Genomic DNA, 53,240 nt, shown 5'->3' on the forward strand with positions numbered 1-53,240 from the left:
ACGCTGTCCTGTTCGCCACCATCGCCACCCTCATCGACGCGAAGTCCAAACCGGCCGGGGCGGATGATCAGCGCAGCTGCAAACAGCGCCAGGCCGAAGCGTTGGCCGACGTCTGCGGGTACGTCCTCGACCACGGCGATGTCCCGCAGTCCGGTGGGCACCGGCCCCATCTCAACGTGCACATCCCCCTGCTCGAGCTGGAAACCCGAGTGCGGACCGCGATCCTGGACTTCGGCGGCCACATCAGCACCAAAGACCTGCGTCAGCTTGCCTGCAACGCTGCCGTCATCCCGATCGTCATGAACAGCGACAGCCAACCCCTCGACATCGGCCGCCTCTCCCGGGTGATTCCTGACGGAATGCGACGAGCGGTCGCCGCCCGTGACCGCGGATGCGCACGGTGTGGCCGCCCGGCGAGTTGGTGCGACATCCACCATGTCGTCGAATGGCAGAACGGCGGACCCACCGAGATCAACAACCTCGTGATGCTTTGCAAGATGCATCACCGGGAGATTCATTCCACTGAATGGATCGTTCGAATAGTGGATGGTTCACCGGAGTTCATCCCACCCAGGTACGTCGACCCCGACCAGGTCCCGCGCCGAAGACCATGCGCTACCGTCGGCGCGGGAGGGCGCCGATGATCAAGATCATGGTCGCGGAGGATGTGCGCATCCTCCGCGACACGCTGGTGGCGGTGCTGCAGCTGGAGGACGACATGGACGTCGTGGCGACCGCCGCGGCCGGCGACGAGGTCGTCCCGTTGGCTCTGGAGCACCACCCCGACGTCGCCATTCTCGACATCGACATGCCCGGCATCGACGGGCTCACCGCCGCAGCCGAGCTCAGCCGGCGCCTCCCGGCATGCCGCACGCTGATCCTCACCGGCATGGGCAAACCGGGACATCTCCGCCGCGCGATGGCCGCGCACGTGCGCGGGTTCATGATCAAGGACGCGCCGGCGGAGCAGCTGATCGACGCGATCCGGCGGGTCGCGGCAGGGGAGCGGGTGGTCGACCCGCAGCTGGCGCTCGCCGCGCTGGAGGTGGTCGAGAACCCGCTCTCCCCGCGAGAGGCCGAGATCCTCAAGCTGCACGCGGCCGGCTCGTCGGCCACCGAGATCGCCGCGCAGCTCTACCTCTCCTACGGCACCGTGCGGAACTACCTCGCGTCGGCGGTCGCGAAGATCGGCGCACGCAACCGCGTCGACGCCGCCCGCATCGCCGCGGACGCCGGCTGGCTCTGAACACCCGACGCCGTGTGCAAAATGCACGCCGACGTGGTGCCCGAGCGCACTAGCGGGGTCGACGCGCAGCGACCCAGACTCGCAGGATGCGCATCAGGGTGCTCCTCGCCGAGGACGTCGACGTCCTGCGGGAGACCCTCGTCGCCCTGCTCGAACTGGAGAGCGACATCGACGTAGTCGCCTCGATGGCTGCCGGCGACCGCATCGTGCCCGAAGCCCTCACCCACCTGCCCGACGTCGCGCTGCTCGACGTCGACCTGCCCGGCACCGACGGGCTCACCGCCGCCGCGGAGCTGCAGGACCGGCTGCCCGCCTGCAACGTCCTGATCCTGACCGGGCTCGCAACACCCGACAGCCACGGCAGAGCACTGGCCATCGGCGTCTCAGGATTCCTGATCAAGGACGGCCCGGCCGACGACCTCGTCGACGCCGTGCGCAGGGTCGCGCGCGGCGAGCGCGTCTTCGCCGCCGGCCCCGTCTGACCCCAGCGGCACCCGCACCGAGAGCTCGAAGCTCCCGCCGCTGGCATGGGTGACCACGGCGCCGCCCGCGGCAGCGGCGCGGGCCGACAGGTTGACCAGCCCACGCCCGCCGCGCTGCGTCGACGGCCCACCGGCACGCGCTCGGTCGTTGGACACCCCGTCGTTGAGCACCCGCAGATGCGCGACCCCGTCCTCGACCGCGAGGTCGACCGCACACCGCTGCGCCGTCGAGTGGCGCAGCACGTTGGTGATCGCCTCCCGCAGCACGGTGGCGAGCACGGCGTCGACGTCGTCGGGCAGCTGCTCGACCAGCCGCTCCCCACGGACCTCGGCGACCGCCCCGGCCGAGGCGAGCGCCTCGGTGGCCGCACCCAGCTCGGCCCGCAGCGAGATGCGGTGCCCGTCGGCGGTGACGGCCACGACGTCGGCGCCGGCCTGCGCGGCGAGCTGCACGAGCGCGGCGATCTCCGCCTGCGCCCTCGCATCGTCGCGGCCGACCAGCCGCGCGGCGAGGTCGCACTTCAGCGCCACGGCGGAGAGGCCCAGCCCGAGCAGGTCGTGGGCGTCCTGCGCGACCCGCAGACGTTCCCGCACGACGGTCATCCGTGCGATGTCCCGGCGCGTCTCGTCGAGCTCGACCGCCAACCCCGCCATCCGGGAGAGGCCGTAGACCACCAGCGCGGTGGTCACCGTCATCAGCAGCGAGTAGACGACGTCGGCCGTGTCCAGACCGGGCAGGACGAGCGTGTGCACGGCGATCGCGGCCTGCACCGCGGCGAAGATCGTCCACCCCCACCGGCCGGGCAGCAGCAACAGCGCCGAACCGGCCACGAACCCGCCCAGGCCGTGGATCGTCGAATGCAGCACCGGGAAGAACCCCAACGCCAGAACCACCAGCTGGGCGGTCAACGTCCACGCCCAGAAGCGGGGACGAACACCCTCCCGCCAGACCGTCGAGTGGTACAGCTGCAGCGCGACGATCACCACGACGCCGATCACCGACGTCGCCTGCACCAGTGGCCCGACATGGTGGTCGGCGATCGCGGTCGTGAGCAGCTGCGCGGACAACGCGACCAGCACCAGCGCCAGCACGCCACGCGCCAGCCGCGGCGCCAGCGTCGGCCCGGACCCACCATCTGCGCTGGCAGCCGGCTCGCGCCGGTCGTCGGACACCATCGTCCGCACCTGGTCGAGCGCCTGCCGCGCCTCGACGGCCGCCTCGGCGAGCCGGCGCCGCGCCTCGTCCGGCTCCTCGGGCAGTGCCGCCGACGCCGCCTGCGCGTGTGTGGTCACCGTGTCGAGCCGGTCGCCGATGGCCGCACGCAACCGCTGCGCGGCTCGGGCCCGCTCCCTGGCGACGGTCAGCGCCGCCAGCCGGCCGCGTGCTTCGCGGAGATCACTGATCAGGCCGGCCAGCCGGACCAGCCCGAACACCGCCACCGCGGAGTAGAGCGGCACGACGAAGATCAGCGTGGGCCCCGCCAGCCCCTGGATGTGCGGCAGCCCGACGACGCCGATGCGCAGCACCCCTTCGACCACGAGCGCCAGCACGAACAGCAGCCACGAGAGCGGGGACGCCACCGTCAGCAGCAGCATCCCGCCCAACAACCCGGGCAGGCCCGCCACCCACTCGCTGCCGAAAGCGGCAAAAGGCAGGTACGCCAGCAGCGCCTGCACCACCAGCAGCTCGTTGCGGTGCCGCTCCCACAGCGGGCGGCTGCGGGGCACGGCGTACAGCAGCGGCGGCACGAACGCCGCGGCCGCCGGGACGATCGCGAGGGGGCCCGCCCAGAACGCCGCGATACCGGCGACGGCGGGCAGCGCCGCGCAGAGGAACGCCGTGGCGAAGCCCCAGACGTGACGCAGCTGCGCCGGTGCCGGCTGCTCGTCCATCCGCTCCCCCAAGACCATCCGACCAGTACGTCGGTGAGCACCGTAGCCACGACGGCCCCTGTTGCGAAGCGGCCGATGTGCAAAGTGCATCCCGGACGCCGCCGGAACTGCACGCGGAGGTCATTACCGCTGGCACTGGTTGCGTTTCCCCTGGTCAGGCCAGAATTTCCGGCAACGAGACCCGGAGGTCACCATGCACGACACACAGCAATTGACCCACGACGCACCGGCGGCGGAGGCCGCACCGACCGCGCGTGAGCGCCGCAGCTGGGTCCGATTCGCGCTCCACTTCGTGGAGATGGTGGTCGCGATGGGGCTCGGGATGGTCGTGTTCGGCGGCGCCCTCCACGCACTGCTGGCCGTCGCCGGCGTGGAGTACACGATGGCCCGCTTCCCGGAGCTGGTGCTGCTGGACATGGGCGTCACCATGACGCTGGGCATGGCCGGCTGGATGTACGTCCGGCGCCACCGCACGCGGGCCGTGGTGGAGATGAGCGCGGCCATGCTCGTACCGGTCGCCGTCGTGATCCTGCTGGTGGCGCTGGGCCTGATGAGCGCCGGCACCGCGATGCTCGTCGAGCACGTCGCGATGCTGCCGCTGATGCTCGTCGCGATGCTGTTCCGCATCGACGAGTACACCGGTCACCACAGCAGGCACGGCACGCATGTTCGCCACGCGACCGGCCGGCGTCGGGTGCTGGCCACCGTCGCGCGGGTGCTGGTCGTGCTGCTCGCCGCCTTCCTCGTGCCGGCCGGCGTCTACGCCATCGGCTCCACCTCCTACGAGCAGAGCCGGTACGCGCAGGCCGAGCCGTCGGCGGCGGCCGCAGCCGCGCTCGCCGAGGCCCCGAAGGCGCACGACCCCACGAAGCCCACCGCGGTCGTCGTCGTGGGCAACGCCGGGGCGAACGTCGCCGACACGCTCGTCCCGTACGACGTGCTGGCCAGCACGGGAGCGTTCAACGTCTACACGGTCGCGCCGGAACGCCGGCCCCTGCCGCTGCTCGGCGGCCTGGACCTGGTTCCCGACCTCAGCTTCGACCAGCTGCGGGAGCGGCTCGGCGGCGCCGCGCCCGACGTCACGGTCGTGCCGGAGCTGCCCGAGTCCAGCAGCGACGCCGCCGTGGTCGGGTGGCTGCGCGACACCGCGTCCGACGGCCTGCTGCTGGGCGTCTGCACCGGCGCGCGGCTCCTCGCCGAGGCCGGGCTGCTCGACGGGCAACCCGCGACCTCGCACTGGTACCGGATCGGCGGGCTCGCGCAGCGCTATCCCGCCGTGCAGTGGCAGCAGGGCGCCCGGTACCTCGACGAGGGCAACGTGATCACGACCGGCGGGTTGCTCTCGTCCGTCGACGGGTCGCTCCGGGTGATCGAGCGGCTCGTCGGCGGGGACGCTGCCACGGCGGCGGCCGGCACCGTCGGCTGGCGGCACTACCTGCCCGGGGCGGCCGCGCCGCTGCCGATCGCGAAGGTGTCCATGGAGAACGGGCTGGTGCACCTGCTCAACATCGGCTTCCGGGCCAACTCCACGACGCTCGGGGTGGTGCTCACCGACGGTGTCGGGGAGCTGGAGCTGGCCGCGGCGTTCGCGCCGTACGGCGAGGTCAAGGCGGCGCGGACGCTCGCCATCACGGCCGACGGTCAGAGCATCCGGTCGCGGCACGGCCTGACGTTCGTGCCGCGGGCCGACGGGTCCGCCGCGCAGCGCGTGGACCGCGTGCTGGTGCCCGGTCTCGACGCGGCCGCGAGCCCCGACCCGACCGTTGCGGCCTCGGCCGGCAGCGCGGGCGTACCTGTCGCGTACCTGCACCAGCGGCCGGGCTTCGCGTTCGACGCCTCGCTGCAGGACATGGCCGCGAGCATGGACGTGCCCACCGCCAGCTGGGCCGCGAAGATCCTCGAGTACTCCGCGGCGCAGGTCGGGCTGTCCGGCCCGACGTGGCCGTGGGGAGCCGTCGAGCGGGCGTTCCTCCTCGCGCTGACCGGCGCGATCATCGCCGCCCTCGGCCTCACGTGGCTGGCCCGCTCCCGCGCGAGCCGCCGCTGACCGCTCGGGCCCCGCAACTTCCCCACCGTTTTGCCAACCCACACACCTTTCAGGGTGTGCAAGTTGGCAAAACGGTGGGGAAGTTTACTGGTCCTTGTGGAGCTCGCAGGTGCAGGCGGTCCACCCGGCGGCGAGCGGGCCGAGGTCGTCGTCGCGGCCTGCTCCGACCCTCGACAGCTGCGCGATCGGGCGTCCGTGGCCGTCGGCGCGGAACTGCCCACCGCCGGCCGCCCAGCCCTGCGGCCAGCCTTCGGGCGATTCCTCCCACACCTCCTGGCGGCCGTAGACGGTCCGGTCCAGCAGGGCGTACGACGGCGCCATCACCTCGTCGCCGCGGGCGGTGGTCCACCAGGTCTCGAAGACCCGGTCGCCGTCGCGGAGGTAGCTCGCGAGGATGCCGAAGTGCGGGACGAGCTTCGCCACGGAGTCCGGCGGCACCGAGAACCAGGGCGCCGGGTACCCCATGAACTCCCGGTACCGCGCGGCCTCCCCGAAAGGCCCCTCGCACAGCACCGCGTAGCTGACGTCGCGCGAGTGCAAATAGTTCAGCTCCGTCACGTGTGCCGTGTTGAAGGTGCAGCCCTCGCACTGCTCCGCGGCCGGCCGGCCCGGGTGCCACATGTGGTAGTACGCGACCAGCTGCGACCGGCCTTCGAAGACGTCGATCAGCGGGATCTCGCCGGCAGGGCCGGTCAAGGGGGTCCGGGCGTCGACCTCGACCATCGGGAGCCGGCGTCGCGCGGCGGCGATCGCGTCGCCCTCACGGGTGTGGGCCTTCTCCCGGACCTTGAGCCGATCGAGCTCGGCCTGGAACGTGGCCCGGTCGACGACCTCCGGCTTGGCGGCAGCGCGGGGGTCGGCGATCCGGTTCTCGCTGGTCATGGTGGGTTCCTGCTTCCTCGTCCGTCCCGTTCGGGTCATCTCGCACGACCCTAGGGACATCGCGGACGAGAGGAATCAGCATCGATATAAGTACCCCGGTCAGCGCACCGGTCAGCGCAGTGCGTCCGGAGACGTCGCGAAGTGGGCGACCGTGCCGGCCAGCGCGCGGACGTAGTGCCCGAGCACGGTCCGGTTGACGTTCTCGATGCGGTCGCACGCCTGGTGGTAGCAGGGGTCGTAGACCTGCCCGGCCTGCCCGCCCCACGCCTCGGCCTGCGCGGCGGTCTTCTTCTTCGCGTCGCCGTTCTCCGCGCCGCCGGTCGGGATGCCGGCCTCGACGAACGCGGTCTCGTCGTCCCCGACGAACTTGATGATCTCCGGGGACTTCACGCCGCTCTTGACCAGCTGGTCGGCGAGCACCTGCGCGATCGTGCCCGATCCGGGTGGGCCGGTCTCCTCTTCGTCGCTGCCCTTGCCGCCCTGCACGATGTATCCGCCGTTCGGCGAGGCGATCATGTCCACGTTCAGGTACATCTTGATCTTCTTGAGGTCGGCGGAGGACAGGCTCTCGACGTAGCCCTTCGAGCCTTGCAGGCCGACCTCCTCGTGACCGAAGAACGCGAACCGCACCTTGTTCTTCACCGCCGGTTCCGCGCCGAGCCGGGTCGCGATCTCCAGCAGGGCCGCAACGCCCGAGCCGTCGTCGACGATGCCGGGACCCTCCTGCACCGAGTCCAGGTGCGAACCGATCATCACGACCTGGCCGGCGTCCCCGGTGCGGGTCTCGGCGATGACGTTGCGGCCCGGCGTCGACCCGCCCTCGTCGTCGTGGTCCGACCCCTCGTACGACGGGGTGCTCACCTCGAAGCCGATCTGGCGCAGCACGCCGCTGACGTACTCGACGCTCGCGTCGTAGCCGCGGGTGCCGGCGGCCCGGTTGCCGCCGTTCTCGTCGGCGATCTTCTGCAACGCCGTCAGGTGCGTCATCGCTCCGGCGTCGCTCACCTCGCCGGCCAACTGCTGCACAAAGGGCCCGTCGGGCGTGCCGGAAGTACCGGAAGAACCGGTCGAACCGGAAGTGCCGGCCGGCTGCGGCTGCCCCACCACCGTTGTGCAGGCCGTTGCGGCGATCAATACCAACATCCCGACGAACGCGAATCCGGCCCGCCATCGGGCTCGTGCGTTCCCCAATTCGACGATCATGCCCTACTCCCCCTTGATCGACATGCGCTTCCCCCATTGATGAGCATAGGGAACTAATTGTTAGCGCAAAGTCCGAACGAGGTAAGGCGACGGCAAAATACGGTGGGTATAGCCGGTGTGCGCCGCGCACCCGACGCATGGGGCACAACCGGCGCCCGAAGTCCATAGCAGTTGGGTGCGAAGACCCTGCCAACGAGGACAGCTACTTGCGCGTGCACCTTCTGTTCGGCGGGCCGCGGGTTTCGGATCCTTGCCCTCGGCCCGCGGGGCCGCAAGGGGGACACGATGACGACCGGTGAGAAGTTCGGGCCGTACCAGCTGCAAGGCTTGGTGGGCCGCGGTGGCATGGGTGAGGTCTTCCGCGCGTTCGACACGCTGAAGCAGCGGACGGTTGCGGTCAAGCGCTTGTCGTCGCACCTGGCCTCGGATGTGGAGTTCCAGGCGCGGTTCCGGCGTGAGTCGGAGGTCGCGGCCCGGTTGCGCGAGGCGCACGTGATCCCGATCCACGACTACGGCGAGATCGACGGCCAGATGTACATCGACATGCGCCTCGTCGACGGCGCGGACGTGGACACCCTGGTGGCCAGGGAAGGCGCGTTGCAGGCGGAGCGTGCCGTGCGCATCGTGGCGCAGGTGGCCAGCGCGCTGGACGCCGCCCACGAGGACGATCTGGTGCACCGCGACGTGAAGCCGTCGAACATCCTGCTGACCGACGACGATTTCGCCTATCTGGTGGACTTCGGTATTGCGGCCCCCATGTCCGGTGCCCGGTTGACCGTGACGGGCACCGCACTGGGCACGATGGCCTATATGGCGCCGGAATTGTTCGACGGCGCGCACCAGCGGGACAAGCGGGTCGACGTCTATTCGTTGGCGTGCGTTTTGTACAAGCTGTTGACCGGCCGTCGACCGTTCGAGGCCGACGGGTTGATGGCGATGATGTACGCCCACGTGAACGGCACACCGCCGCCGCCCTCGCGGGTGGCGCGGGTCTCGCCCGCGTTCGACGAGGTGCTGGCCAAGGGGATGGCGAAGAACCCGGACGAGCGGTACCAGCGGGCCGGTGACCTGGCCGACGGTGCGCGGCGGGCGTTGACGATCTCGTCGTTGACCGTGCAGATGCCGCACCTGCTCCTCGGTCGGCCCAACGACCCGACCTCCGTCGGCCAGGTCGCCCAGCAATCCGCCGCCCAGCCACCCACCAGCCGGCCACCGCAGGTCGTGGCACCGAACCCGTTGCCGGAGACCGTGCTTCGGGCGCCGTCGCCCTCGCTCCACGCTGCGGGACCGGGCCTCCAGGGTCCGCCGTTGCCGCCGCCCCCATCCCGGTCCGTCCGTACGCGGAACCGGATCTTCGCCGTTGCGGGTGCGGTGCTGCTGGTCGCGGCGTTGACGTTCGGCGGGATCGTCGTCTTCAACGCTGCACGTTCGACGGGCGTCGCCGGACCGGCGGCTCCGACGGCGGTCCCGGCGCAACCGCTGGCGGCCGAGCCGTACGTCGACCCGGAGGGCCGGTTCTCGATCAAGCCGCCGGCCGGTTGGGAAGAGCAACCGCTCACCCCGGACTACGCCGCGACCTTCACCAGCCCCACGCCCACCATCACCGACTTCAACACCGGTGCCGGCTGGATCACCGATCTCACCGTGTCCGGAAGTGCGACGGACATGCAGCTGGTCGAGCTCCTACCCGCCGAACGATCCCAACTGCTGGAAGCGCACAACGCAAATCTGACCCTCGACGAACCGTTCACGCTCGCGGACGGCACACCGGGGCACCTGCTCGCAAGCACCTACCTCGATCCGGGCCCGCAGGCCCAGGTCAGCGCCCTGCGCGTCGTCGCGGTTCGCGGCGGCACGAAGGTGGTCGCCACCTGCACAGCCCTGACCTCCTATCTGCATGTCGAGGAAGCCACCCTGCGGGCCACCCTCAGCACGCTGAAGTTCGGAGCGTGACATGGACATGTTCGGGCCCTACCGGCTGGACGGACTCGTCGGACGCGGCGGCATGGGCGAGGTCTACCGCGCCTTCGACACCCGCAAGAGCCGCACCGTCGCATTGAAACTGCTCGCCCCCCATCTGGCCGACGACGCCGGGTTCCAGGACCGGTTCCGCCGCGAATCGGAACTGGCCGCACGGCTGCGCGAACCGCACGTCATCCCGATTCACGACTACGGCAGCATCGACGGGCGCCTCTACATCGACATGCGCCTGGTCGACGGCCTCGACCTGGAAACGGTGATCCACCGCCACGGCCCCATGCAACCCGTCCGGGCCGTGCACATCCTCGCCCAAGTGGCCAGTGCGCTGGACGCCGCGCACGCCGACGGTCTGATCCACCGCGACGTCAAACCCTCCAACGTGCTGCTGGCCACCGAAACCCGCCGGAACACCGGCGACACCGGGGACGACGGCGAATTCGCCTACCTCGTCGATTTCGGCATCGCCGCTCCGACCACCGGCGACCGGCTCACCATGACCGGCACCACCCTGGGCTCGATGGACTACATGGCCCCCGAGCTGTTCGACGGCGACAAGCGTGACAACCGCATCGACATCTACTCGCTGGCCTGCGTGCTCTACACCCTGCTCACCGCACGCAAGCCGTTCATCGCCGACGGGTTCGCCGCGATGATGTTCGCCCACCTCACCGCGACCCCGCCCCGCGCGTCCGACCACGTCCTCCACCTGCCTGCCGGGATGGACGCGGTGATCGCCCGCGGCATGGCCAAGGAACCCAACGAGCGCTTCCAGCACGCGACCGAACTCGTCCAGGCCGCACGCGCGGTGCTCACCGGCCCGGCACCGGCGCGCACCCCGCCGATGCCGGCCGTCGCCCCGATCCATCCCCAGACCGGGTCCCAGGCTCCCGGCCCGGTCGCGCCGGTACCGCCCGGTCCACCTGGTCACGGCGCCACCACCCGGCACCACGTCCGGTCCGCACCTGCAGCACCAGGGCCACCACCGCGACGGCGCAGGCGAGCGCTGCAGATCGCGATCGCGTTCCTCGTCGCCGTTGTCGCGATCGCCGGCGCGACGGTCCTGATCGTCACCCGGCCGGCGGCCACAACCGCTACCGGCCCGACGGGGGTGGCCGCCGGCCTGGCCTCGAACCCCTATGTCGACGTGAACAAGCGCTTCACGATCCATCCGCCGCTGGGATGGGAGGTCGACACCTCGTCCGTCCTCTCCTTCGGCAGCAAGGAGAGGACGGCAGAGGAGCCGGTGGCAGCGATCGTGATCTTCGTCGTCACCAACCCCGGATCGCTGGAGAACGCCGTCGCGGGGTCCCGGCAAGGCGCCGTGGCCGCGGGCGAGCAAATCTTCCACGACCAGCCGACGACGTTGCCCGACGGCTCGCCGGCGCATCTCTTCGGCATCAAGAAGCCGGGCTCGGTGGCCGGCCCAGGAACCCGGTACTACCACCTGGTAGCGGTCCGTGGCACAAGCCTCTACCTCGTCGACGGCATCGTGGACGAGCCGCAGTGGGACACGTACGAGCCGGTGGTGTCGGCCTCGCTCAAGACGTTCGTCATCACAACGGCGTGAGGATCAGGCACCCGCCCGCCGGAGGACGACGAGCAGGCCCGGATGGTCGGTGGCCCCGTCGAGGTCGATCGTGCGCGAGCTGTCGACGGCCAGTTCGGGTGTTGCGATGACGTGCTGCTGCCCGCCGTCGCCGGCGAGCGTGGATCCGGCCGGGACGCACGACGCGAGATCGGCGCTGCCGCTCGCTCCGAGGTTGAGGTCGCCGCTCACCACCAGCGGTTTTACCCCGTTGCGGGCGCGCAGCCCCGCGGCGATCGTCCCGAACAGGTACCGGCACTGGGCCCGCGCGATCTCCCGCTTCGTGTACGCCAGGTGCGTCGTGCAGATGGCGACGCCCGCGGACGCCGCGAGGTCCATGCAGAGCCACGCGCGTTCCTCCGGGTCGTCGCCGTCCTGCGGCGGATAGATCCCGCCGCCGGAGTTGCCCGGCACCGACGGCCACCGGGAGACCACTCCGATGCCGTACTGCTCGCCGTTGCGGCACCGGTAGCCGGCGCCGGTGCGCCGGTCGCGCGCCGGCTGGAACGCAGAGTCGACCACAGCCCCTGGAACAGCCCCCGGAACAGCGTCGGCGAGCGCCTGCCGCAGCGTCGCCACGTCGTCCTCGCAGGCCTCGTTCAGCGTGACGAGGTCGGGCTTCTCGCGGCGGATCACCTCGGCGGCCTCGGCAGGCGCCCGACCGGTGTGGCACGTCGCGATGCCGCTGCTGCACAGGTTCAGCTGAAGCACCCGCAGCGGCGCGGCGGGGTCGCGACCGGCCGGCGCACCCTCCTCCGGGGCCGCGGCCGCCGCGCATGCGCAGAGGCTCACCGCCAGCAGGACGATGAACACGGCACGCCACCCCCGGCGTGATCGGTCGGCCATCCCCACACCCCACCATCAACATCATCGGCGCCCGCCCTCGCCGGTAAGGATCGAGATCGCCGCGAACTCTTCATTGTGAGGACGAGAGGCGGGGGCGATGCGTTCAGCGGACGAGGTGGAGCACGCGGCACGGCTGCGGCACGAGCAGCGCCACCGCATGGGGTACGGGCAGGTGTGCGACCGGTGCCGGCGAGCCGTCGCGCGCGACGGACATGCATCGTCATGGATCCCAGCGCTGCAAAGACTGCTGCTCGGGGTGCAGCCGGATCGACGCAGCCGGCCCTGACCGACAAGCCCTGCAGGATGCAGGCGTGGTGTGTGTCACATCAGGCCATGTCACGCCGCGGGTGCTCCACGGTGTCTTGGGGGCATGACCGATCACCCCGCAACGGCAACACCGGAGCGTCCCCATGACCGCCGATGAACACGTCCAGCGGTTCACGCTGCTGCGGCCGCTGCTGTTCACGATCGTCTACGAGATCCTCGGCTCGGCGACGGAGTCCGACGACGTGCTGCAGGACAGCTACCTGCGGTGGGCCAGGGTCGATCTCACGACGGTGCGGGACTCGAAATCGTACCTGGCGCGGTTGGTGACCCGGCAGGCGCTCAACGCGTTGCGGGCGAGCGCGCGCCGTCGTGAGGACTACGTCGGGCCGTGGCTGCCGGAGCCGCTGCTGCTCGACGAGCGCGACATGTCGGCCGACGTCGTGCTCGCCGAGTCGGTGTCCATGGCGATGCTCGTGCTGCTCGAAACGCTCAGCCCGGACGAGCGGGCCGTGTTCGTGCTGCGTGAGGTGTTCGGCTTCGACCACGGCGACATCGCCGCCGCCGTGGGCAAGTCCGTGACGGCGGTGCGCCAGATCGCCCACCGGGCCCGCGAGCACGTCCATGCCCGGCGCAAGCGCTTCGACCCCGCCGACGCCGCGACGACCACGCGGATCACCGAGCAGTTCATGACCGCAGCGACCACCGGCGACATGGACGGGCTGCTCGCGCTGCTCGCCCGGGACGCCACCTGGACCGCCGACAGCGGCGGCAAGACCATCGCGGCCCGCCGCCCCGTGATGGGGGCGGAGAACGTCGCCGGGCTCGTCCTGGATCTCTTCCACAAGGGACGGCGGACGCCGGAACTGTGGATCGAGATGGTCAGCGCCAACAGCTGCCCCGCGATGGTCGTCCACGTCGGCGACCAGCTCGAAGGCGTCTTCCTGATCGAGATCACCGGCGGTGAGATCACCAACGTCTACGCGGTCCGCAACCCGGACAAGCTGCTCACGGTGACGGTTCCGCGCCAGGTCAGCAGGTAGCGGCCGCGCGGCTCACGCCGCGCCGCATTTCGACGTCACGAGGGCTGCTGTGGCGTGCCCGAAACACCCCGATCACAGAACGGATCGACGATCGATGACACAAACCCCGGAACTTCCGCTGCAGATGCGGCGGAACGGATTCCACCCGGTCGCGGAACTGGCCCGCGCACGTGATTCCGAAGGTGTGCTGCCCGTCGTGGCGCCCTCCGGCGTGCCCGCGTACCTGGTCTGCCGGTACGAGGACGTGCGCCTGGTGCTCTCGGATCCGGTCCGGTTCAGCCGGGCGCAGACGCCGCTCCCCGGTTCCGGAGCGATGAAGGACGAGGAACGGGCCACCTTGCAGGCCGGGAACCTGATCGGGTTCGACCCGCCGGAACACACGCGGCTGCGCAAGATGCTCACCCCGGAGTTCACGGCACGCCGGATGCGCCGGCTCGAGCCGCGGATCGTGGAGATCGTCCAGGCGGCTCTGGACGACCTGGAACGGGTCGGCAAGCCGGCCGACCTGGTGGAGCACTTCGCGCTGCCGGTGCCGTCGCTGGTGATCTGCGAGCTGCTGGGGGTCCCGTACGCCGATCGCGCAGCGTTCCAGGAGCGATCGACCCGCCAGCTGGACACCTCGTTGCCAGGGGAACAGCGGCTCGCGGCGAGGCGCGAGGAACGGGAGTACATGGCCGAACTGGTCGCCCGCGCAGAGGCGGAACCGGCCGACGACATGCTCGGCATGCTGGTGCGCGAGCACGGCGGCGATCTCAGCACCGCCGAGCTGGTCGGCATCGCCGTCCTGCTGCTGCTGGCCGGCCACGAGACGACCGCGAACATGCTCGGCCTCGGCACCCTGGCCCTGCTGCGGCACGCGGACCAGCTCGCGGCGATCCGCGACGACCCGACCCGGATCGACCCGGCCGTGGAGGAGCTGCTGCGCTGGCTGTCCGTCGCGCAGCTGCCGCCCCGCACGACCACGACGGACGTGGAGATCGCCGGACATGCCATCCCCGCGGGTTCGCTCGTGTTCTGCTCCCTCCAGGTCGCCAATCGCGACAGCACGCTCATCGACCGTCCCGACACCCTCGACACCGGCCGGGGAGCCGCCGGCCACGTCGCGTTCGGCCACGGTGTGCACCACTGCCTCGGTGCGCCGCTGGCCCGGATGGAGATGCGGATAGCCCTCCCGGCCCTGCTGCGGCGCTTCCCGCACCTCGCCATGGCCGATCCGGACGAGCAGATCGACTTCCGGGTCTTCAGCGCCGTGTACGGGGTCAAGTCGCTGCGGGTGACGTGGTGACGACGAACCGGACCCGCCGAACCGCCTTCTGGATCATCACCTTCGTCATCGTCGCCGAGCTGACCGCCGGATCGCTGTGGAACCTGCTGACGATCGGATGGATCGAGATCCAGCTGCAGCACCTGGGATACCCGCTCTTCTTCGCCTACATCCTGGGGGTGGCGCAGGCGGCCGCGGCCGCCGCGATCATCGCGCCCGGGCTGCCGGTGCTGAAGGAATGGGCCTACGCGGGGTGCTTCTTCCTCTGGTCGGGCGCTGTGGTGTCGCACCTGGTCGTCGGCGACGGCGTCAGGGCGTGGGGACCGCCGTTGATGTTCGCAGTGCTCGCCGTCGCCTCGTGGGCGTTGCGGCCGGCCGGCCGGCGTGTGGGTGCGCGGCCGCCGGTGGCCGGTGCCCGCGCGTGGATCGTCCCGACCGGGCTCCTCGCCGTCCTGTTCGCCGTCTCGTACGTCACGCTGCCGGTGGCCGAGGTCGTCATGCACGGGTTCGCGGTCGAGCTCGGCTGGATCGACGGGCCGCGGCCGTGAAGGCGTTCAGGAGGGTCCTCGCCGCGTCCTTCGTCGCCGCGACACTGAGCGGCTGCGGCGCCGCAGACCATGGCCATCACCGGCGGCACCGGCGTCTACCGCGAGGCGCGGGGCACCGTCCGCTTCTGGGACATCGCAACCCCGACCGAGCGGGCGCGCGCGGAGATCATCCGCCGGTCTCCGTAGGGCCGATACCCTGCCCGCGGTGTTCGAGGTGACCAAGGGGGCTGGGATGACGGCAGGGCGATCGCTGCCCACGCAGGACGACGTGCTCGGGTACTTCGAGACGCTGTCGAACTGGGGGCGGTGGGGCGATGACGACGAGCGCGGCACGCTCAACCTGATCACCGACGACGTCCGGCTGGCGGCGGCGCGGGCCGTGCGCCACGGCAGGAGCGTGTCGTGCGCGTGGGACATCCGGGTGCCGGAGGAGATGCAGCGGAGCACGACGGTGTGCCCGTGTGCCGCCGACATGCCCGGTGCCGAGAACATGCCCGTGGCCTTCCACGCCGACCGGCGCTGGGGCTTCTCCAACGAGCAGCTCGGCATCATGTTCCACGGCAACACGATCACCCACGTCGACTCGCCGTGCCACCTGTTCTGGGACGGCAAGACGTACAACGGGCGGTCGCACTCCCTCGTCGACGCCGAAACGGGGTCGGCGTGGGCGGCCGTCACGGCAGCGGCGAACGGGATCGTCACGCGGGGTGTGCTGCTGGACGTCGCGGCCGTCCGCGGCGTGCCGTGGCTGGAACCGGAGCAGGGCGTGTTCCCCGACGACCTCGAGGAGGCCGAGCGCCGCCAGGGCGTGCAGGTGCGCTCCGGCGACGCGCTGCTCCTGCGGACCGGCTACGGCCGCGCCCGGCACGAGGCCGGGGTGGCGGGCGGCTTCACGCAGGCCGGCTGGCACGCGTCCTGCCTGCCGTGGCTGCACGAACGGGGGGTCGCGCTGATCGGCGCCGACACCCCGCAGGACGTCCAGCCCTCGGGGTACGCCGACGTCCTGATGCCGGTGCACGCCGTCGGCCTCGTCGCGATGGGGTTGTGGCTGCTGGACAACTGCGACCTGGAGGCGTGCAGGGCGACGGCCGCGGAGCTCGGCCAGTGGGACTTCCAGCTCGCGGTGGCGCCCGTCCGCTTCGCCGGGACGTCCGGGAGTCCGGTGAACCCGATCGCCACCTTCTGACGGCCGAAGGTCAAATCTTGGTCAACCCGCTGGCCCGCACCGTGCGTGTACCTCACCGTCGTCCTCACATCGGTACCCGGGTGACGACGGGGGTATCTCATGCAGCTGACCGAATTGAGCGAGACCGGTGTGCGGTCGGCGGTCGTCCGGCTGTCCCATCCGACGAAGCAGCAGGTCATTGTGCTGTTCCCGATGCTGCACTTCGCCGACCCGAAGTTCTACCGGAAGGTCGCCCGGCGCCTGCGCAAGCTGGACGTCGTCGTGGCTGAGGGATTCGACCGCCCCAGCTCTACCGGATACGCGATCCTGCTCGCAGGTCGGCTCACCCGGCAGCGCGGCGTCCGGAGGCTCACCTTCCAGGACATCGACTACGAAGCGCTCGGCATACCCGTGATCTGGCCGGACCGGCTCTGGGGCAACTCGCGCCGCCGCGACAGCTGGACCTTCCGGGAGTGGGTGGGCATCGTGTGCCTCCTGCCCGTCCTGGTGCTCGCGATGGTGGTGGGCGGCTCAACCGTCCTGCTGACCAGCAACAAGGAGTTCAGCAGCGAAACCCCACAACTGAGCGGCTTGGTGAGTGCGTACCGGGACCAGCGGCTCCTCGCCGCGTTGGACCGGGTCGTCGACGGGCTGGACCGCGCGCTCGACCAGTGGGAAGGACGGCCCGTGACCGTGACCGTCGGCGTGGTGTACGGCGCGGCCCACATGCCCGCGGTCATCCGCCATCTCACCGACCGTCGCGGCTTCTACCCCGACGGCTCCAAATGGCTCGACGTCATGGTCTTCTAGGGCGTGCGAATGTGTGCGTTCCGCACACGATGTCTCCCGAACGGGTTGATCGTTCCTCCAACCCGAGGGAGGTGCACCGGCCGCGGTTTGTCGGTTCGGCCGGTATCCGGGAACGTTGTTGTTCGCTGTACTCGGTATCGCTGATGTACGCCTGCAGCGAGAGGAAGTCGCGATGGCAGAGGGTGAGATCACGGTCAACGGCCGCGGGGCCGGGTTGGCCGGCGTGCCCGCGCACACCACGCTGCTCGACTTCCTGCGCGGGATCGGCCTGACGGGTTCCAAGGAGGGCTGCGCCGAAGGCGAGTGCGGGGCCTGCTCGGTGCTGGTCGCGCGGCCGGGCACCACCCGTGCCACCGAGTGGGTCGCGATCAACGCGTGTCTGCCCGCCGCGATGGCGCTCGACGGGCAGGAGGTCGTAACCGCGGAAGGGCTCGGCGACCCCAAGGCCCTGCACCCCGTGCAGCAGGAGATGGCGTTGCGCGGCGGCTCGCAGTGCGGCTACTGCACACCCGGGTTCGTCTGCAGCATGGCGGCCGAGTACTACCGGCCAGGTCGCGCAGCCACGCCGGCGGCGAACGGACACCTCGGCGAGCACGGCCCGAACGGCTTCGACCTGCACGCGCTGAGCGGCAACCTGTGCCGCTGCACCGGGTACCGCCCGATCCGCGACGCCGCCTACGCGCTCGACGTCCCCGCCGACGACGACCGGTTCGCCGCCCGTTGCGCCGATCCCGCACCCGAGCCCGCGCCGACGGACGTCGCCGGGTTCACCCGACCCTCGTCGCTAGCCGACGCCCTGCGCATCCTGCGGGACCGCCCGGCCGCCACCGTCGTCGCCGGGTTCACCGACTGGGGTGTCGAGGTCAACCTGCGGGGCCGCCGCGCGGACGACGTCGTCGCGGTGGATCGCCTCCCGGAGCTGCGCGGGCTGTCGGTGGACGCCGACCGGATCGAGATCGGTGCGGCGCTGACCCTCACCGAGATCGAACGGCAGCTGGACGGCCGGGTGCCGTTGCTGGCGGAGCTGTTCCCGCAGTTCGCGTCCCGGCTGATCCGCAACGCCGCCACCCTCGGTGGCAACCTCGGCACCGGTTCGCCGATCGGGGACAGCCCGCCGGTGCTGCTGGCACTCGACGCGCGAGTTGTGCTCGCGGACGCCGACGGCGAGCGCGAGGTGGCGCTGGCCGACTACTTCACCGGCTACCGCCAAAGCGTTCGCCGGCCCGACGAGCTGATCCGCGCGGTCCGCATCCCACTGCCGCTCGCGCCGCTCACCGCGTTCCACAAGATCGCCAAACGGCGCTTCGACGACATCTCCAGCGTCGCGGTCGCGTTTGCGCTCGACATCCGCGGCGACATCGTCGCCAGCGCACGCATCGGCCTGGGCGGGGTGGCCGCAACACCGATCAGGGCCTACGCCACCGAGGCCGCGCTGGAAGGGCGGCCGTGGACCCGGAGCTCCGTGCAGGCGGCCGCCGAAGTGCTGCGTTCCGAAGGAACGCCCCTGGACGACCACCGCGCCAGCGCGGCGTACCGCGCCGCGATGCTCGGCACGAGCCTGCGCAAGCTCTATACCCAGAACGCCGTGGAGGTGCCGGCATGAGCGAGCTCTCGGAGCGCCCCGACAACGCCGCGGTCGGGCTCGCCGTCCCGCACGAGAGCGCGACGCTGCACGTGACCGGCGCAGCGCTCTACACCGACGACCTCGTGCACCGCACCAAGGACGTCCTGCACGCCCACCCGGTGCAGGTGCCGCACGCCCACGCCCGGATCACCGCGCTGCGCACCGCGCCCGCGCTCGACGTGCCCGGCGTGGTGCGGGTGCTCACCGCGGCCGACGTGCCGGGCGTCAACGACGCCGGGGTGAAGCACGACGAGCCGCTCTTCCCCAGCGAGACGATGTTCCACGGGCACGCCGTCTGCTGGGTGCTCGCCGAGACCCTCGAAGCGGCCCGGCTCGGCGCGGCCGCCGTCGAGGTCGACGCCGAGCCGCTGCCGGCCCTCGTCACGGTGCGGGAGGCGGTCGCCGCGGAGAGCTTCCAGGGCGGCCGGCCACAGCTGGCCCGCGGGGACGTCGAGGACGGGCTGGCGCGCTCGCGGCACGTGTTCAGCGGCGAGTTCGAGTTCGCCGGGCAGGAGCACTTCTACCTGGAGACGCACGCGGCGCTCGCCCACGTCGACGAGGCCGAGCAGATCTTCGTGCAGAGCAGCACCCAGCACCCCTCGGAGACCCAGGAGATCGTCGCGCACGTGCTGGGCCGGCCCAGCCACGAGGTCACCGTCCAGTGCCTGCGGATGGGTGGCGGCTTCGGCGGCAAGGAGATGCAGCCGCACGGTTTCGCCGCGATCGCGGCGCTGGGCGCGGTGCTCACCGGCCGCCCGGTCCGGCTGCGGCTCAACCGCACCCAGGACATGACGATGACCGGCAAGCGGCACGGCTTCCTCGCGCAGTGGCGGGTCGGGTTCGACGACGACGGCCGGCTGCAGGCACTGGAGGCGACGCTCACCGCGGACGGCGGCTGGAGCCTCGACCTGTCCGAACCGGTGCTGGCCCGCGCCATGTGCCACATCGACAACGCCTACTGGATCCCCGACGTGCGCGTGGACGGCCGCGTCGCGCGGACCAACACGACGTCCAACACCGCCTTCCGCGGCTTCGGCGGCCCGCAGGGCATGCTCGTGGTGGAGGACATCCTCGGCCGCTGCGCCCCGCTGCTCGGCATCGACCCGATCGAGCTGCGGCGACGCAACTTCTACGAAGCCGGCCAGAGCACCCCGTACGGGCAGCCCGTCCGCCACCCCGAACGCCTCACGACGCTGTGGGACGAGATCGGCGACAGCGGCGACGTCCCGGCGCGGCGGCACGCGATCGAGCGGTTCAACGCCACCCACGAGCACACGAAACGCGCGTTGGTGATGACGCCGGTGAAGTTCGGCATCTCGTTCAACCTCACCGCGTTCAACCAGGCCGGCGCGCTCGTGCACGTCTACAAGGACGGCTCGGTCCTGATCAACCACGGCGGCACCGAGATGGGCCAGGGCCTGCACACCAAGATGCTGCAGGTCGCCGCGACGACCCTGGGCATCCCGCTGTCGAAGGTGCGGCTGGCCCCGACCCGCACGGACAAGGTGCCCAACACCTCGGCGACCGCCGCCAGCTCCGGTGCCGACCTCAACGGAGGCGCGGTGCGGAACGCCTGCGCGCAGATCCGCGAGCGGCTGCTGCAGGTCGCCGCGACCGGGTTGGGCACCAACCCCGCCGACGTGCGCATCACCGACGGCGTGGCCCACGCGCTCGGCACCGAAACCAGCATCGCGTGGGAGCAGCTGGTCATGACCGCCTACATGCAGCGGGTGCAGCTGTCCGCGGCCGGCTTCTACCGCACGGAAGGGCTGCACTGGAACGCCACGACGTTCCACGGCTCACCGTTCAAGTACTTCGCCTACGGCGCCGCCGCGACGGAGGTGGAGGTCGACGGGTTCACCGGCGCCTACCGGATCCGGCGGGTCGACATCGTGCACGACGTGGGCGACAGCCTCTCCCCGCTGGTCGACATCGGGCAGATCGAGGGCGGTTTCGTGCAGGGCGCGGGCTGGCTGACGCTGGAGGACCCGCGGTGGGACACCCGGGAGGGGCCGGGCCGGGGCCGGTTCCTCACCCAGTCGGCGAGCACGTACAAGCTGCCGAGCTTCTCCGAGATGCCCGCGGCGTTCAACGTGACGCTGCTGCGCAACGCCACCGAGGAAGGCGCGATCTACGGCTCCAAGGCGGTCGGCGAGCCGCCACTCATGCTGGCACTGTCCGTCCGGGAGGCGCTGCGCGTGGCAGCGGCGGCGTTCGGGCCACCCGGGATCAGCGTCGAGCTCGCCTCACCGGCCACCCCGGAAGCGGTGTACTGGGCCGTCGAACACGCGCGTGGGCCGGCCGCGCCCGGACCGCACCACCTCGAACCACCACGCCCCGAACCACCACGCCAGGAGGCGGTGAGCAATGCCTGACGACACCTGGATGACGGCCGTGGCGCGGCTGCGGGCCGAACGCGAGCCGGCCGTGCTGGTCACCGTGGCCGCGGTGCGCGGGCACGCACCGCGCAACGCCGGCGCGAAGATGGTCGTCGCCGCCACCACGTCCTGCGGGTCGATCGGCGGCGGGAACCTCGAAGCGGTGGCGATCGAACGCGCCCGCGAGCTGCTCGGAGCGGCCGCCCCGGAGCTGCTGACGGTGGCGCTCTCGGACAAGGCCCGCTACCAGCACGGTGTGCAGTGCTGCGGCGGCGAGGTCACGGTGCTGCTGGAGCCGCTGCCCGTCGTGCCCGCTGTCGCGATCTTCGGGGTGGGGCACGTCGGGCTCGAGCTGGCCCGCGTGCTCGCCCGCCACGACCTGGAGCTGCACCTGATCGACACCCGTCCCGAGCAGCTGACCGACGAGCGACTGGCCGTTCTCGCCGACGCGGTCGCCCGGGTGCACGTCCACCACGTGCCGCTGCTGCCCGAGGTGGTGCTCGGCGAGCTGCCTGCCGGCACCCACGTGCTGATCATGACCCACGACCACGCCGAGGACGCCGCGCTGTGCGACGCGGTGCTGCGGACCGGCGAGTTCGGCTCGATCGGCCTGATCGGTTCGGCGGGCAAGTGGGCGCGCTTCCGGAAGCGGTTGATCGAGGAAGGCGGCCACGACCCGGCCGCGACGGCCCGGATCACGACCCCGATCGGGCTGCCCGACCTCACGGGCAAGGATCCTGCGACGATCGCTGTGAGCGTCGCGGCCGACCTGCTGCGCACCTTCGAGCGGTGCAGTGTTGCGATATCGGTCGGTCACTCGTGACGATCTACCGCGCCCGGGTCCTCGACACCCCCGACGACCCGTTCCGCGGCGGCACGCTGCGGTCGGACGCCGACGCCGGGCTGGCCGTCACCGACGGCACGATCGTCGACCGCGCCCCGTTCGCCGACGTGCGGGCCCGGCACCCCGAGGACGACGTCGTCGACCTGAGCGACGGGGTGCTGCTGCCCGGTCTCGTCGACGCCCACGTCCACTTCCCGCAGGTCCGGATCATCGGCGGGCTCGGCATGCCGCTGCTGGACTGGCTCGACCGCTGCGCGCTCCCGGAGGAGGCGCGCATGGCCGACGTCGAGTACGCGCGGGGCGTCGCGGCCGAGTTCGTCACCTCGCTGCTGGAGGCGGGCACCACGACCGCGCTCGTGTTCGGGGCGCACTTCGCGCCGGCCGTCGACCTCATGTTCGAGGCGGCCGAGGCCGCGGGTCCGCGCATCACGAGCGGGCTGGTGGTCAGCGACCGGCTGCTGCATCCACAGCTGCACACGACGCCGCAGCGGGCGTACGACGAGGGGGCGGAGCTCGCCGCGCGCTGGCACGGCCGCGGCCGCGCCCGGTACGCGGTGATCCCGCGCTTCGCGCTCTCCTGCTCCGACCCGATGCTCGCCGCCTGCCAGGCGCTGCACGACAGCCTGCATGGGAGCTGGTTCACGACACACGTCAACGAGAACCCGGCGGAGATCGCGAAGGTGCGCGAGCTGTTCGGCTGCGACTACCTCGACAGCTACCACAAACACGGGCTGGTCGGCCCGCGCAGCGTCTTCGCCCACAACGTGCACCCGACCGACGCCGAGCTCGGCCTGCTCGGCACCACCGGCGCAACGGTGGCGCACTGCCCGACGAGCAACGCCTCGCTCGGCAGCGGCCTGTTCCCGCTCGGGCGGCACCTCGACCACGGGGTGCCGGTCGCGCTCGGCTCCGACGTCGGAGCGGGCACCGGGTTCTCCCTGTTCAAGGAGGGGCTGCAGGCCTACTTCGCGCAGCGCCTGCGCACCGACGACGGCGTGCCGCTCACCCCCGCGCACCTGCTGCACATGGCCACCGCGGCCGGGGCGAAGGCACTGGGGCTCGACGACCTGATCGGCGACCTCAGCACGGGCAAACGCTTCGACGCCCTCTGGCTCCGCCCGGCCCCGGCGAGCACGCTCGACACGGCCCTCCGGCACGCCACCGATCCGGACGACGCGCTGGCCCGGATCTTCACCCACACCATCCGGCACGACATCGCGAACGTCTGGGTCGACGGGACGCTCGTGCGGTAGCGGGGTGGCTAGCGTGGTGGCTGTGTCAGCGCGGGTGCAGCAACACGTCGATGCGTTCAACACGGCGGTCCGCGACGGACGCTGGTCGATGTTCGCGGACCGCTTCACCCCGGACGCCCGGATGACGTTCGTCGGCGTCCCGGCAGGCCCGTACACGGGCCGCGACGCGATCGCGGCTGCGTACGAGCTGCAACCTCCCACCGAGACGCTGGAAGCGATCCGGATCGAGACCGATGGCAACACCGACGTCGTCGAGTTCGTCTGGGCATCGGGCGGCAGCGGCACCATGCGGCTCGAGTGGAACGCCGGTCGGGTGGCGATGCTCGAGGTCGTGTTCGGCGGCTGAGGCAACCGCAATCCGGTCACCCGAAGGGTGTGGGGAGGGCAGGAAAGCCACTTTCCTGCCCTGTGAGGGCCGGAAAGTGGCTTTCCTGCCCTCGCGTGCGCGAGCGCCCTGCGCCCGCGGTTCGTGCACCCACCTCGTCCAGGGCGACCGGCTTCCAGGTTGCGGCGCTAGCCCGCACCGGCCGGCAGCAGTGCCCGCAGCTGCGCCGCGTGACCGGGGAGTTCCACGTCGGAGAGGCCCGTGATGAGGTCCCGCAGCGGCACCGGTTGGTCGAGGAGCACCGCGTCCTTGGACACCAGCAACGTCGGCACGAGCGTGGCCGGCTCGGCATCGCTCGTGACCGATCCGACCAGGGCGCAGAGGGCTTCGCCCTGAAGGCGGATGCGGTCGCGCAGCCCGGCGCCACCACCGGACAGCTCGATGACGTGCGCGAGGGTCCAGCCGTCGTGCGCGATGCGGTTGTCGTAGGTCGTGAGGGAGCCCGTGGCGACGGAGTTGACGGCGGCGATGGTTGCCGCGTTGATGATGGCGATGTGGGCCAGGATCTGGTCGGCGTCCCACTCGCCCGGCGGCGGGGTGCGGATGGCATCACCTGCGGCGGCGACGCTCTCAGCAGCATCGAGGAAGGTGCGGTAGGCGTCCTGGAGTGCGGTGGCGTCCATCTTGGGTGCTCTTCCTGTTCGACCGACGGTGGGACGAGCCTGGCACCGCCCCGCCGACCGGTCGAATGTCAATACCTTTGGTCAATCATGAGCAACTTCAATGGATGGACCGCCGCACGAGCACCGCGAAGTTCTCGCCGCGTTCCGCACCCATGAGGGCAAAACCTTGCCTCCACCGCTGCCTGCGCCTTACGCTCGGCGACGCACCGCCGGGGGGTGGTTGTTGCGCGCGGGGGGTCTCATGTCAATGGGTCAGCCAGGTGATCAGACCGTGGACGGCATCGTCGGCCGCTTGCGCTGAGTCGAACACGCGGCCCGAGTAGCCGCCAACCGCGGTCCACGCCCCGCCGTCCTCCACATCGCGGCGGAAATGTTCGAAGCCGAACGTTCCGTCGCCGCGCTCGAAAACATCCACGCAAAACGTGCCGTCGTCGGACTCACGATTGCGAACGACCTTCCAACCCCTCCGACCAAGTTGCACCGGCGCATTCTAGACGGGAGCCAGATGCTGACGTCCGCGGACAACGAACGCCTCACCCGGGTGGGTCCGGGTACCCCCATGGGCGAGCTGATGCGCCGCTACTGGCACCCGATCGCCCCCGCCGCGGAGCTGGACGCGAACCCGCTGCGCACCAAGGAGATCCGGCTGCTCGGCGAGGACCTCGTGCTCTTCCGCGACCGCAGCGGACGCCTCGCGCTGCTCGACCGCTTCTGCTCGCACCGCCGCGTGAACCTCGCGACCGGGATGGTCGAGCAGGACGGGATCCGCTGCCCGTACCACGGGTGGAAGTTCGGCATCGACGGCACGTGCATCGAGCAGCCCTTCGAGCGCACCACCACCGGCAACGACGCCTTCGCGGCCAAGTGCGGCATCGCCGGCTACCCCGTGCAGGAGCTGGCCGGGCTGGTGTGGGCCTACCTCGGGCCGGCCCCGGCGCCGCTGCTGCCCAGGTGGGCGCCGCTGGTGTGGGACGAGGCCGTGCGCGACATCTCGATCGCCGAGCTGCCCTGCAACTGGCTGCAGTGCCAGGAGAACTCGCTCGACCCGGTGCACACCGAATGGCTGCACACGAACTACCCGAACTACATGCGCCGCATCACCGACATGGGCGAGGAGACCCGGTTCGAGGGGCTCGGCCCGACGGCGGGCAAGCGCCACCTCAAGATCAGGTTCTACGACTTCGAGCACGGCATGGCGAAGGCCCGCATGGTGGAGGGCGACACCGGCGAGGAGGAGGACTGGACGGTCGGGCACCCGGTGCTCTTCCCGCACATCCTCGTCACCGGCTGCCAATTCGCCTACACGATGCAGTTCCGGGTGCCGATCGACGACACGCACACCAACCACATTTCGCTCTACATCTTCCCGACGGCTCCCGGCACCCGCGCACCCGAGCAGAAGTCCGTTTCCTACCGGTACGTACCGCTGAAGGACGAGCTGGGCAACTGGATCGTCGACTACAGCTTCAACCAGGACTACATGGCGTGGGTCGAGCAAGGCGAGATCGCGCAGCGTGACCAGGAGAAACTCGGCACTTCGGACGTCGGGATCATCCGGTACCGCCGGCTGCTGCTCAACCAGCTCGACGCACTGGAACGCGGCGAGGAACCGATGAACGTCTTCCGCGATCCGGCCCTGAACGAGTGCGTCGATTTCCCGCGCGAGCGCATCAAGCACCGCATGCTGACCCGGCCCATTTACAAACCCGGGCCGGGTGAGGTCACCGGGATCGCCGGCGAGTACGGCTGGAGCTCCGACACCCACCTCATCGAGGCGGCGCTGGCCACCTGGGACACGATCCCCGAGCACGCGCGCCCGCCGCGCGCAGCGGAGCCGGCGAGCCCCGTCGTGGAGCCGGTGGCCAATGTCTGAGCCGGTGGGCCGGTGGCCGCTGGTCCCGTTCGACGACCGGCTCGCCGCGGCGCTCGCCGCCGGGCCGGCCGACGCGGTGGCCGTCGTCGACGAGGACGCGTCGCCGCCGCGCACCGTGACGTTCGCGCAGCTGCGGGCGATGGTCGAGGAGTTCCGGGCGCAGCTGGTCGCGCTCGGCGTCGGGCCGGGGCACCTGGCGCCGATACTGGCCAGGCCGTCCCCCGAGTGCGTCGCGCTGATCCTCGCGCTGCTGCGCGAGCGGGCGGCGTTCTGCGTGCTCAGCGAGCGCTTCACCGCGGTGGAGCGCGTCGACCTGGTCGAGCGGATGCAGCCCGTCGGGCTCGTGGTGGACGGCCCCGGGGCCGCGCTCATCGCCCAAGAGGAGGGCTACCACCCGATCCTGCTGGAGGTCGCGGGTGCGGACCGACCGGCGGGCTGGGCCCACCCGGTGCTGTCGCTCTCCGCGCCGGTCGCCCCGCCTGCGCCGCGCACGGGGTCGGCGGCGTTCGACGGCATCGCGCACGCGCACTTCTCCTCGGGCTCGACCGGGGGCCCCAAAGCTGTCCTGGGCACCCGCGACGGGCTCTCGCACTTCGCCGACGTCCAGATCGACGGCTGCGGCCTCACCGCGGCCGACCGCCTGCTGTGCATCGTCGGCTTCGGCAGCAACCTCGGCCTGGTCCAGATCTTCAGCGCGCTGTTCTCGGGGGCGTCGCTGCACCTGACGCGGGCGCGCGACCGGGCACTCGGGGAGATCATCCGCCGGGCCGGGATCACCGGGCTCGGCGGCTCGACCCCGCTGTGGACAGCGGCGCTCGCGGCGACCGCGGGCCACGACACCCTGTTCGGCGACGTGCCCACCCTGCGTTACATCTCCACCGGCGGGCTGCACATGCCGCGCACCCGCTTCAGCGAGCTGATCACGCGGCTCGGCGGAGACGTCGCGGTCTACGAGATCTTCGGGCAGGCCGAGGTCCGCCAGATGACGCACTTCCCGATCTCCGCCGCGGAGCACACCCCGCGGTTCGGGAGCGTCGGGCGAGCGGTGGCGGGGTCGCACCTGTTCGTCACGATCGACGAGGAGACGGTGGCGCCGACGGGCACCGTCGGCGAGGTCGCGCACTGGGGGCCGGGGGTGATGGCGGGCTACCTCGGCCGGCCGGAGCTCACCGCCACCGTGCTGCGCACCCACGCCGCGTTCCCCGGCCGCACCGTCGTCTACACCGGCGACCTCGGCTACCAGGACCACGACGGCTACGTCTTCCTCAAGGGCCGTGAATCGCGCGCCGTGCAGATGGAGGACGGGCAGACGGTGTGGCCGGCGACGGTCGAGGACGCGCTGGCCACGTTCCCCGGGATCACCGACTCGATAGCTGTCGGAGTCGGGTCCGGCGGTCGCACCGTGCTGGCGGCCGCGGTGGTCGCGACCGGTGCCGTCGATCCGATTGCGGTGCGCGAGCACATCGCCGCCCAGCTGCCGGCGCAGGCCGTGCCGGTGCACATCGCGGTGTGGCCGGCTTTGCCGAGCACCCCGAACGGCAAACCGGCCGTCGCGCTGATCACCTCGCGGCTGGCCGCCGAGTTGGTTGCCGAATTGACGACCGAACTGTCCGGCGACAGGGCCGGATGAAGACCCGACGGCCCCGCACAACTCGACCTCCCCGCACAACTCGACGGCAGAGCGTCGTCGAGAAGATCTGGGCCCGGCACGTCGTCGCCGAGCTCGCGGGCGGAACGGCCCTCGTGCACATCGACCGTGTGCTCGTGCACGACCGCGGCGGCGGGCTGACCCTGCGCAAGCTGACCGACGCCGGGCGGCCGGTCGCGCGGCCCGCCGCCGTCGTCGCGACGGCCGATCACGTGGTCGACACCCGCCCCGGACGCACCGGCGCGAGCGAGGTGCCCGGGGGCGAGGTGCTGCTCGCCGAGCTGCGGGCGGGCGCGCGCCGGCACGGGCTGCGGCTGCTCGACGTCGACGACCCCGGCCAGGGGATCGTGCACGTGATCTCGCCGGAGCAGGGCATTGCGTTGCCCGGGTTGACGCTGGTCTGCAACGACAGCCACACCGGCACCGTCGGCGGGATCGGCGCGCTGGCCTGGGGTGTGGGCACGACCGAGCTGGAGCAGGCGCTGGCCACCGGCTGCCTGCTGATGGCGCCGCCGCGCCCGATGCGCGTCGAGCTGACCGGCATCCGTCCCGCGGCCGTGACGGCGAAGGACGTGGCGCTGCACCTGGCCGGTGTGCTCGGCGAGGACGGCGCCGCGGGCTGCACCGTCGAGTTCACCGGGCCGGTCGTGACCGGGATGTCGGTCGAGGAGCGGCTCACGCTGTGCAACCTCGCGACGGAGCTGTCCGCGCGCACCGCCGTCGTCGCGCCGGACGACACGACGATCGAGTACGTCGCCCGCACGCCGCTCGCCCCGCGGGGTGAGCTGTGGGACGCGGCGGTGGCCGAGTGGACCGCGCTACGGTCCGATCCCGACGCCGAGTACGAGCGCACCGCCACCGTCGACTGCGGCGCGCTGCAACCGCAGGTCACGTGGGGAACGAGCCCGGCGCAGGTGATCGGTGTCGGCGGCCGGGTGCCGGCCGGGCCCGAGCGCGCGCTGACGTACATGGACCTGCGGCCGGGACAGCCCCTGCTCGGCCTGCCGATCTCGGGTGCGTTCATCGGCTCCTGCACCAACGCGCGCATCTCCGACCTGCGGGCGGCCGCCGCGGTGCTGCGCGGGCGGACGGTGGCGCCGGATGTGCGGGCGATCTGCGTACCCGGCTCGGGCGCGGTGCGGCGGCAGGCCGAGGCCGAGGGCCTGGACGTGGTGTTCCGCGCAGCCGGGTTCTCGTGGCGGGAGGCCGGGTGCTCGATGTGCTTCCACGCCGGGGGCGAGTCGTTCGCCGGGCAGCGTGTGGTGACCTCCACCAACCGCAACTTCGAGCACCGGCAAGGCGCCTCTGCCCGGTCGCACCTGGCCAGCCCGGCGACGGTCGCGGCGTCCGCGGTGGCCGGGGCCATCGCCGATCCGCGGGTGCCATGAGCTCGGCCATCGGGAAGGGGCCCGTGCGGTCGGGGCTGGTGGCCCCGCTGCTGCTCGACCACGTCAACACCGACGTGATCATCCGTTCCCGGGACATCCCGCCACGCGCGTCGGACGACTTCGGACGGGCCCTGTTCGCGTGCTGGCGCGAGGGAACCGGCGAGACGTTCGTGCTCGACCGGCCGGAGTACCGCGGCGCGTCGATCCTGCTCGCCGGGGCGAACTTCGGCTGCGGCAGCTCCCGGGAGGCCGCGGTCTGGGCGTTGCGCGACGCCGGGTTCGACTGCGTCGTCGCGGCCGGGTTCGGCGCGATCTTCCGCGCGAACTGCGTGCAGAACGGGATCGTGCCGGCTGTGCTCGACCCGGCCTGGCACTCCGAGCTGGCCGCGCTGGCGACGGCCGGGCCGGTCGAGGTGACCGTGGACGTCGAGCGGCTCGCCGTCGTGCTGCCGGACGGGCGGGCCGCGCCGTTCCCGCTGGACCCCCTCCAGCACCTGCAGCTGGCCACCGGCCGCACGGCCATCGACCTCATCGACGAGCACACCGCCGCCATCGCCCGGTTCGTCGACGACGACGCGCGGCGCCGGCCGTGGGCCGTACCCACCACTTCAGAGGAGGCGCAGTGACGTCTGCCGACCGGCCGAAAGCAGCCGCATCGCGCGGCGAGGTCGTGATCTGGGAGGAGTGCGCCCGCGACGGCGCGCAGGCCAAGACGATCATGAGCGGAGCCGAGCGGGTGACTGTGGCCCGGCGCACCGGGGCGATCTTCAGCGCCGCCGGTCCCGACCACGTGATCTTCGCGGCGGGCTTCCCCGCGATCGGGCCGCAGGAGGTGCGGGCGATGCGGGAGCTGGCCGAGGAGGTCGAGAACTGCTCGCTCGCCTCGCACGGCCGCGCCACCCGGCACGACATCGAGCTCGGGCTGACCGCGTTGCGCGACGCCGCGCACCCGCGGGTGACGTTCTGGATCCCGGTCTCGGACGCCGTGGCCCGCACGCTGGGCATGGCGTCGAAGGAGGCCGCGCTGGCCCGCGGGCTCGACTGCCTGGCGTTCGCGCTCGACATCGGCGGGGGTGTGCCGGTGGACGTCGCGCTCGTCGACGCCCGGCCCGACGATCCCGGGCCCACCGTTGCCGCGATCGAGGCGCTGAGCAGCGCCGGCGCGGGGATCCTGAAGGTCTGCGACACCGTCGGCCGGTTCTTCCCCCGCCAGACGGCGGCGTTCCTGCAGGTGGTCGGGTCGCAGGCCGGCGAGGCCACCGTCGGCGTGCACCTGCACAACGACCTCGGGCTCGCGCTGGCCAACAACCTGGAGGCGGTGGCTGCAGGCGTGCGGGTGGTGGCGTCCTCGTGGTTGGGCCTCGGCGAGCGCACCGGGCTCGCCGCCACCGAGCAACTGCTCGTGGCGCTCTCGGGCGTGGTGGGCGCGCCGGAGTCCGCGCTCGGGACGACCGGACCGCTGTGGGCGAGCCCGCCCGACCTGCACGGTGTGGTGCCGACCGCGCACGAGGTCAGCCGGGTGACGGGGGTGCCGATGAAGATCACCGACGCGGTTGCGGGGCCCGGGGTGAACACGATCTCGACGGGCACCCCGTTCCTCGACCGCGATCTCTTCCGCCCGTTCGACCCGCTGGCGGTGCTCGGGGTGCGGCCGCACGTCGAGGTGACGCAGCTGGCCAGCCGGCGGGTGCTGCAGGCCGTGGCGGCCGAGCGGGGCGTCGAGCTCGACGACGCGGTGCTGGACGCGGCGTTGCAGTGGGTCAAGGAGACGGCGTACGAGCGCAACACCTCGATCGTCGACAAGGACGAGCTGTTCGCGTTCGTCGCCGGGCTGGTCGCGGTGGGTGCGCGATGACTGCGGATTCGGGGACTGAGGGCTTCTCGCCGGACGTCAAGCGGCCGTGGTTCCTGCCCCTCAACAACCCCGCGGTGGTGGCCGCCGACGCCGCCGCGCACATGCGCGGCGACGACGCGGTGGTCGGGATCCTGGTCGGCGACCAGGCGCGGGCCTACCCGTGGTGGGTGCTCGCGAACTACCACCTCGTCAACGACACCCTGATCACGTCGGACGAGCCGGGCGGCTACCTCTGGTCGGAGTCGATGACCGCGGACGGCGAGCCCGGCTACCCCTGGTACCCGACCGCGCCGGTTGTGGTCACGCTGTGCGAAGCGTGCAGCGCGACCTCCGCCTTCGTGCCGGTGCCGCCGGGCGACCGCGATCCGCTGGTGTTCACGCTGGTGGAGCGGGCGGAGGCGGAGTACCGGGCGCTCGGCACGTTCACGATCGCCGACCTCACGAGCCAGAGCCGCTGGCACCCGTTCACGGGCCGCGCACACAGCGGGCCGCGCAGCGGGGCGCAGCTGCCGCGGCTGCCCGCCTTCGTCGACCACTGGGCGAACTGGGTGCGCGACCACCCCACGACGACCGTCGTGCTCGCCGGCGAGGAGATGCGGCAGCGGCCGCACGTGCGCGACCTGCCCGGCGTGCTCGACCCGAACGCCGCGCACACCTCCCTGCGTGAGGTGCGGCTGCGCCAACCCGAGCTCGTCGACCACCGGCTCCCGTCGGCCGAGCTGGTGCTGGGCGTCGGGGACGCGGAGGCGGGGGAAGCGGTCGCGGTGCCGCTGGCGGTGCTGCGCAAGCACGGCGGGCTGCTCCAGCGCGACGTGGGCGGCCGGCCGCGGCTGTTCACGCTGGCCGGCGACTACCGCGGGCTGGTGCTGGACGGGCCCGGCGCGACGTTCACCGTCGTCGGCAACGAGCCGCTGCGGCTCGCCGACCCCGACGGTGGCCTGTGGGACCACCTCGGCCGGTGCCTCTCGGGGCCGCGGGCCGGCGAACGGCTGCCGCTCGCCGCCGACGGCTACGTGTCGAAGTGGGGGGAATGGAGCCTCGCCCACCCGGGGGCCGAGATCGCGGGGTGAGGAGACCGACCTCGTAGCCGGCCAACGGAGGGTCAGGAAAGTGGCTTTCCTGGCACCACAGGACAGGAAAGCCACTTTCCTGGCACCACCGCGAACACCCCGAGGACGGCGGGCGAGGGAAGGGCGACGGCTCGCTGCAGGAGGTCGCGAGATGAACCACAGCGCCCTTTGATCATGTTTGGACGGCGCTGAGGTCGATCTCGGCGCGGTGGCCATGTCAGTCTGACCGAGACCACTCTCCTGCTCTGGTGAGCTGGACCCATCGCCCGAAAGCGCCGTTCACGCGGCTCACCCGTGGGTCGGGAGGGCAGGAAAGCCACTTTCCGGCCCTCACAGGGCAGGAAAGTGGCTTTCCTGCCCTCACCGGCCCCGCCTCCCGCGTCCGACACCACCTGGGTCACGTCGCCGACCGCGGTTGGAGTGCGCCCTCCCCCACCCCACCGGCCACTGGCGCCCGGCGCGCCTTCAGGAGCACGTCCAGCACCATCCCCGGGCGGCGGAGCTCGGCCGGGTCCATGATCAGGTGCTGCACCGACGTGAAGACCCTGCGGATCGCCGGGTCCACCATGGACGCGAGCTGCACGCGCCGGGCGTAGGCGTTGAGCAGCGCGATCCCGCGCGGGCGGGCGCCCTCGGTCTGCGGGTAGGCGAAGTCGCCGCCGGAGGCGAACTGCCACGGCGTCGCGACGATGCGGGCCGCGCGCCGGTAGAAGTCGAGCACCAGGTCGGCTGTGGCCGTCGAGTGGGTGGCCAGCGCGTCGCGGAGCGCGCCGGCCTCCATCGCCGCGCACGTCATGCCTTGCCCGTAGATCGGGTTGAAGCTGCAGACGGCGTCGCCCAGCGCGAGGTAGCCGGACGGGACGTCGCGCAGCTCCTCGAAGTGGCGGCGCCGGCTGACGGGCAGCGTGCAGACGGCGACGTCGGTGAGCGGCTCGCAGCCCGTCACGATGCCTTCGATGCCGGGGTGCGGGAGCGCCGTGGCGTGCGCGTCGAACCCGGCCGCGTCGCGGGGGAACGCGCCGTGCCAGCCGCCGAGCGACACGAGCCACCGGTCGTCCTCGACGGGCAGCACCAGCCCGGCCCGCAGCTCCGCGGGCGGGTCGGGCAGCGCGAACGCGGCCTCGTACTCGCCGAGGTCGGCGGGCTTGCGCCGGTACAGCCTGGTCGCGTACCCGACCCCGATCGTGACCTCCGTGACCCGCGGAACCGCGTGCCCCAGCTCCCCCAGCCACCGCTGCGACCGCCCGCCGCGCCCGCTGCAGTCGACGACCAGGTCGGCGTCCAGCACACTGCCGTCGTCGAGCCCGACGCCGGTGATGCGCGTCCCGTCGTCGACGAGGCCGGTCACCGCGCGCCCGCCCCGCACCTCGACGCCGGGCAGCGCCAGCACCCGCCGCCGGATGGTGCGTTCGAGCAGCGGCCGGCTCGCGGTCACCAGCCGCAGCGGGGTATGGACGCGCGGCCAGATCGCGCCGAACCGGTGGAACGCCAGGCTCATGCCGGGGTCGAACCGGACGGCGCCGGCCGCGACCAGCTCGTCCATCAGGTCCGGGAAGAGCGTGCCGAGCGCCCGCTGGCCGGCGACGAGCAGGACGTGGCCGTGCCCGCCTTGCGGCACCCCCCGCCGCGGCACCGCGGTGTCGGCCACCTCGTCACGATCGACGACCACAACACTGCCGTGGTCCGCAAGCGCGCGAGCGGCGGCGAGGCCCGCGACACCGGCGCCGATCACGACGGCCCTCATGACCACACCACCGTGACCCTGCGCAGCAGCTCCTCCACGCGTTCACGGAGGTGGCGATCCGCCGGCAGGGGGAACTCGAACCCGCTTGCCGCCGCCACCTCACCGGCAACCCGCCAGAACAGGTCGAGCGACGAGGTGAACGCGCGCCGCGCGTCGGCCGCGTCGAACCGCCCGAACACGTCGTGGACGGCGACCCACAGCTCGGGCGCCAGCCACGACGGCATGTCGCTGCCCAGCCCCGTGTCCTCGACCCGGTGCCCGCCGATGATCGTGGCGTGCCACTCCAGCATGCGCAGGAGGTGCGCCTTCGCCACCCAGTCGCGCGACTTCGCCTTCCACAGCTGGCCGCGGGCGATGTACTTGGGCACCCGCAGCCCGTCGAACCAGAAGCCGTCGACGAGCCTGCGGAACTCCGCGGCGGTGAGCCGCCCGCGGTCGGGCCACTCCCCGCGCGGCGCCGGCAGGCCGCGCGTGAGCCCGTCGCGGTCGAGCAGCACCCGGTATCCGCAGTCCCAGCCGGGGCTCAGCACGCCGCTCGCCACCATGTCGCCGATGCGGCCGGCGTCGACGACGCTCATGTCGACGGTGGTGCCGCCGGCGTAGACGACGCTCCACACCGGCAACGGCGCGAGCGTGTATGCGGTCCAGACCTCCCCGAAGTCGCGCCACCACGTACCGCCGAGCAGCTCGGGCGTCACGTCGGCGAACGTGATCTCGATGTCCACATCGGACATGTCGTCGACGCGGGCGGCCGGCTGGGCGAGCGAGCCGGTGAGCACCACCGCCCGCACGTCGGCCCGCGCCGAGCACCACGTGACGATGCGCTCGACCATCTCCTCCTGCGGGGTCACCACGTGAGCGGCAGGGTCTGGACCTGGCGGACCACCAGGCCGTCGACGAACACGATCTCCGACTCGGGCACCGCCAGCCGGACGTCGGGCAGCCGGCGCGCGATCCCGGCCAGCGCCTCCTGCAGCTCCATCCGCGCGAGGTGGATGCCGAGGCAGCGGTGCACGCCCGCGCCGAAGCCGAGGTGCGGGTTGGCCGGCCGGTCGACGTCGACGCGGTGCGGGTCGGGGAACACCGCCGGATCGCGGTTGGCCACCATGAAGGCCGGCAGCACCACCGCGCCCGCCGGGACGGGCACCCCGCTGAGCCGCACCTCCTCCAGCGTCACCCGAGGCTGCATGACCCCGGTGATGCCGACCTGCACGAACCGGGAGAGCTCCTCGACCGCGCTCGGGATGATCTCCGGATTCCCGACGATGCGCGACCACAGGTCGCGGTGGTGCAGCAACGTCATGAGGAACAGGTTGATCTGGTTGGTCGTCGTCTCGTGCCCACCGATGAGCACGCCGATGCACACCATGAGCATCTCGCGCTCGGTCAGCCGCCCGTGCTCCTCCTGGGCCAGGACCAGCTCGCTGATCAGGTCGTCGCCGGGGTCCTTGCGCCGCGATTCGATCAGCTCGGCGATCCCGGCGACCGCCGTGTTCGTCCGCTCCGGGTCGCGGTTCCAGTCCCCGACCATGACGTCGGACCACTCCTTGCACCGCTCCCGGTCCTTCGGCGCGATCCCCATCAGGTCGCAGATCACCCAGACCGGCAGCGGGGTGGAGAAAAGCTCCACGAGGTCCACGGGACACGGCCGCTCGACCATGCGGGAGAGCAGCTGGTCGACCATCGCCCGCACCGCGGGCCGCAGCCGCTCGACCCGCCGCGGGGTGAAGGCGTGCGCGACGACGCGCCGCAGCCGGGTGTGCTCCGGCGGGTCCAGCCCGATCAGCGACTCCGTCTCCATGGCACCCAGCTCCGCGACGGGCGGCCGCTCGGCCCGCCGGATCTCGCGGCTGAACCGGCGGTCGGTGAGCGCGAGCCGCACGTCCGCGTAGCTCGACACCAGCCACGCCGGCGTGCCGTCCGCCATCCGCACCTCGACGACCGGCTGGTCGCGCTGGAGGTCGACCAGCTGCGGGAGCGGCTCGTAGATCGACGGCGGCTCGGGGAGGGGGAACGGGAGCGGCCTGCTCATGCGGTGGTCTCCAGTCGTCGAGCGTTGGGTCGGTGGTGGGCCACCTGCTCCAGGTGCAGGACGGTCGCGGCCGGCGCCGGTCGCGCCTCGATCCGCCGCCACAGTTCGGTCGCCATCGCCCGCCGGCCGGGGTCGGCGAGCAGCGCGGCCACGGCGTCGCGAACCGCACCCGGGGCGGCACGTTCGACGGGCAGCGCGGTGCCGGCCCCGGTGCGGGCGACCCGCTCCGCGTTGAAGTGCTGGTCGGCGATGGCGGGCACGATCAGCTGCGGCACACCGCACGCCGCGGCGGTCATCGTCGTGCCGGCGCCGCCCTGGTGCACCACCGCGGCGCAGTGCGGCAGCAGCAGGTGCAGCGCGAGCTCGCCGGCGCACACCCGGACGTTGGACGGCAGCGCGACGCCGGTGAGGTCGACGCCGCTGAGCGCCAGCACCACCTCCACGTCGAGCTCCGCGATCGCCCGCACCCCCGCGACCAGGTCGAACTCGACGTCCATGCCGATCGCGGCCATCAGCGTGCCGCGGGTGAGGCAGACGCGAGGGCGCTCGGGCGGGCGGCGCAGCCAGCCGGGCAGCACCGCGGCGCCGTTGTAGGGGACGAACCGCGTCGGCACGGACGCCACCGGCAGCGGCACCTGCATCGGCGGCGGGCAGGGGTCGAGGGTGAGCGTGCCGTCGAGCTCCACGGCCGCCGGGTCCATCCCGAGCCCGTCCACCAGCGGACCGAGCACCGCGTCGGTGTCGAGCCGCAGCCGGGTGCCGTGGTCGGGCCCCCACAGCAGCCGCACGCTCGGCACCCGCATCGCCGCCGCCGCAACGGCGGCCGCGAGGTTGCCCGGCTCGTGCAGCACCAGGTCGGGGCGGTGGAACCGGCCGAACTCGACGAGCTCCGGCAGCATCGCCTCCGCGTACCGGAACGCGACCCCGCCGGCAGTGATGGTCGGCGGCAGCCCCTCTACACCGTGATCGTCCGAGATCGGCCCGACCTGGCCTGCGGCCACCGCGGCGAAGTCGAGGAGCCGGCCCACCGGGACCGCCGGCAGGCCGGCGCCGGTGATCACGTCGACGAGGTCGGGCGGGCCGGCGACCACGACGTCGTGCCCGGCCGCGCGCAGCGCCCACGCCAGCGGGACCAGCGGGTACAGGTGCGACCGCCAGCCCCACGTGACGACGAGGACCCTCACCGGGAGCCCGCCACGGCCAGCACCCGCGCGTTGTCCGCCGCGCTCCCGACCGTGAGGCGCACCCCCACGCCGGGGAAGCAGCGCACGAGGATCCCGGCGGCGGCGCAGCGGGCGGTGAACCCCTCGCTGTCCGGGCCGAGAGGCAGCCACAGGAAGTTCGTTTCGCTCGGGGCGACGGGCAGCCCGGCGGCGACGAGGTCGGCGCGCAGCCGGTCGCGGGTGTCGCGCAACTCGGCGGCGCGACGTGCGGCCGTCTCCTGCACGTCCGGTTCGAGGCACGCGATCGCCGCGGCCTGGGCGAGCCCGCCCGGGTAGAACAGGATGCTCGCCATCCGCACCGAGGTGGCGATCCGGGCCGGGACCACCGCGTAGCCGATCCGCAGCGCGGCCAGCCCGTGCGCCTTGGAGAAGGTGCGCACGACGCAGACGTTGTCGTGCGCGCCGCGCAGGGCCAGCCCGTCGGCCCAACCCGGATCGGCACAGCCCGGATCGCTGACGTAGTCGCGGTAGGCCTCGTCGATCACGACGACGACCTCGGCCGGGATCCGGGCCAGGAACTCGGTGACCTCGGCCTGCGTGAGCGCAGCCGCAGTGGGGTTGTTCGGGTTGCAGAGCAGCACGCACCGGGTCCGCTCGGTGACGGCGGCGGCCATCGCGTCGAGGTCGTGGGCGAGCCCGGCCAGCGGCACGGGCACCGACCGCGTGCGCGCATTGGCGATCATCAGCGGGTAGCCCTCGAACGACAGCGCGGGGTGCACGACCTCGCTCCGGCCCGGGTCCAGCGCCTGGATCACCAGCTGCGTGAGCCCTGCGGATCCGGGCCCGAGCACCAGCTCGCCCTCCGGCACGTCGAGGTGCTTCGCCAGCGCCGTCCCGACGTCGGCCGCGCGGAAGTCGGGGTAGCGCTGCATCCTGGCCGCGGCCGACCGGACGGCGTCGAGCACGGCCGGCACCGGGCAGTACGGCGACTCGTTCATCGAGAGATCCGCGGTCGAAACGTCATCGGTCATGCCTGAAGTCCTTTCCTTGCGTCGAGGCTGATCCGCGGAGTATTGATGGGACACCCCGTCACAACGACGTCGAAACGAGCGTGATGCATTTGTCGACCATTGCCCGGATCACTGTCGAACCCGCCGCGGGCGCCCTCGGAGCCACCATCGAAGGGGTCGATCTCGAAACGCTGACCGACAGCGGGTTCCGCGAGATCAAGCAAGCCCTGCTCGATCATCTGGTGATCTTCATCGCCGGTCAGGAACACGTTTCCCCGGAGGCGCACATCGCTTTCGGGGCGCGGCTCGGTCAGGTCGTGCCGCATTCCCACCTGCCACGACTGGAGGGCTATCCGGACATCGTGGTGATCAACTCGGAGGACGGCGGCAAGGTCGACGTCTGGCACACCGACATCACCTACGACCCGACCCCGCCGCTGGCCTCGGTCCTGCGGCTGGTCCGGCTGCCGCGCCGGGGCGGCGACACGATGTGGAGCAACCAGTACCTCGCCTACGAGCAACTGTCCGCACCCATCCGCGATCTGCTCGACGGGTTGACCGCCGTGCACAGCCAGCCCGGCAGCGAATCGACGAGGCGGGCCGAGCACCCGGCGGTGCGGGTGCACCCGGAAACCGGCCGAAAAGCGTTGTACGTCAACAGGTTGTTCACCTCACACATACCGCAGCTGAGCCGCGGGGAAAGTGATGCACTGCTCGAATACCTCTTCGCATTCGCCGAGCGGCCCGAACTCACGTGCCGCCACCGGTGGCAGGCCGGCGACATCGCGGTGTGGGACAACCGGGTCACCCAGCACTACGCGCTCAACGATTACCGGGAACCGCGGGTCGGGCATCGGGTGACCGTTTTCGGGGACGACCTGAACGGCGGCCCGCCACGCTGGCCGGACTACCGGCCGTTGCCGGGGCAGCGGTACTGGCCGGCCCGGGTCAACGCGCGCGAACAGTACTGAACGAACTGACGGCCGGGGGCCCGCGCGTGCTCACGCCGGGCCTCCGTCCACCGCCGACCGGTACGCGCCGAGCGCCCGGATCGCCGACCCGCGGGTGATCGCACCGTTCGGGTAGTGCATGTGGTGGCGGATGTAGGCGCACACCCGGCTCGCCGGCCAGTCGCCACCGGGGCGCTGGGCGTCGACCAGCCAGTCGATCCCCCGCCGGATCGACTGCGACCCGGGCGCGACACCGGCCGCGAGCAGCGCCGACAGCGTCCACGCCGTCTCCTCGACGGTGCCGGGCGAGCCAGTGGAACCGGCGCCGTCGCCCCACGATCCGTCGGCGAGCTGGGTGTCGAGCAGCCAGCGCCGCGCGCGCTCGGCGACCGGCCCGCCGCCGCGCCCGGCCGTCGCGAGCGCGGTGAGCACCATCGCCGTGCCGGACGTGTGGTCGCGGTACCAGAGGTTCTCGAACGTGCCGTCGGTCGCCTGCTGCGTCTGCAGCCAGTCCAGCGCCGAGCGCACGGCGTCGTCGTCGGGCCGGTGGCCCGCCTCCAGCAGGGCGACGACGCACTGGCTGGTGATCGCCGGGCACGGGCCGTCGTTGGCCAGCTTCGTGTTGCGCACCCACAGGCTCCAAGAGCCGCGCTTGTCCTGCCGGTCGACCAGCCAGTCGAGGCCGCTGCGCAGCACCGGGTCGCGCTCCCGGTCCGGGAAGCCGGCCAGCGCGGCAAGGATCTCCGCCGACTCCAGCGTCACCGGCCAGCCGTGCGCGCCGGAGAAGCTCCACCCACCCGGCGGGCAGGCCAGCACCGTGAAGGCATCGCGCTGCTGGGTGCGGTGGAAGAGGTCGCGGGTGCGGTCGAGCCGCTGGTCCAGGCCGTAGCCCGCCGCGAGCAGCCCGGTCGCGGCGAACGCCGAGCGCGTGAGATCCAGGTTGGACACCGCGTCCCAGGCGCCGTCGGGCCGCACGGAGCGGCGCAGGAACCCGACGATCGCGGTGACGATGCCGGGTGCCCGGCCGGCGCGCGCGAGCCCGAGGCACACGAGCGCGGCGGGCCACGGGTCCTCGCTGAACGCGCCGGTCCGCTGTTCGTGCTGGTGCACGGCGTCGAGCAGGCGCAGCGCGGTGGGCACGGCCAGCCGGTTGGTGAACCGGCGCACCCGGCCCGGCGGGTCGATCGCCGCCTGCATCAGCGCGAGCCCGAGGAACGGCGCGGTGCGGAACGAGATCCGCCTGCGGCGCACCGGGCCGGCCAGCACGACCTCGAGCGGGAGCCGGCGCAGGCTCGCCGCGGGCGCGAACCCCGCGAGCACCTGGAACTGCGCGCACAGGTGCGCAACAGCAAGATCGGTGACGGCGGCGACCCCGCCCAGCGCGGCCAGCCCCGCACGGCCGCGCTCGATCGCGGCCACGCTCCCGTCCGGCGCGACGATCTGCAGCGCGGCCACCGCGACCGAGGTCGCCACCGCCTCGCTGCCGGCGCCGACGACCCCGCCCCAGCCGCCGTCGTCGTGCTGGACCTCGCGCAGCCACCGCGCGCCGGCGGCGATCAGTGCCGCCGAACCGGCCGGGTCGGCGGCGTGCAGCGCGGTGATCGCGCCGGCGGTGCCCAGCGTCGACGCCGGCGGGTCGTCACCGAACGCCCCGTCGGCCTGCTGCCGCCGGAACAACTCGTCGGCGCCCGCGGCGATGGCCGCGCGCACGCGCCCTTCACGCAGGCCGGGGTCGTCCAGGAGGGGTTCAGGCTTCATCGCGGGCAGTCCTCTCCGGCCCGTCCAGCGGGCCCAGCTCGTACCACGTCCGCATCCGGCGTTGGGTCCACCAGGTCAGCGCGACCATCGGCACCAGCAGCGCCACCGCGGGCACCGGCCCGATGCCGAGCCCGACGACGGCGGCCGCCAGCCCCAGCCGTTCGAGCACCAGCACCTCGTGCGCGCGCAGGGCGACCCGTGCGGGCAGCGCCGCACGCAGCCGCACCAGCGGCGCGAAGGCAAGAACACCGACGGCGGCCACTACCGCCAGTACGGCCAGGTGAGCGGGCTGCAGGCGGCCACCGACCGCGGCAGCTGCAACGGCGAGCCCGTAGAGCGCAACCGCCGTCCACACCCCGGCCGCGGTGCCGCGCTCCACCGGGAGCGTCCGGTAGCCGCCGGCCCGGTCGCCCACGACATCGCGCAACGTGCCGACCACATTGGACGCGGTGTCGTGCAGGCAGAACGCGAGGGCGAACACCAGCACACGCCAGTCGAACGCGGGCACGATCGCGGCGCCGTAGAGGAGCGTGAGCGCGCCGAGCAGCCCGCGGACCAGGTTGCCGGCGAGGCCGTTCGCCTTGAGCCACCCGCTGTAGGCGAGCACACCCGCGACCGCCCCGGCGGCGATCAGGCCGGTCACCCAGCCGGCCGCGGTGGCGAGCGCGCCGACGGCGATCATCCCTGCGACCCCGCAGGTGAGCGCCGTTCGCGGGGCGAGGCGGCCGGACGGGATCGGCCGGTGCGCCTTGCCGATGGCGTCGAGGTTGCGGTCGAGGTAATCGCCCAGGTAGTGGGCGGCGAGCCAGCCGAGGGTGGGCGTCGCCCACGCGACGGCGAGCCACCACGGCCGGTGCTCACCGGCGAGGCCCGCACCGGCCAGCCCGAGCAGCCCGACGTACCAGACCGTGTACGGCCGCCAGGTCTCCACATGGGCGAGCGCCGCGGTCATGACCCGACCCGCCCGAGACCCCGCCGGCGCCGTCACGGGTCGGCCCTCGCCGCCCACGTGACCACGGATTCCAGCACGTCACGGCTCCCCGACGGGTCGAGCGCGCCCAACCGGGCGAGCGCCTGCTCCCCGTAGTGCGCCGCCTGCTCCCGCGCCAGGTCCAGCCCGCCGGTCTCGGCAAGCATCGCGCGGAACGCGGCCAGCTCGCCGGGGCGGGCCGAGCGGCGCGTCAGCGCCACCGCGAGTCGTCTGCGGGTGGCCGGCTCGGCCGCCTGGTAGGCCAGCAGCACCGGGAGCGTCGGGCGGCCGTTGGCCAGGTCGCTGGTGACGGGCTTGCCCGAGGCGCTGCTGGTGAGCGTGCACGCGAGCAGGTCGTCACGGATCTGGAAGGTGATCCCGAGCAGCTCGCCGTACTCCCCCAGCCGCGTCGCCAGCGCCCCGTCGGCGCCACCGAGCAGCGCCCCGACCTCGCAGACCGCGCGGAACAGCGCACCCGTCTTCAGCTTGGCCACCGCGAGGCAGCTGTCGACGTCCACGGTCGGGTCCCCGACCAGCCGCGACTCCAGCACCTGCCCCCGGCACAGGTCCGAGCCCGCGGCGGCGAGCGCCGTGACCGCCGCCGCCGTGGCACCGGCCGGCAGCCGGGCCGAACAGCTGGTCGCGATGGCCTCGAACGCGGCGAAGATCAGGTGGTCGCCGGTCACGATGGCGTCAGGCACACCGTGCGCGGCGTGCACCGACGGACGGGACCGCCGCACGTCGTCGCCGTCGATGATGTCGTCGTGCACCAGCGTGGCGACGTGCACGTACTCCATCGCCAGCGCGGCCGGCAGCACGTCGTCTGGATCGCCGCCGACCGCCTCGGCGCAGGCGAGCGTCATCAGCGGTCGCAGCAGCTTCCCCGGCGGCAACAGCGCGTAGCGGCCGAGCGCCGTCAGGTCGTCGGCACCGGCCGGCCACCGGCGCTCGATCTCCGCCCGCAGCAGCCGCTCGGACCGGGTCGCCGTCGGGTGGTCCGTCCGGATGAGGATGGTCATGAGCGGGCGGCGAGGTCGAGGACGACGAGGCCGTCGGCGCCGCGCAGGACGTCGGCGAGGGCGAGCCCCGCCGAGCCGGCGAGCTGCTCGAACTCGGCGACCGTCCGTTCCCGGCCACCCACGGTGACCAGCATGTTCAGGTCGAAGTGCGGGTTCTGGCCGGTCTGGAGCACCTCGACGACGAGCACCCGCGGCGCCGCGGCGGCGCAGTGGCCGAGGATGGTCCGGGCGGGCGCGTCGGGCCAGTCCGAGAGCACGCGCGAGACCACCACGACGTCCGCCGCCTCGGGCAGCGGCTCGAAGAAGCTCGCGGCGACGAACCGGGCCCGCTCGGCCACCCCCATCTCGGTGAACGTCGACATGGCCGCGACCTGCGACGCCGAGCGGTCGACCAGCACCCCGCGCAGGTGGCCGTGCTTGGCGAGGACCTCGGCGAGCAGCCCACCGTTGCCGCCGCCGACGTCGAGCACCGTCGCGGCGCCGGCCCAGTCGACGAGCCGGGCGACCTGCGGTGCGGTGCGCCGCTGCTCGGCGCGCATCAACGCGTCGAAGTACTCGCGCGCCGCAGGCGTCTCGTCCAGGTCCGCCCACAACGTGAGGCCGTGCACCGCGGCGTAGCCGGGCTCGCCGGTGCGCACGGAGTGCAACAGGCCGGCGTAGGCCATGTCCATGCGGAAGCCGAGGCCGTCGAGGTCGAGCCACTGCCGCCGTCCGATCGGCCCGCCGTCGCGCAGGAGCCGGCCGACGTCGGTCAGCTCGAAGTGCTCCGGCCGCGTCTCCGCCAGCACTCCCCTGCGGACGAGGTAGCGCAGCAGCTGCCCGAGCGCTGCCTGGTGCGTGCCCGTCGCGGCGGCCAGGTCGGCGAGCTCGTGCCGGCCCTCGTCGATCCGATCGGCCAGTCGCAACGTGGCGGCGACCCGGACGGCGAACGGACCGGCCAGGTCCGACATCTCGCGCAGCAGCTGCTCCGCCGTCATGCCCACGCCACCGGGAACGCCTTGAGCCCGCAGTTGATCCGCTCGTGGCGCCACGGGAGCTCGTCGATCTCGACGGCCGGGCGCAGGTGCGGGAAGCGGCGCAGCAACGTCGCGATCGCGATCTCGACCTCCATCCGGCCGAGCGCGGCCCCGAGGCAGAAGTGCGAACCGGTGCCGAACGTCAGGTGCTGGCCCCAGGGCCGGTCGAGGCGCAGCAGGTCCGGCTCCGGGAACTTCGCGGGATCGCGGTTCGCCGCCCACGGCAACGGCATCACGACGTCGCCCGCCTGCAGCGCGACGCCGCCGAGCTCGACCGGCGCCACCACCGTCAGCTCGAAGAACGTCGGGCTGAGCGAGGTGAACCGGAGCAGCTCGTCGACGGCGGGCGGGATGAGGCCGGGATCGGCGCGCAGGCGCTGCATCACGTCGGGGTGCTGGAACAGGGCCCGCATCCCGACGCTGATCGAGCTGATCTCACGGCCACCGACGAGCACGGTGACGGCGAGCCCGATGATCTCCTCGTCGGTCAGCGAGGGGTCGTCGGCTTGCGCCTCCACCCACGCCGAGAGCAGGTCCGTGCCGGGTGCGGCCCGCTTCTCCGCGAGCCGGGCGCCGAGGTAGGCGCGCATCGCGCGGGTGGGGTCCGCGGTCTCGGTGACGGCATGGGTGTCCACGGCCATCATCGCCGTGTCCCACTGGGCGAAGCGTTCGCGGTCGGCTGCGGGCACCCCGAGCAGCTCGCTGATCACGATCGCCGGGAGCGGCACGACGAGGTCCGCAACGAGGTCGCCGGGGCTGCCGCGCTCCACCATCGCGTCGAGCAGCTCGTCGGTGATCGCCTGGATGCGGGAGCGGAACGCCTCGATGCGGCGCGGGGTGAACGCGCGCGCCGCCAGCCGGCGCAGCCCGGCGTGCGCGGCGCCGTCCATGCCCAGGTTGCGGACCGGGCAGCCGTCCGTGACCTCGGCGCCGGTGTCGAAGGGGCCGCCGCTGCGCCGGAAGCGGACGTCGGTGAGCACCTCGCTCACCTCGTCGTAGCCGAGGACCAACCAGACCAGCCGCCCGCCGGGCAACCGGACCCGACTCACCTTCTCGTGCTCCACCATCTGCAGCAGTTCATCCGGCAGATCCCCCCGGAAGACCTCGAACGGATAATCGCGGATCTCCCGCCGGACCGTTGCACCGCTGCTCATCGCACCCCGTTTCCCCGCAAATAGGTCATGCCCCGAATGCGCGCACGACACAAGTCGCACCGACACGACAGCCGCACCGATTGCGCGCATGCGGCGGACCGCACCCACGGAGCGCGCACCGAATGGACCGACGGCATCGGCGCGGATGCGCACACCACCGTCGCCTGCCCGAGCGCCATCGACCAACGCTCTCGTATACCGCGCTGACCAGCACGAACACCGCACCCGAGCCGGCAGCTACACAGGCGCCCCTCTACACCTGACAACCAGCCGGCAGCGACTCAGCCGCGATCGAAGGAGCGCTCAAAGGCTCACGGTGATCGACGATCCCCCGAAGTTCGCCGTTCTGAATACCACCCTGCGGGCCCGACCCCGCAACTCTCTCCCCCGAGCGAATTGCGGGCTGCGCTCTGACCATCCGATCTTCGAACCATCGTGTCGAACGGCCTGTCCATGGACGCTAGCGAGGCCCGCGGATCCTGCGAATCGGCCGAACGTGTGGTCCTGATTCACATTCCGTATCCCGCAGTGACATGTCGCGGACCGCTCACCACTGGTGCGCGACGTCCACAACGAGCCGGGGCGGGTCCTCGAGGTGCAGCACCCGGAACGGCAGGCGCGCGCGGACACCCAGGCCCACGGTGGTGTCCCCCTCCCACGAGTTCGCCCACGCCACCTGCCGGAACGTCCGCCAACCCGTGACGTCGACCATCTCGGTGAGGTCGGCCGGGTGGTAGGTGACGTTCCACGCCTCGTCGTAGGCCGGGTTCCCGGCAACGACCACGAGGAACGCCCCGCCCCGCAGGGGCACCGGGTCACCGGTCGCGTCCGCGCTCACCTCGGGGACGTACTCGACGTAGTAGCGGCCCGCCGCCTGCACGTCGAACACGAGGCGGTCGAAACAAGCCTGCTGCTCGCCCCGCACGTCCGTCACCGACGAACCGGTCCCGGCCGTCGCCCGGGCCGGGGCCGGGGCCGTCTTCAGCTCCGACCCCCACGTGATCCCGCAGTTGGGCTCCGCGGCGGCCGCGGCGCTGGCCGGGACGAGCGCCGCGACGGCAGCGACCACGAGCGCGATGCGGCAGAGCCTTCGTCCCATGATCACAAGACGCACGTCCCTGCCCGAAGTTGCCACCGGGAGTCCGTCAAACCGGCCAGAAGTAGGGGAGTTCGGGGTCGGTGGTCTCGAAGACGGGCAGGTAGTGCGCCGGCATCTTCCTGATCAGCGCCGCGCGGTGGCTGCGGTGCACGCGCTCGTCACCCAGCCACGACGGCAACGCTCCGGTCGTCGAGAGCGCCGCCTGCGAGGCCGGCGACGGGCCGCCGGCGGCAGCCAGATCCGCGGCGATGGTCGCCGCGCACGTGTCCGGGTGCCCGCGCGCGACCCATTCGTCGCACATCGCCGTCCCGTAGGCCGCAACCGCTTCCGGGTGCCCCCTCCACATCTTCACCGCCGGATGGTGCTGCCAGCCGTAGCCCGGCCGCGTCAGCGCGCGCAGGATCTGCAGCGCCTCGACGCGCTGCTTGCCGAGCCGCCGTTCGTCGAGGACCGCCGCGCTGGCGGCGAAGTCGGGGTACGGCAGGAACGTCTGCAAGCGACCACCTCTTCTCGTCCGCGTCCGCGACTACCCCGACCCGCCCGCCCCCATGCCACCCCAACTTCCCCACCGTTTTGCCAACTTGCACGCCCTGGAAGGCGTGCAGATTGGCAAAACGGTGGGGAAGTTCGGGGTCGGGACGCCAGCTCCTGCCGCGAGACGGTCTTCAGTTGTGCGTTCGCCCACCGCTGCGGAGATTCCACCTGAGCATCGGTCGCGCGCAGATCACGTCCGCCGGTGCGGGATCTCCCCCGTGTCGGCGACTTCCAGCGCGACGTCGCGCAGCTTGCGGTTGAGGTGCTGCGACGCCCGACGCAGCAGCGTGAACGCCTCGTCACGGCTGACCAGCCCCGCCGACATCAGCACCCCCATCGCCACCCCGATGTCCCGGCTCGACACCAACGCCACATCCAGGTTCGCGGCCCGCTCCCGGTCCTGGGCCGCACGCACCGCCAATGCCGCGTGCGTGGCGAGGATCGTGCCCAGCGCACGATCGTCCGCGTCGAACGCCGCCGCCGACCGCGAGTACAGGCTCAACGCCCCGATCGTGTCTTCCTCCACGAACAGCTGGAACGACAGCATGCTCCGCACACCCGTCGCGTCGAACGCGCGCCGGCTGAACGAAGGCCATCGCGCGTCCGTCGCCAGATCGTCGATCAGGTACGTGTCGTGCTCCGCGATCGCGTCGAGGCAGGGCCCCTGCCCCACTTCGTGCTGGACCGCGTCGACCGCGGGAGGCACCCCGTCCGTGGGCGCAACCGTCTCGATCCGACCGTTCCGACGCACGATCGACACCGCAGCATGGTCACATCCGCCGACCATCTCCACGCCCGCGCACGTGACCCGGGCCAGGACCTTCTTCGGTGAACCCTGGCCCTGGAGCTGCCGTGCGACGTTGGCGAACGCCTCTGCGATTCGAGCATCCGCAGCTTGCTCCATACCCGCAGAAAATACTTCGGGCCGCCGGTCGGCGCATCTCGATGCGCGCAGTCGTCGCCGACGGGCCTCCCGTCAGGAAGCCCCCTCGGCAGCTCGGCTCGTCCCGACGGAACGACGGTCTGGGCGCTCCTCGCCCCCGGGCAGGACGGGTAACCGCAGCCTCTCGTTTGGCCGATCCGGTGCCGGGTATGCGTGGGCAGCGTCGTCAAGCATCCGGCGACGAATTCCGAGCTCTCCGCAGAGATCGAGGTTCTCGCATGTTCATGCACGTGCAACGAATGATCAATGAGATCGTCCCGGACGAACCCGACCCGGCCGCCGCCAACGCATTGCAGGAAGGCCTCGGGGGACAGTTCGGCGAAATGCGCACGATGATGCAGTACCTGTTCCAGGCGTTCAACTTCCGGGGCGCGGCCGGCAAGCCTTACAAGGATCTGCTCTACGGAGTGGGCACCGAGGAGATCGCGCACGTCGAGCTGATCGCGACGACGATCGCACGGCTGACCGACGGCGCACCGCAGTACAAAGGCGCGGCGACCAAGCCGGTCGACGAGCCCGGCAAGGGTGGGGCGACACCGCTGGACACCGCGCTCGGGGCCGGCAACATCCACCACTACCTGGTCGGCGCCCAGGGTGCGCTGCCGGTCGACGCCGCCGGCAACCCGTGGCTCGGCTCGTACGTCTACAACAGCGGCAACCTCGTCCTGGACCTGCTGTACAACCTCATGCTCGAGTCCACCGGCCGGCTGCAGAAATGCCGCATCTACGAGATGACCGACAACAAGACCGCCCGCGCGACGATCTCCTACCTCATCGTCCGCGACCAGGCCCACGAGAACGCCTACGCCAAGGCACTGGAGTCGCTCGGCATCAACTGGGGTGCCGCCCTCCCGATCCCCAAGACCGACGCCGAACGCTTCCCCGAGGTCAAGAAGCTGCTGGCGGAAGGTCTGCACCTCAAGCAGTTCACGTTCAGCGCCGACAACCTGTCCGAAGCGGGGAAGATCTACCGGGGCGAGGCGCCGGCCAGCGTCGGCGGCGGCACGCTGACCACCGAGGTGGCGCCGGAGGGCTTCCCGATGGACATCGCCGTCGAACGCCCCGAGGAGTTCGCGCCCGGCCTCGACCCCGAACTGCTCGAACTGGTCCAGGCCACCGCGGAGCTCGAGCTGGCGGAAGCCGACGATCCCGGCGCCAACGGGAAGAAGCCCACCACCACTTCGGCGGCGAAGAAGAAGTAGCGTCAGTACCGCCACGATCGGGTACACGTGCTCAGGTGCCCGGTTCCGTCGCGACGGAACCGGGCACCAGATCCGGCGGCTGAACCCATCACGCCACCGGGTCGCCCCTCCCGGGTCAGTACAGTCCGCGCGATGGGAGTCCCGCAGGCATCATGGGCCGAAGTGTTGTCCGGGCTGATCAACGACTCGCACCTCGTGACCGGCGATCAGCTCTCGGCCACGGCGCACCAGGCGGTTCAACCGCTGGGACTCACCGCCGAGGTGCTGATCGTCGACATCGCCCAGCGCCAGCTGATCCCGATCCGCCCTCGAACATCAGCACGCATCAACGTGGAGGGAACCGTCGCAGGGCGCACGTACCAGCTCGGTGAGATCCAGCGCGGGACCGATGCCCAAGGCCGACAACACCTGTGGGTACCGATGCTCGACGGCACCGATCGGGTCGGCGTGGTCCGAATCGGGCTCATGCCGCACGTCGCCGACAGCAGAGAGCTGCGGCAACGGTGCTGGGCCCTGTCGGGATTGCTCGGTCACATCACGGTCTCCAAGATGCCCTACAGCGAACGTCTCCGGTGGCTCCGCGGGAACGGGCCGCTCACGCCGGCCGCGGAGATGCTGTGGCAACTCCTGCCACCCCGCACGTTCGCCACCCCGCAGCTCGTCGTCACGGCACTCGTCGAGCCGCACGACCGGGTTGCCGGCGACGCCTACGACTACTCGGTCAACGCCGACGACGCGTTCCTGGCGGTCTACGACGGCGTCGGGCACGACCTGCAAGCCGGCCAGACCACCGCGCTGGCGATAACCGCGGTGCGCCACGGCCGCCGGGAGGGGCGAACCGATCTGGTCGAGCTGGCCGCCCGCGCCGACGAACTCCTCATGGCTCAGCCAGGCCCGACCAACTTCGTCACGGCGGTGCTCGCCACCCTCGACACCCGCAGCGGGATACTGCGCTACCTGCTGGCCGGTCATCCCCCGCCGCTCCTGCTCCGCGCCCGCCGCACGGTCAAGGAACTCGATGCCGCTCCCCGACCGCCGCTCGGGATCCCACCGGTGCCGGCTCATCCGCCGATGATCGGCACGGAAAAACTCGAACCCGGCGACAGGCTCCTGCTCTACTCCGACGGCATCACCGAGGCTCGCAACAACGACGGGCAGTTCTTCGGCGAGGAACGGCTCATCGACTTCACCGAGCGCGCCGAACTCGACCGGCTGCCCGCGCCCGAAACGCTCCGCAGGCTCACCGCATCGATCCTCGCCCATCAGCACGGATTGCTCCAGGACGACGCCACGTTGCTGATGGCGGACTGGTCGAGCGATGCTCATGAACGGATGTTCCCGGTGCTCGATCCATAGGTCGGGCGGGTGCCCCACACCTGGTCAGCTGCGGTCGTCGGGGCCTTCCGGTGTCTCGACCCGGCGGCGGTCGGGGGCGGTCCAGAACCGACGGACGCCCCGGCCGCCACAGGGGCGGGCCGGGGCGTCGTCAGCGGAGCGATCTACCGCAGGTCGAACCGGTCGAGGTTCATGACCTTGTCCCACGCCTTGACGAAGTCGCGGACGAACCGCTCCTTCGCGTCGTCGGCCGAGTACACCTCGGCGATGCCGCGCAGGATCGAGTTCGAGCCGAAGACCAGGTCGGCCGCGGTGGCGGTGCGTACCACGGTGCCCTGGGCGTCACGGGCCTCGTAGACTCCCTCGTCGTCGACCGACGTGCTCCACTCGACCCCGAGGTCGAGCAGGTTGCGGAAGAAGTCCTGCGACAGCACTCCCGGCCGGTCGGTGAAGACGCCGTGCTGCGTGGCGCCGGTGTTCGCGCCCAGCACCCGCAGGCCGCCGACCAGCACGGTCAGCTCCTTCGCCGTGAGCTCCAGCATGTACGCGCGGTCGACGAGCAGCGTCTCCGGCGAGAGCTTCTGGCCCGGCTCGATCCAGTTGCGGAAGCCGTCGGCGCGCGGCTCCAGGAAGGCGAACGTCTCGACGTCGGTCTGCTCCTGCGAGGCGTCGGTCCGGCCCGCGCTGAACGGAACGGTGACGGTCACACCCGCGTCGGCGGCGGCCTTCTCCACCGCGGCGGTGCCGGCCAGCACGATCGTGTCGGCGAGCGAGACGGGCTTGCCGAACGCCGCGCGGACCTCGTCGAGCTTCGCGATGACCTCCTGCGTGCCGGCGTTGACCGCCCAGCTCGCCTGCGGCTCCAGCCGCAGCCGGGCGCCGTTCGCGCCACCGCGCTTGTCGGTGCCGCGGTAGGACGCGGCGGCCGACCACGCGGTGTGCACGAGCTGCGCGACCGTCAGACCCGACGCCAGGATCTGCCGCTTGAGCTCGGCGGCGTCGGACTCGGAGAGCAGCTCGTGCTCGACGGCCGGCAGCGGGTCCTGCCAGAGCTGGACCTCCTGCGGCACCCACGGGCCGACGTAGCGCGAGACCGGGCCCATGTCGCGGTGCAGCAGCTTGAACCACGCCCGGCGGTACGCCTCGGCGAACTCGTCGGGGTTGTCGCGGAACCGCTCGGAGATCTTGCGGTACTCCGGGTCGGTGATCAGCGCGAGGTCCGTCGTCGCCATCATCGGCGGGTTCTTCTTGCCCTCGATGTGCGCGTCGGGCACGAGCTCCTGGCCCGAGGCCTCCTTGGGCTTCCACTGCTTGGCGCCCGCGGGGCTCGCGGTGAGCTCCCACTCGTAGCCGAAAAGCGTGTCCCAGAAGCTGTTGTCCCACTGGGTGGGCGTCGGGGTCCAGGCGCCTTCGAGGCCGCTGGTGACGGTGTCGGCGCCCTTGCCCGTGCCGTTCTGGTTCTTCCAGCCGAGGCCGCCGGAGTGCACCGGGCAGCCCTCCGGCTCCGGGCCGACGAGGTCCGGGTTGCCGGCGCCGTGCGCCTTGCCGAAGGTATGGCCGCCGGCGATGAGGGCGACGGTCTCCTCGTCGTTCATCGCCATCCGGCCGAACGTCAGGCGGATGTCGTGGCCCGAGGCCTCGACGTCCGCGCTGCCCTTCGGGCCCTCGGGGTTGACGTAGATGAGGCCCATGGTGACGGCGCCGAGCGCCCCCTCGAGCTCCAGCGGGGTGTCGCCGCTGTAGCGCTCGTCGCCGAGCCAGGTGTCCTCCGGGCCCCAGAAGACCTCTTCGGGCTGCCAGACGTCCTCACGACCGAACGCGAACCCGAAGGTCTGGAACCCCATGTCCTCGTGGGCGACGTTGCCCGCGAGCACCAGCAGGTCGGCCCAGGACAGGCTGCGGCCGTACTTCTGCTTGACCGGCAGCAGCAGGCGGCGGGCCTTGTCGAGGTTGCCGTTGTCCGGCCAGCTGTTGAGCGGGGCGAAGCGCTGGGCGCCGTCGCCCGCGCCACCGCGACCGTCGTGCTGGCGGTAGGTGCCTGCGGCGTGCCACGACATGCGGATGAACAGCGGGCCGTAGTGCCCCCAGTCGGCCGGCCACCAGTCCTGCGAGGTGCGCATGAGCTGCACGATGTCGGCCTTGACGGCCTCGAAGTCCAGCTGGGAGACGGCCTGCTTGTAGTCGAAGTCGTCGTCGCCGAGCGGGTCGGAATCGCGGGACGTCTTGGTCAGCACAGCCAGGTCGACCTGGTTGGGCCACCAGTCGCGGTTGGTCCGCGGCCGGCCGGACTGGTGCGGGGTAGGCGCGTCGAGGGCCGGGTTCTCGCTCTCGCTCCTGCTCGCGGTGTTGTCGTTCTCGGTCGACACGTCGGTCCTTCCTCGGTGGGACGCCGGTCGCGCTGGCCGGCGCCAGGTGGTGGGGTGCGCGGGTTCGGGGAGGGCGCTCAGCGGCCCAAGGGCGGAGACTGGCAGGCGGGGCAAAGCCCCCAATAGACGACCTCGGCCTCGTCGATCGTGAAGCCGGAGTCGTCGGACGCGGTCAGGCAAGGGGCCTCTCCGACGGCGCAGTCGACGTCGGTGACCACACCACAGGCGCGGCACACGAGGTGGTGGTGGTTGTCGCCCACCCGCGCCTCGTAACGAGCGACCGAACCCGCCGGCTGGATGCGACGGACCAGGCCTGCGTCGGTGAGCGCCCGCAGGACGTCGTACACGGCCTGGTGCGAGACCGACCCGAGCCGCTGCCGGGTCGCCGCGAGCAGCGTCTCGGTGTCGGCGTGCGGATGATCGTGCACAGCCGACAGCACAGCCTTGCGCGGCGCGGTGACCCGAAGTGCAGCTCCGCGCAGGAGACTCTCGACCTCGGAGGGGTTCTGCACGGGGTCGATCCCAGCACGAAGACCGGAATGAATCAAGTCTAGCGAGATCAACTGGCGTGTCGCCCGGCGCCGGGCGTGGCGCGACGAGCGCGGCGGACAGCCCCGGCGGAGGTGCCAGGAGAGTGGCGTCAGGTGAATTACGGCAGCCCCTGGCTCGACGTTGCACACCGTCGACACACGTTGCACATGGCCGGCCATGTGCAAAGCACACCCACGGTGTGCAACGTCGACCCC

The 53,240-nt window shown here is 71.9% G+C and carries 47 protein-coding genes and 1 pseudogene; 27 read left to right on the plus strand and 21 right to left on the minus strand.

What is annotated here, in order from left to right; genetic code table 11:
* From LL648_RS37395 to LL648_RS37405, 3 genes are all read left to right on the plus strand, one after another.
* Window positions 1-644, plus strand: a 644-nt coding sequence (locus LL648_RS37395; RefSeq protein ID WP_232667621.1) for an HNH endonuclease signature motif containing protein, incomplete at its 5' end; no start/stop codon positions are given.
* The gene (locus LL648_RS37400) at window positions 641-1,246 is read left to right on the plus strand and encodes a response regulator transcription factor (RefSeq protein WP_232667622.1); all 606 of its coding nucleotides are present in this window, start codon (window positions 641-643) and stop codon (window positions 1,244-1,246) included. The genes LL648_RS37395 and LL648_RS37400, both read left to right, overlap by 4 nt.
* An 86-nt stretch (window positions 1,247-1,332) precedes the next feature.
* Window positions 1,333-1,728: a response regulator gene (locus tag LL648_RS37405; RefSeq protein ID WP_232667623.1), complete on the plus strand. Its 396-nt coding sequence runs from the start codon at window positions 1,333-1,335 to the stop codon at window positions 1,726-1,728.
* Here LL648_RS37405 and LL648_RS37410 read toward each other — a convergent pair.
* Window positions 1,630-3,621, minus strand: a complete 1,992-nt coding sequence (locus LL648_RS37410) for a sensor histidine kinase (protein ID WP_232667624.1) — start codon at window positions 3,619-3,621, stop codon at window positions 1,630-1,632. The two genes, LL648_RS37405 and LL648_RS37410, sit on opposite strands and share 99 nt — an antisense overlap.
* Before the next feature lie 193 nt (window positions 3,622-3,814).
* On the opposite strand from LL648_RS37410, the gene LL648_RS37415 reads away from it, so the two are divergent.
* On the plus strand, window positions 3,815-5,668 hold the full coding sequence (locus tag LL648_RS37415; protein ID WP_232667625.1) for a DJ-1/PfpI family protein: 1,854 nt from the start codon (window positions 3,815-3,817) through the stop codon (window positions 5,666-5,668).
* Between the two features lie 84 nt (window positions 5,669-5,752).
* On the opposite strand, the gene LL648_RS37420 is transcribed toward LL648_RS37415, so the two are convergent.
* Both LL648_RS37420 and LL648_RS37425 read right to left on the minus strand, forming a co-directional pair.
* Complete coding sequence (locus tag LL648_RS37420; RefSeq protein ID WP_232667627.1) at window positions 5,753-6,550, minus strand: DUF899 family protein; 798 nt, start codon at window positions 6,548-6,550, stop codon at window positions 5,753-5,755.
* Between the two features lie 111 nt (window positions 6,551-6,661).
* Entirely contained in the window at window positions 6,662-7,576 is a 915-nt protein-coding gene (locus LL648_RS37425) for a M20/M25/M40 family metallo-hydrolase (protein WP_232667628.1), read from the minus strand.
* A 16-nt stretch (window positions 7,577-7,592) separates the two neighbouring features.
* On the opposite strand from LL648_RS37425, the gene LL648_RS37430 reads away from it, so the two are divergent.
* The 3 genes from LL648_RS37430 to LL648_RS37440 all read left to right on the plus strand — a co-directional run bounded on the left by LL648_RS37430 (window position 7,593) and on the right by LL648_RS37440 (window position 11,300).
* On the plus strand, window positions 7,593-7,793 hold the full coding sequence (locus LL648_RS37430) for a hypothetical protein (protein ID WP_232667629.1): 201 nt from the start codon (window positions 7,593-7,595) through the stop codon (window positions 7,791-7,793).
* Between the two features lie 131 nt (window positions 7,794-7,924).
* Entirely contained in the window at window positions 7,925-9,706 is a 1,782-nt protein-coding gene (locus LL648_RS37435; protein WP_232667630.1) for a serine/threonine-protein kinase, read from the plus strand.
* Between the two features lies 1 nt (window position 9,707).
* Window positions 9,708-11,300, plus strand: coding sequence for a serine/threonine-protein kinase (locus LL648_RS37440; protein WP_232667631.1), 1,593 nt, complete (start codon window positions 9,708-9,710; stop codon window positions 11,298-11,300).
* A gap of 3 nt (window positions 11,301-11,303) precedes the next feature.
* Here the strand turns inward: LL648_RS37440 and LL648_RS37445 are convergent, their stop codons facing one another.
* Window positions 11,304-12,164, minus strand: a complete 861-nt coding sequence (locus LL648_RS37445) for an endonuclease/exonuclease/phosphatase family protein (RefSeq protein ID WP_232667632.1) — start codon at window positions 12,162-12,164, stop codon at window positions 11,304-11,306.
* Between the two features lie 410 nt (window positions 12,165-12,574).
* On the opposite strand from LL648_RS37445, the gene sigJ reads away from it, so the two are divergent.
* The 11 genes and pseudogenes from sigJ (at window position 12,575) to LL648_RS37495 (ending at window position 23,703) form a co-directional block, all read left to right on the plus strand.
* Window positions 12,575-13,471, plus strand: a complete 897-nt coding sequence (gene sigJ / locus LL648_RS37450; protein WP_232667633.1) for an RNA polymerase sigma factor SigJ — start codon at window positions 12,575-12,577, stop codon at window positions 13,469-13,471.
* A gap of 94 nt (window positions 13,472-13,565) precedes the next feature.
* Window positions 13,566-14,756 carry a cytochrome P450 gene (locus LL648_RS37455; protein ID WP_232667634.1) on the plus strand — a complete coding sequence of 397 codons (1,191 nt, stop codon included), beginning with the start codon at window positions 13,566-13,568 and terminating at the stop codon, window positions 14,754-14,756.
* Window positions 14,753-15,283 (plus strand): DoxX family protein, encoded by a 531-nt coding sequence (locus LL648_RS37460; RefSeq protein WP_232667635.1) that lies wholly within the window; start codon window positions 14,753-14,755, stop codon window positions 15,281-15,283. The genes LL648_RS37455 and LL648_RS37460 overlap by 4 nt, the downstream gene beginning before the upstream one ends.
* A gap of 63 nt (window positions 15,284-15,346) precedes the next feature.
* Window positions 15,347-15,469 (plus strand): annotated as a pseudogene (locus tag LL648_RS45890) (allene oxide cyclase barrel-like domain-containing protein); the annotation flags it as partial.
* Between the two features lie 46 nt (window positions 15,470-15,515).
* Entirely contained in the window at window positions 15,516-16,469 is a 954-nt protein-coding gene (locus LL648_RS37465) for a cyclase family protein (RefSeq protein WP_232667636.1), read from the plus strand.
* Between the two features lie 99 nt (window positions 16,470-16,568).
* Window positions 16,569-17,258 (plus strand): hypothetical protein, encoded by a 690-nt coding sequence (locus LL648_RS37470; protein ID WP_232667637.1) that lies wholly within the window; start codon window positions 16,569-16,571, stop codon window positions 17,256-17,258.
* A 172-nt stretch (window positions 17,259-17,430) separates the two neighbouring features.
* Window positions 17,431-18,861 carry a xanthine dehydrogenase small subunit gene (locus LL648_RS37475; RefSeq protein WP_232667638.1) on the plus strand — a complete coding sequence of 477 codons (1,431 nt, stop codon included), beginning with the start codon at window positions 17,431-17,433 and terminating at the stop codon, window positions 18,859-18,861.
* The gene (gene xdhB / locus LL648_RS37480; protein WP_232667639.1) at window positions 18,858-21,257 is read left to right on the plus strand and encodes a xanthine dehydrogenase molybdopterin binding subunit; all 2,400 of its coding nucleotides are present in this window, start codon (window positions 18,858-18,860) and stop codon (window positions 21,255-21,257) included. Before LL648_RS37475 ends, xdhB begins: the two co-directional genes overlap by 4 nt.
* Window positions 21,250-22,083 (plus strand): xanthine dehydrogenase accessory protein XdhC, encoded by an 834-nt coding sequence (gene xdhC / locus LL648_RS37485; protein ID WP_232667640.1) that lies wholly within the window; start codon window positions 21,250-21,252, stop codon window positions 22,081-22,083. Before xdhB ends, xdhC begins: the two co-directional genes overlap by 8 nt.
* The gene (locus LL648_RS37490; RefSeq protein WP_232667641.1) at window positions 22,080-23,357 is read left to right on the plus strand and encodes a guanine deaminase; all 1,278 of its coding nucleotides are present in this window, start codon (window positions 22,080-22,082) and stop codon (window positions 23,355-23,357) included. The genes xdhC and LL648_RS37490 overlap by 4 nt, the downstream gene beginning before the upstream one ends.
* Before the next feature lie 22 nt (window positions 23,358-23,379).
* Window positions 23,380-23,703: a nuclear transport factor 2 family protein gene (locus LL648_RS37495; RefSeq protein ID WP_232667642.1), complete on the plus strand. Its 324-nt coding sequence runs from the start codon at window positions 23,380-23,382 to the stop codon at window positions 23,701-23,703.
* 167 nt (window positions 23,704-23,870) lie between these two features.
* Here the strand turns inward: LL648_RS37495 and LL648_RS37500 are convergent, their stop codons facing one another.
* On the minus strand, window positions 23,871-24,365 hold the full coding sequence (locus tag LL648_RS37500) for a hypothetical protein (protein ID WP_232667643.1): 495 nt from the start codon (window positions 24,363-24,365) through the stop codon (window positions 23,871-23,873).
* A 244-nt stretch (window positions 24,366-24,609) separates the two neighbouring features.
* Window positions 24,610-24,846, minus strand: a complete 237-nt coding sequence (locus tag LL648_RS37505) for a hypothetical protein (protein ID WP_232667644.1) — start codon at window positions 24,844-24,846, stop codon at window positions 24,610-24,612.
* 24 nt (window positions 24,847-24,870) lie between these two features.
* On the opposite strand from LL648_RS37505, the gene LL648_RS37510 reads away from it, so the two are divergent.
* Genes LL648_RS37510 through LL648_RS37535 form a run of 6 tightly spaced genes read left to right on the plus strand, consistent with a single transcriptional unit; the run spans window position 24,871 to window position 32,199 of the window.
* The gene (locus LL648_RS37510) at window positions 24,871-26,238 is read left to right on the plus strand and encodes an aromatic ring-hydroxylating dioxygenase subunit alpha (RefSeq protein WP_232667645.1); all 1,368 of its coding nucleotides are present in this window, start codon (window positions 24,871-24,873) and stop codon (window positions 26,236-26,238) included.
* Window positions 26,231-27,868 carry a class I adenylate-forming enzyme family protein gene (locus tag LL648_RS37515; RefSeq protein ID WP_232667646.1) on the plus strand — a complete coding sequence of 546 codons (1,638 nt, stop codon included), beginning with the start codon at window positions 26,231-26,233 and terminating at the stop codon, window positions 27,866-27,868. Before LL648_RS37510 ends, LL648_RS37515 begins: the two co-directional genes overlap by 8 nt.
* Window positions 27,865-29,274, plus strand: coding sequence for a 3-isopropylmalate dehydratase large subunit (locus LL648_RS37520; RefSeq protein WP_232667647.1), 1,410 nt, complete (start codon window positions 27,865-27,867; stop codon window positions 29,272-29,274). Before LL648_RS37515 ends, LL648_RS37520 begins: the two co-directional genes overlap by 4 nt.
* A complete protein-coding gene (locus LL648_RS44875; RefSeq protein WP_305080813.1) occupies window positions 29,271-29,900 on the plus strand; it encodes a 3-isopropylmalate dehydratase small subunit in 630 nt (209 codons plus the stop codon). Before LL648_RS37520 ends, LL648_RS44875 begins: the two co-directional genes overlap by 4 nt.
* Entirely contained in the window at window positions 29,897-31,129 is a 1,233-nt protein-coding gene (locus LL648_RS37530; RefSeq protein ID WP_232667648.1) for a 2-isopropylmalate synthase, read from the plus strand. The genes LL648_RS44875 and LL648_RS37530 overlap by 4 nt, the downstream gene beginning before the upstream one ends.
* Window positions 31,126-32,199 (plus strand): DUF3179 domain-containing (seleno)protein, encoded by a 1,074-nt coding sequence (locus LL648_RS37535; protein ID WP_232667649.1) that lies wholly within the window; start codon window positions 31,126-31,128, stop codon window positions 32,197-32,199. Before LL648_RS37530 ends, LL648_RS37535 begins: the two co-directional genes overlap by 4 nt.
* A gap of 397 nt (window positions 32,200-32,596) precedes the next feature.
* On the opposite strand, the gene LL648_RS44880 is transcribed toward LL648_RS37535, so the two are convergent.
* Genes LL648_RS44880 through LL648_RS37560 form a run of 5 tightly spaced genes read right to left on the minus strand, consistent with a single transcriptional unit; the run spans window position 32,597 to window position 38,169 of the window.
* Entirely contained in the window at window positions 32,597-33,943 is a 1,347-nt protein-coding gene (locus LL648_RS44880; protein WP_305080814.1) for an FAD-dependent oxidoreductase, read from the minus strand.
* Window positions 33,940-34,797 (minus strand): aminoglycoside 6-adenylyltransferase, encoded by an 858-nt coding sequence (locus tag LL648_RS37545; RefSeq protein ID WP_232667650.1) that lies wholly within the window; start codon window positions 34,795-34,797, stop codon window positions 33,940-33,942. Before LL648_RS37545 ends, LL648_RS44880 begins: the two co-directional genes overlap by 4 nt.
* Entirely contained in the window at window positions 34,791-35,975 is a 1,185-nt protein-coding gene (locus LL648_RS37550) for a cytochrome P450 (RefSeq protein ID WP_232667651.1), read from the minus strand. Before LL648_RS37550 ends, LL648_RS37545 begins: the two co-directional genes overlap by 7 nt.
* Window positions 35,972-37,159: a nucleotide disphospho-sugar-binding domain-containing protein gene (locus tag LL648_RS45570; protein ID WP_232667652.1), complete on the minus strand. Its 1,188-nt coding sequence runs from the start codon at window positions 37,157-37,159 to the stop codon at window positions 35,972-35,974. The genes LL648_RS37550 and LL648_RS45570 overlap by 4 nt, the downstream gene beginning before the upstream one ends.
* Window positions 37,156-38,169, minus strand: a complete 1,014-nt coding sequence (locus LL648_RS37560; RefSeq protein ID WP_232667653.1) for an aminotransferase class I/II-fold pyridoxal phosphate-dependent enzyme — start codon at window positions 38,167-38,169, stop codon at window positions 37,156-37,158. The genes LL648_RS45570 and LL648_RS37560 overlap by 4 nt, the downstream gene beginning before the upstream one ends.
* Before the next feature lie 83 nt (window positions 38,170-38,252).
* Between LL648_RS37560 and LL648_RS37565 the strand changes: the two genes are divergently transcribed.
* The gene (locus tag LL648_RS37565; protein WP_232667654.1) at window positions 38,253-39,119 is read left to right on the plus strand and encodes a TauD/TfdA dioxygenase family protein; all 867 of its coding nucleotides are present in this window, start codon (window positions 38,253-38,255) and stop codon (window positions 39,117-39,119) included.
* Between the two features lie 30 nt (window positions 39,120-39,149).
* On the opposite strand, the gene LL648_RS37570 is transcribed toward LL648_RS37565, so the two are convergent.
* From LL648_RS37570 to LL648_RS37605, 8 genes are all read right to left on the minus strand, one after another.
* Window positions 39,150-40,856 (minus strand): prenyltransferase/squalene oxidase repeat-containing protein, encoded by a 1,707-nt coding sequence (locus LL648_RS37570; RefSeq protein WP_232667655.1) that lies wholly within the window; start codon window positions 40,854-40,856, stop codon window positions 39,150-39,152.
* Complete coding sequence (locus LL648_RS37575; RefSeq protein ID WP_232667656.1) at window positions 40,846-41,808, minus strand: UbiA family prenyltransferase; 963 nt, start codon at window positions 41,806-41,808, stop codon at window positions 40,846-40,848. The genes LL648_RS37570 and LL648_RS37575 overlap by 11 nt, the downstream gene beginning before the upstream one ends.
* Before the next feature lie 32 nt (window positions 41,809-41,840).
* Window positions 41,841-42,845: a polyprenyl synthetase family protein gene (locus tag LL648_RS37580; protein ID WP_232667657.1), complete on the minus strand. Its 1,005-nt coding sequence runs from the start codon at window positions 42,843-42,845 to the stop codon at window positions 41,841-41,843.
* On the minus strand, window positions 42,842-43,822 hold the full coding sequence (locus LL648_RS37585) for a methyltransferase (protein WP_232667658.1): 981 nt from the start codon (window positions 43,820-43,822) through the stop codon (window positions 42,842-42,844). The genes LL648_RS37580 and LL648_RS37585 overlap by 4 nt, the downstream gene beginning before the upstream one ends.
* Window positions 43,819-45,015 (minus strand): cytochrome P450, encoded by a 1,197-nt coding sequence (locus tag LL648_RS37590; RefSeq protein WP_232667659.1) that lies wholly within the window; start codon window positions 45,013-45,015, stop codon window positions 43,819-43,821. The genes LL648_RS37585 and LL648_RS37590 overlap by 4 nt, the downstream gene beginning before the upstream one ends.
* Window positions 45,016-45,562: 547 nt before the next feature.
* The gene (locus tag LL648_RS37595) at window positions 45,563-46,114 is read right to left on the minus strand and encodes an AMIN-like domain-containing (lipo)protein (RefSeq protein WP_232667660.1); all 552 of its coding nucleotides are present in this window, start codon (window positions 46,112-46,114) and stop codon (window positions 45,563-45,565) included.
* A gap of 46 nt (window positions 46,115-46,160) precedes the next feature.
* Window positions 46,161-46,610 (minus strand): MSMEG_6728 family protein, encoded by a 450-nt coding sequence (locus LL648_RS37600; RefSeq protein WP_232667661.1) that lies wholly within the window; start codon window positions 46,608-46,610, stop codon window positions 46,161-46,163.
* A gap of 228 nt (window positions 46,611-46,838) precedes the next feature.
* The gene (locus LL648_RS37605) at window positions 46,839-47,552 is read right to left on the minus strand and encodes a GAF and ANTAR domain-containing protein (RefSeq protein WP_255687318.1); all 714 of its coding nucleotides are present in this window, start codon (window positions 47,550-47,552) and stop codon (window positions 46,839-46,841) included.
* 263 nt (window positions 47,553-47,815) lie between these two features.
* Here LL648_RS37605 and LL648_RS37610 point away from each other — a divergent pair, with 263 nt between their 5' ends.
* Together LL648_RS37610 and LL648_RS37615 are read left to right on the plus strand one after the other, a co-directional pair.
* Window positions 47,816-48,793: a manganese catalase family protein gene (locus LL648_RS37610; protein ID WP_255687323.1), complete on the plus strand. Its 978-nt coding sequence runs from the start codon at window positions 47,816-47,818 to the stop codon at window positions 48,791-48,793.
* A gap of 132 nt (window positions 48,794-48,925) precedes the next feature.
* Entirely contained in the window at window positions 48,926-50,149 is a 1,224-nt protein-coding gene (locus tag LL648_RS37615) for a PP2C family protein-serine/threonine phosphatase (RefSeq protein ID WP_232667663.1), read from the plus strand.
* 143 nt (window positions 50,150-50,292) lie between these two features.
* Here LL648_RS37615 and katG read toward each other — a convergent pair whose 3' ends face one another.
* Window positions 50,293-52,494 carry a catalase/peroxidase HPI gene (katG, locus tag LL648_RS37620; RefSeq protein WP_232667664.1) on the minus strand — a complete coding sequence of 734 codons (2,202 nt, stop codon included), beginning with the start codon at window positions 52,492-52,494 and terminating at the stop codon, window positions 50,293-50,295.
* Window positions 52,495-52,571: 77 nt separating this feature from the next.
* Window positions 52,572-53,006 (minus strand): Fur family transcriptional regulator, encoded by a 435-nt coding sequence (locus LL648_RS37625; RefSeq protein WP_232667666.1) that lies wholly within the window; start codon window positions 53,004-53,006, stop codon window positions 52,572-52,574.
* Window positions 53,007-53,240 lie beyond the last annotated feature (234 nt).

Origin of the sequence: Pseudonocardia sp. TRM90224, from assembly GCF_021245725.1 — a bacterium.
Taxonomy (GTDB): domain Bacteria; phylum Actinomycetota; class Actinomycetes; order Mycobacteriales; family Pseudonocardiaceae; genus Pseudonocardia.

Bases quoted from the DNA above. Each gene is read 5' to 3' on its own strand.
- LL648_RS37500 (WP_232667643.1), bottom strand. From the start codon at position 24,365: ATGGACGCCACCGCACTCCAGGACGCCTACCGCACCTTCCTCGATGCT.
- LL648_RS37590 (WP_232667659.1), bottom strand. From the start codon at position 45,015: ATGAGCAGCGGTGCAACGGTCCGGCGGGAGATCCGCGATTATCCGTTC.
- LL648_RS37535 (WP_232667649.1), top strand. From the start codon at position 31,126: ATGACTGCGGATTCGGGGACTGAGGGCTTCTCGCCGGACGTCAAGCGG.
- LL648_RS37445 (WP_232667632.1), bottom strand. From the start codon at position 12,164: ATGGCCGACCGATCACGCCGGGGGTGGCGTGCCGTGTTCATCGTCCTG.
- xdhC (WP_232667640.1), top strand. From the start codon at position 21,250: ATGCCTGACGACACCTGGATGACGGCCGTGGCGCGGCTGCGGGCCGAA.
- LL648_RS37470 (WP_232667637.1), top strand. From the start codon at position 16,569: ATGCAGCTGACCGAATTGAGCGAGACCGGTGTGCGGTCGGCGGTCGTC.
- LL648_RS37455 (WP_232667634.1), top strand. From the start codon at position 13,566: ATGACACAAACCCCGGAACTTCCGCTGCAGATGCGGCGGAACGGATTC.
- LL648_RS37550 (WP_232667651.1), bottom strand. From the start codon at position 35,975: ATGAGCAGGCCGCTCCCGTTCCCCCTCCCCGAGCCGCCGTCGATCTAC.
- LL648_RS37585 (WP_232667658.1), bottom strand. From the start codon at position 43,822: ATGACGGCGGAGCAGCTGCTGCGCGAGATGTCGGACCTGGCCGGTCCG.
- LL648_RS37605 (WP_255687318.1), bottom strand. From the start codon at position 47,552: ATGGAGCAAGCTGCGGATGCTCGAATCGCAGAGGCGTTCGCCAACGTC.
- LL648_RS37560 (WP_232667653.1), bottom strand. From the start codon at position 38,169: ATGACCGATGACGTTTCGACCGCGGATCTCTCGATGAACGAGTCGCCG.
- LL648_RS44875 (WP_305080813.1), top strand. From the start codon at position 29,271: ATGAGCTCGGCCATCGGGAAGGGGCCCGTGCGGTCGGGGCTGGTGGCC.
- LL648_RS37610 (WP_255687323.1), top strand. From the start codon at position 47,816: ATGCACGTGCAACGAATGATCAATGAGATCGTCCCGGACGAACCCGAC.
- sigJ (WP_232667633.1), top strand. From the start codon at position 12,575: ATGACCGCCGATGAACACGTCCAGCGGTTCACGCTGCTGCGGCCGCTG.
- LL648_RS37400 (WP_232667622.1), top strand. From the start codon at position 641: ATGATCAAGATCATGGTCGCGGAGGATGTGCGCATCCTCCGCGACACG.
- LL648_RS37415 (WP_232667625.1), top strand. From the start codon at position 3,815: ATGCACGACACACAGCAATTGACCCACGACGCACCGGCGGCGGAGGCC.
- LL648_RS37515 (WP_232667646.1), top strand. From the start codon at position 26,231: ATGTCTGAGCCGGTGGGCCGGTGGCCGCTGGTCCCGTTCGACGACCGG.
- LL648_RS37570 (WP_232667655.1), bottom strand. From the start codon at position 40,856: ATGAAGCCTGAACCCCTCCTGGACGACCCCGGCCTGCGTGAAGGGCGC.
- LL648_RS37510 (WP_232667645.1), top strand. From the start codon at position 24,871: ATGCTGACGTCCGCGGACAACGAACGCCTCACCCGGGTGGGTCCGGGT.
- LL648_RS44880 (WP_305080814.1), bottom strand. From the start codon at position 33,943: ATGAGGGCCGTCGTGATCGGCGCCGGTGTCGCGGGCCTCGCCGCCGCT.
- LL648_RS37575 (WP_232667656.1), bottom strand. From the start codon at position 41,808: ATGACCGCGGCGCTCGCCCATGTGGAGACCTGGCGGCCGTACACGGTC.
- LL648_RS37475 (WP_232667638.1), top strand. From the start codon at position 17,431: ATGGCAGAGGGTGAGATCACGGTCAACGGCCGCGGGGCCGGGTTGGCC.
- LL648_RS37580 (WP_232667657.1), bottom strand. From the start codon at position 42,845: ATGACCATCCTCATCCGGACGGACCACCCGACGGCGACCCGGTCCGAG.
- LL648_RS37410 (WP_232667624.1), bottom strand. From the start codon at position 3,621: ATGGACGAGCAGCCGGCACCGGCGCAGCTGCGTCACGTCTGGGGCTTC.
- LL648_RS37420 (WP_232667627.1), bottom strand. From the start codon at position 6,550: ATGACCAGCGAGAACCGGATCGCCGACCCCCGCGCTGCCGCCAAGCCG.
- LL648_RS37405 (WP_232667623.1), top strand. From the start codon at position 1,333: ATGCGCATCAGGGTGCTCCTCGCCGAGGACGTCGACGTCCTGCGGGAG.
- LL648_RS37595 (WP_232667660.1), bottom strand. From the start codon at position 46,114: ATGGGACGAAGGCTCTGCCGCATCGCGCTCGTGGTCGCTGCCGTCGCG.
- LL648_RS37615 (WP_232667663.1), top strand. From the start codon at position 48,926: ATGGGAGTCCCGCAGGCATCATGGGCCGAAGTGTTGTCCGGGCTGATC.
- LL648_RS37465 (WP_232667636.1), top strand. From the start codon at position 15,516: ATGACGGCAGGGCGATCGCTGCCCACGCAGGACGACGTGCTCGGGTAC.
- LL648_RS37440 (WP_232667631.1), top strand. From the start codon at position 9,708: ATGGACATGTTCGGGCCCTACCGGCTGGACGGACTCGTCGGACGCGGC.
- LL648_RS37565 (WP_232667654.1), top strand. From the start codon at position 38,253: ATGCATTTGTCGACCATTGCCCGGATCACTGTCGAACCCGCCGCGGGC.
- LL648_RS37520 (WP_232667647.1), top strand. From the start codon at position 27,865: ATGAAGACCCGACGGCCCCGCACAACTCGACCTCCCCGCACAACTCGA.
- xdhB (WP_232667639.1), top strand. From the start codon at position 18,858: ATGAGCGAGCTCTCGGAGCGCCCCGACAACGCCGCGGTCGGGCTCGCC.